Below are 57,671 nucleotides of genomic sequence, written 5' to 3' on the forward strand. Positions count from 1 at the left end.
TCCATTCGAAGATGTCTGCCGCTCTCGGAGGCGTGCCGCCGGCGAGAACTGGGAAGACCTCGCTCATCAGATGCGGCTCCAGCGTCGGAACAAGACGGGAGCCGCCGACGATCTTGCCGTTGGTATCGAGCGCCAGAACATAAAGCGCATGCTCGTTGTCGAAGGCGTCGATCTCGATGTTGATGGGTCGGGCGACGGCGCGCCATCGTCTGTGCTTGACGTAAATGTCGTACCGGATGCGAAAATAGCGCTCCAGCACTTTTCTATACTGCTTCCTGTTTTCCCAGGTGACCAAGTGCACACGAACCATGACGCCTCCAGGCGGAGGTCGTAGGAAAACGGACTTTCCGTACGTATGACGGTATTCAGGTATTGCTAAATCTGGATTTCCTGCCGTCGCAGCGCCTTGACGATGGCATGGGACACGTTGATCGCGTCAAGCTTTCCTCGAATGTTGCGTTGATGGCTCTCGACCGTGTTTCTGGTGACGCCGAGGATGCAGGCGATGTCTTCCGTGGATTTGCCTTGTGCGCTCCACTCCAGAAGTTCGCGCTCGCGCGCCGTCAATGGCGTGGGCTGGTCTCCCCCGCCAGCTGTTTCTAACGCTGAAAGGCTCCGGAACGTATGTACGCACAGCGTCTCGATGAAGGGCATGGCGCTCGGCGGGAATTCAATCCGGTCACTCGCGGCGGTGACCACGCCGGGACCTGACAGCGGGACGTGTACCGGGACGCAGATACCTTGCTTCATCCCGAACTCCGCCGCCTCGTTCATCACCAATCTTGCGCGTTTAAACAGTCTTGCGGCTGGAAGGTCGCCCCATAGGAAGGGCTGTGGCGAGTGCCGGCACTGCGCAACGCAAGGATCATGCAGAAAATGCTCCTCCGAGACATATCGAAAATACCATTCGGGAGGCCATCCGTCGCCCAGGATCTCGCGTTGCCAGTCCGCGTCGTGCGGCACCGGCAGGCCGGTGATCAGAAAATTGCGCAATCCATACCGCCCCATGATGGAGCGAAACTCTTGCAGGATTGCATCAGTTGACCGCGCAGTGTCGATCCTCGAGATTGCTACGAAAAGATCAGCAACACCTTCGCGCTGCATTGGCAGACCTCGACAAAAGCCAAGCCGCACGCCGCGCCACAACTTATGCGCGTCTCCACGATCTTCAATGGGGCCCAGAGCGAATGTGCACTGCAGGAGTCAATTAGACGGCTAAAGTCGGCAGGCGGACATGTGTTCAACATCTCGAACGAACACGTGAGCCTTCATTCTGTCGACTTCGCAACCACTTGTTTCGTCCCACGCACAGCCTTCGATGGAACGGCCGCGATCAACTCTTGCGGCTCGACATCCAAGGCCTTCGCCAGGATCTCGACTGTATCCAGCGTGGCGTTGCGCCGACCGGCCTCGACGCTGCTGATATAGGCTCGCGTGCGGCCCGAAGCGAAAGACAACTGCTCCTGAGACAGTCTTCTTTCTCTCCGTAGCCGCTGCACGTTCAAACCAAAAACGCCGCGCAGTTTCATCGAACAACGGATGCTACGACGCGCACTATGGTGCGACACACTATAGTGCACATTCCGCATTGACAGCGGTGCGGTTGGCTGTTTGAAACAACCAGCGAATTCATCGTTTCCTGACACAGGAATAGCCATGTCGAGCCGGCCGTTTCGCGACCTCGCGCACAACGTACAAGTGCATTCTTCTGGCGAGACTAGCCGACCCAGAACGGAAGAAAGCCGGGTCCTGGAATTCGTCTGCATCCGATGCGATGCTTCCTACCCCGCCAATGTCATCATCGACTCCAAGGGGTGCGCGCGGTGTCAGCAAACCGCACCCGCAAATCTTCGGCCGGTTTATGCCGATCCTCCTTCTCATCTCTTCGACGGTGCCACCTCCTCGCGCTCGCTATGGCGTTTTGCGCATATGCTGCCTTGCACAGAAGCGGATGCAGTGAGTCTTGGGGAGGGTTTGACACCGTTGCTTGCGGCGCCGCGGATCGGCGCGTTTCTCGGTGTTCCCAACCTCGCAATCAAGGATGAAGGCCGAAACCCGACCTGGTCGCATAAGGACCGCTTCTCGACCATCGCGGTCAGCGTGGCGCGGGCGCGTGGCGCAAAGATCATCGCGACCGCCTCCTCTGGCAACGCCGGCGCTTCGCTGGCGGCTTACGCAGCTAGAGCCGGGCTGAAGTGCGTTGTCACTACCTTCGCCGGGTCGGCCGGCGCGATGCTGGCGCAGATCCGAAGATATGGCGCGACTGTGCTGCCCTTGGTTAACAAAATGGACCGATGGTCCCTGCTGGAACAGGCGGCTGCCCGCTATGACTGGTTCATCGCCTCGCCCTATCACTGTCCGGTCGTCGGCAGCCATCCACTCGGCATCGAGGGCTACAAGACGATCGCCTACGAGATCGTCGAGCAATCGAATGGCACGGCTCCGGACTGGTGCGTCCTGCCGGTCTGCTATGGCGATGCATTGTCCGGCGTGTGGGCGGGCTTTTGCGAGTTGTACGCGCAAGGGACGATCACGCAGCTGCCCCGTCTCGTCGCCGCGGAGGTGCACGGGTCATTAGCGGACGCTCTCGCCAGCGGCGCCGATGCCTTGAGTGAACGCAAGATTCTCTTCGAGAGCCTTGCCGTCTCGATCGGCACGCCGCGCAGCACCTTCCAGGCTTTGAAGGCTCTGCGCGAATCCGGCGGGCACGCAGTGCCCGTCGACAATCGCGGCCTGATCGCAATGCAGGAACGCCTTGCGCGGTACGAAGGGATCTTTGCCGAACTGGCGTCGGTGACGCCGCTGATCGCAATATCCACGTTGAAGGATCAAGGGATCATCGCAGCCGCAGACCGCGTCGTGGCCGTTGTGACTGCCAGCGGTCTCAAGGACCTCGATCGGTCCACTGGAACGAACGAACATGATCAGATTTTCCAGACGACGGAAGACGCCTGGCGCTGGCTCGACCAAAGCGGGCTGGATCTCGCCTTATAGGTTGTCCACCGCACCAATAGCCGATGGCACCTCATTTGTTGCCTGCGTCTCCATCACATCGTCAAGACGGCGGCGCAGCCAAAGAAAGCGAGTCCATTGCGTCTCTGCGGCCGGTGCGATTGTCGTCAGCGTCCTCGGCTCAGACGGCTCTTTGCAGGGCCAGCCAGGCAAGGTCGCAAGCCAGTCGTCATTGTAGACAGTTTCGGCATGGCGATGGCCTTCGTCAGGCATGATGACCGCGACCTGTGCGTCCGGAAGGGTCGTTGCAACCCATTGTGCGACCAACGCGGCGGCGCCGCTGGTCGGCCCCATGAAGATGCCGTGCTCGCGCAGCAGACGGTGCGCGCTCAGATACGCCGGATAGGCACCGACCCAATGGATCTCGTCGACAAGCTCATGCCTGACATTTCTCGGCAGAACGCTGTTGCCCAAGCCCCGCAGCATGCGTTTGCCGACGGGCTGCCCAAACAGAATGCTGCGATGGGTATCGACGGCAAACACCGTCAGATGGGGAAAGACCGTTCGCAGAAAAGACGCGGTGCCGCATAGCGAACCGCCTGTGCCGACGCAGCCGACCAGGCAGTCAACCCTTCCCACGGCCCGGATGAAAAGTTCAGCCAGCCGCGTATAGGCGAGCCAGTTTCCCGGACTGTCGTATTGGCGGGTCCAGAAGCCCTCCGGCTCCTTGGCCAGGATTTCCTGCAGGCGCTCAAGCCGGCCAGGCTGATTGCCGTCACCGCGCGGATCGTCAAGTGCGATGACCGTGGCGCCGGTGCGCTCCAGCCGGGCTTTGTATTTGGCATCGATAAGCGTTGAAGCGGTGACGAGGGTAAGGCGATAGTCGCGCGCCGCCGCGAGCAGCGCCACCGCCATGCCGAACGTGCCGGACGTCGTCTCGACAATTTGGGAGCCTGGCTTCAGTTCGCCATTCGACGCTGCCCGATCCAGAATGTAGCGGGCCGGCATCAGCTTCATCAACGGAAAAGCCGCCGCCACCAGATTTGGCGCCAGGCGAGCAAGGCGAGGGGTCTCAAGGTCCCTGAAATAGTCAACTCCGAGGGTCACCATGTCCAGCCCTCCGCATTGACCAGATGGACCTCGACTTCCTGGAAGCCGGCGCGTCTTATCTGTTGTGCGACCAAAGCTGCCCGTCGCTTCAGATTCGATGCGAAGAGATCGAAAATAAGACCCAACAAAGAGCCGCTATGGGCGACTTGCACCCCGCACGCTCCGGCTCGCCTGGCGATTTCGGCGATCTCGTCGAAACCCTGTTTCGGCAAGTGCCGTTGACTGATCACCGCACTGGCAGAGGCGGCGCGTCCGAGAAGATTTGGATCCTGAAGGTAAACTGCCCGCGCCACCAGCGCCCGAAGGACGCCGAATTCCTGGATTTCGGCACTGTCGTAGCGCGCCGGCGGCAGCTGCAATGTGTCGACCGGGACGCCGCCATTCGCCTTGAAACCGACCAGGAGCAACGGCGGCAGCGAGCCGCCGAAATTCTCGATCACCGTGCCCTCGCGTTGCGCGAACAGGACCGCATGCTCATCGAATGCAATCGCATCGCTGGCGCGCTCGGCGGCAACGGCGAGACGCCCGATGCTCGAGGGCCGCAACTGGACCTTGAGGGCCGCGGCTACGGCGCGAATGGAAGCGACGACGTCCGCGGTCGATGAGCCGTAGCCGTGCCCCACGGGAATCGAGCTTTGAAGCGTCAGCACGCCGCCGCCGGTTACGTTCAAGAAATCGAGCGTGAGCCGCGCGGCGGCCGACGCCTTGACCTTATGATCAGGGTGGACAACGACCGCATCGCCGTCGCTCCTGGCAAAGGTCGCCTCGGACCTCAAACCGGCGATCGGCAGCGTGACGAGCCCGCGATGAAGGCGCCCGTCATCATCCTTGAAGACGCCCTGGATGAGTTCGCCGTGATGCGCAATCGCCGCTCCCGTCCCGATCGAAGACCGTAGCGTTTCACGGCTCACAAGATCGCCGGCGCCAGCCATTTTCATCTCCCCCACCCTTTCTCGCAGCGCAGAAGGATGGCGCCGAGGGCTGACATCCGCCCTCAGGGAATTCCGGTATTGACGGCTTCCTATCGAACGAGCCGGCCGGGAAGCGAAGCGTGATCGATCGTCAGGCGGCGGACCCGAGGTGCCTCAGCGGCCGGCCAACCGAAACCGCTTGCGCAGCAGCCATGATACCTTGCGCATCGATCCCGTAATGTCGATAGAGATCGGCGATCGTACCAGTCTGGCCGAAATGCTCGACGCCCAAAGCGCGTGTACGGTGGCCATGGACCGACCCCAGCCAGGCGAGCGTAGCGGGGTGCCCGTCCAACACCGTCACGATGGCGCAGGAAGCCGGAAGACCGGCCAAAAGGCGCTCGACATGGCTTGAGGCGCGCGGATGGCCGTACTGGCGCGCCCGGGCCGCGGCTGACCAGCCGGCGTTCAGCCGATCGGCCGAGGTCACCGCCAGAAGCCCGATATCGCGCCGATCGCCGGCCATCAACCCCAGCGCCTGTACCGCTTCCGACGCGACTGCCCCGCAATAAGCTATCACCAGCTCGGCGTTTGGCCCGGGCTTTCGCAGCCAGTAGGCGCCATCGACGATGTCGCGCGCCAGCTTACCTTCCATCGGGCGTGTCGGCTGCTCGATCGAACGCGTCGAGAGCCTGAAGTAGACCGAGCCTCCGGTCTGATCGCGCAGCCAGGTATGGTCGTCAGGCTCGGCTTCGCCGCTACGCTGCATATAGTCGAATGCCCAACGCAGAATGATTGCCAGTTCGTCGACATAGGCCGGCTCGAACATCGCAAGACCGTCCTGCGCCATGCCGATCAGCGGGGTGGCGATCGACTGATGCGCTCCGCCTTCGGGAGCCAGTGTCACGCCGGAGGGCGTCGCCGCCAGTATGAAGCGGGCGTCCTGGTAACAGGCATAGTTGAGCGCATCGAGGCCGCGCTCGATGAAGGGATCGTAGAGCGTGCCGACCGGAAGCAGGCGCTCGCCGTGGAGCGCGTGCGACAGGCCGAGCGCCGAAAGCATCGTGAAAAGGTTCATCTCCGAAATGCCCAGTTCGAAATGCTGTCCCGACGGCGCAAACGTCCAGTTGAAGGTGGAGGGAATGCGTTCTTCACGGAAAATGTCCGCCTGGTCGCCGCGCGCGAACAGACCCCGCTTGTTTACCCAGGCGCCGAGATTGGTCGAGACGGTGACGTCGGGCGATGTCGTGACGACACGGCCTGCAAACTCGCTGTCCGATTTCGCGATCTCGTGCATCAGAAGCCCGAAACCTTGTTGTGTCGACATGGACCGTTGAGCGCCGAAGCTGATGCGCGCCGGAACCGGAATAGCTGGGGCTGTGTGGCGACGCGGGGCTGCCTCCGCAAAAGGCGACGAGGCGAGGAAGGACCGTATCGCAGCCTCGTCATAGGAGAGGCCCTCGAACATGTCCCATTCGCGGCCCTCGCGGACTCCCATGCCTTGCCGCAGCGCGTCGACTTGCGCCGGTGTCATCAATCCGGCGTGGTTGTCTTTGTGGCCGGCCAGGGGCAGGCCGAAGCCCTTGATCGTATAGGCGATGAAGCAGGTCGGACGATCATGCCGGCGTGCTTGCTCGAAGGCATCGATGATGCTCTCCAGATCGTGGCCGCCGAGGTTTGCCATCAGGGCCGCAAGGTCTTCGTCGCTGCGCTTCTCGATCAGACGGCTGACCGGTCCCTGATCGCCGAGATCATCGAGCAGGCGTCTGCGCCATGCAGCGCCGCCCTGGAAGGTCAGCGCGGAATAGAGCTGATTGGGGCATGCATCGATCCAGGTTCGCAACTTTTCGCCGCCCTCTTCCTCGAAAGCGGCCTGTTGCAATGCCCCATGTTTCAGGATCACCACGTCCCAGCCGAAATTGCGAAAGATGGATTCGAAACGCTGCCACAGGCCTTCGCGCACCACCGCGTCGAGGCTCTGCCTGTTGTAGTCAACGACCCACCAAGTGTTTCGCAGGCCGTGCTTCCAGCCTTCGAGAAGCGCCTCGAAGATATTGCCTTCATCCATTTCGGCGTCGCCGAGCAGGGCGATCATCCGGCCTTCCGGCCGATCGGTCTTCCAGCCTTTTGCCCCGACGTAGTCCTGGACCAGGGAGGAGAACAGGGTCTGCGCCACGCCCAGTCCAACCGACCCGGTCGAGAAATCGACATCGTCGATATCCTTGGTTCGGGACGGATAGGACTGCGCGCCGCGATAGCCACGAAAATTCTGCAGCTGCTCGAGTGTCTGGTTGCCGAACAAATACTGTATGGCATGGAAAACCGGGCTGGCATGCGGCTTGACGGCGACGCGGTCCTGCGGCCTCAGGATCTGGAAATAGAGCGCCGCCATCAAGGTCGAGGCGGATGCCGACGACGCCTGATGGCCGCCGACCTTGAGGCCGTCCGTCGACTCCCGCAGATGATTGGCGTGATGGATCATCCAGACGGCCAGCCAGAGAACCTTGCGCTCAAGCTCGGAAAGGATCGTCATCGTCGGCTCCTGCGAAATCGCAGCTCTATTGTAGCGGGACGGCCTCGCGAAAGTGACTATTCTTACGCACGTAGAGCGGTAATATTGGCTGATCCAGCCAACAACGAGCCCCAAACGAGGGTCACATGCCAAATCCGGTGCTTGACGCGATCGACCTGAAAATCATCGCCGCGCTGCAGAAGAACGCCAAGGCAACTTCGAACGACCTCGCCGAAGCCGTCGGTCTTTCGCCCTCGCCTTGCGCGCGGCGCGTCAGACTCCTGGAGAGCGCCGGCGTCATCAAGGGCTACACCGTGGTCGTCGACCAGAAGAAGCTCGGCCTGCCGATCAGCGCTTTCGCGTCGATCAAGCTTGAACGGCAACGCGAGGACGATCTCGACCGCTTTTCGCAAGCCGTCCTGCGCTGGCCGGAGGTGGTCGACTGCTATCTGATGACCGGCCAGCGCGACTACCTGATGCGCATCGTGGTGCGCGACCTCGAGGCGTATGAGCGGTTCATCAAGGACAAGCTGACGCGGCTGGACAATATCGCTTCTATCGAAAGCAGCTTCGCCCTAGGCCAAGTCAAGCGCTCGGAAGTCCTGCCCATCTGATCGAGCGAGTATTCCGCGATGGCCATCGCGGCGGCTACTGAAGGGCCGCATCCTCCATCTCGTGCAGTTTGGAAGACAGCGGACGGATCGACAATCCGTCTCTCTGGAGTGAATCTTGGGACTTTGCCGCATTATTATATTAGTGTACAACAGCAATCTATGCCTATGAAAATTATCTCGCCAAGGATTGTCCTCATCGCACTATGCGTTGTGGTCAATGCGTGTGTCAGCTCCGCGCTTGCCGCAGTCATCCCCATCTTTCTCGTATCGAATCTTCATGTGAGCTATTTCAGGGCAAGTTTGCTGATGGTGGTCGGCACGTTGCTATCCGCGGCGGCAACGTACAGTCTCGGCAGGATCGGCGATGCGGCGCGGGCGCGTTACCCCATCGCCATCGCATCGGCGATTTGTGGGCTGGCCGGCGCGATGATCTTGGCATTCGCGACGAGCTAGGTTGCCTTCCTGCTCGTCTTCGCTTCATTGTTCGCCGTCGCAGGTAGCCTGTTTTCCCAGCTCACGGCGCTGGCCATTCTCCACGCCAGATCATCCAGCGCCATTATCCGCGCGGTCGCCAGCGGCGGCTGGGTGATCGGGCCGCCGCTCGGCGGAATGGTCGCCACCTGGCGATCGCCAGCGGTGCTGTTTCTGACCATTGCCGCGGCCTATGCCCTGCTGGCTATGATCATTGGCGTCATGGCATTGCGCCTTCCGTCGCCCGCCGCCAACACGAGCGAGAGCAAGTCCGCGCTGAGCGCATCCAACAGAAGGCCCGCCTCGATCGTTCTTACGACTTGCGCGCTCGCCTCCCTCCACTTCCTGCTGTCGGTCTGCGCGCTCGGCATACCCTGGCGCATCGTTCAGATCGGCGGCAGCGAATATCATGTCGGACTGGCCTTCGCGATCGCGGCGGCCGTCGAGATCCCACTGATCGCCTGCTCCAACATCATCGTTTCCCGCGCCGGTCAGGCAACGATGCTGGTGGTGTCGAGCACCCTGCTGCTTGTCTATTTCGCGGCGGCTTCGCTGATCGACAGCGTGCCGGCGATGGTGTCGCTCAGCGTCATCAACGGTGTCGTGACGGGCATCATGATGGGACTGAGCCTGATCGTGCTGCAAGAACGTTTGCCCGACAGGCCGGCGCACGCCAGCGCCATCTACTCGAACACGATCCGACTGTCCTATGTCGCCGCCCTGCTCACCGCGGGCGGCATCGCGCAGCAGATTTCGGTCGTCGCCATTTTCCAGGCGGCGGGCGCGCTGGCTCTGTGTCTCAGCCTTTACCTGATCCTTTGGCAGCCGCTAGGCCGGCCGGTTTTGCGCTGGCGCGGCTCACGGCTGAACGCCTCCTGAAATCCCCGGCCTCGTCGTCGCGCGGCACAACGTGGCGGAGCTTTCAGGCTGAAGCTCTGCGGCCTTCGCTGACGAGATCGACGCCGGCAATTGCCGGCAGTGGGAAGCGGCGGCGGCGAAGCGGCGCGGGTGCAAGCTCGATCCTTTGGCCTTGCAGCAGTAAGTCTTCCCAAGCGATATCCACGCCGTCGAGCCAGCGCGACATTGCCCGACGAAGATCGTCGTCCGCCACCGTTGTTGCGACCTCGGCCTGCGCTTGCTCCAGGCCGTGGGCGAGGCTGCCCAGCCGACCGGCGAGCGCCTCCTTCGATAAGCAAAAAAAGGCCGCTCGCCGCCGCTGTTGGGGTCGTCCGGCGGCGAGCGTGAAGGAGATATCCGGCAGCGAAGCGGAGGGCGTTCGCCGCAGCCATTGCAGCAGGCTGTCAGCGGTTGCGGCCAACTCAGCGTCGTCATCGCCGGAGAGCAGGAAGGGCAGCGGATGCTCGTGTCCGTCTTCGCTTCGCGGCGGCGCTTCGCCGAGCACGACATGCGCGTTGCAACCGCCCAGCCCATAGGCATGGACGCCGGCCAGGAAAGGCTTGCCGGATGACAGATCGTCAATGTCCGTGTTGTCGCGCAGCACATCGACTGCGCAGGGGCGCAGCGCCGTATCCTCGACCAGATGACGATGCGCGCGCGTGGCCGGCATGATGCGGTGCCGCATCGCCATGACCACTTTGATGATCTGCGACAGGCCGCCGGCCGCTTCGAGGAAGCCGATGTTGCCCTTTACCGAACCGATGCGCAGCCCTTCGGCAAAGACGTCTTGAAACGCCAGCAGCTCGCTGAGGTCGCCACCACCGCCATTGCCATGCGCCTCGACATAGCCCGCGTCGCGCGGATCAAGGCCGTGGCGCACCCACGTCCTGGCGATCAGCTCGGCCTGCGCGGACGCGCTCGGACGCGTCAACCCTCCCGACGCCGCACCCTGATGATTGACGCCGCTGCCATGGATGACGGCATGGATCGTATCGTGGTCGCTGAGCGCGTTTTCCAGCGGCTTGAGCACTAGCGCCGCCGCCCCCTCGCCCAGCACTTGTCCGCGCGACTCCCGGTCGAAGGGCGCGCTTTCGCCGGTGACGCTGAGAAGTCCCAGCTCCTGCAGCCTGACCAGACGGCTCGGCTCCAGCAAAAGGCTCACGCCACCGACGATCGCCTGCTCGCACTCGCCGCTCCTGATCGCCTCGACGGCGCGGTGAATGGCAACCAGCGCGCTTGAGCAAGCCGTGTCCACCACCTCGCTCGGTCCCTTGAGATCGAAGACATAGGAGATGCGGTTCGGCACCATGGTGTGGGCGGCACCGGTGGCGAGATACATGCGCGAAATCTCGTCCCAGTCGCCTTCGCGCGCGTAGAACTGGAAATCCGGATTGTAGACGGCGACGAAGACCCCGGTGGTTTTGTGCCGGAAATCTTCCAGCCGGTAGCCGGCGTTCCCGATCGCCAGCCATGCCTCTTCGAGCATCACGCGCTGGTGCGGATCGATCGTCTCGGCCTCGCGCGGCGAGACGCGGAAGAGCGCGTTGTCGAAGTCCAGCACATCGGCCAGCGCGCCGACCTTGGGCACGGCGATGCGGTCGTCGGCGCACCAGGGCCAACGATGGCGCGGCGGCGGCGAGAACAGGTCGCGTCCCTCGATCAGCGTGCGATGATAGGCGTCCGGCCCGACGCTGCCTGGGAAGCGGCAGGACAGGCCGACGATCGCGATCGGCGCGGGTCGCCGCGCCATCGCTTCCTGTCCTGGACCCGCGCTGTTCTTCGGGCTCATGAGACTCACGCTTGGACGGTCTCGAAGCTGTGCTTCAGCTCGGCGAGGAAAGGCAGGTTGACGCGGATGTCGGCGACCGACGGCCCGTAATCGAGCAGGCAAGCGATCTCGCCGACGCCGGCTTCCCTTGCGGCGAGCGCGAACTTGCGCGTCTCGGCCACCGTGCCGAACAAAGCCGCCGTGCTGAAGTAACGTTCGAAGGAATACTCCGCCATCTGATCGATCTCCTGCGCCGAAAGCTGGCGGCCGACATCGACCGCGCCGCCTTGCAGATGGCTCATCAGGCTGGTCTTGATGTAGTCGAGGAATGGCCCGCGCACAGCCCGGTGCACCGTCTCGATGTCCTCATGCACGAAGGTGTGCAGCATGAGCGTCACCGTGCCGGTGTCGGGATCGAGGCCGGCGCTCTTGCGGCCTTCCCGGTAGAGCGCCGTCTTCTGCGCCAATTGCTCCAGCGAGATACCGGCAAGCATGGTCAAGACATTCATGCCGAGCTCGCCGGCACGGCGAAAAGTCTCAGGCTGCTTGGTCGCGGTCAGCCACAAATTCGGCTCCCGCTGCAGCGGACGCGGGTACGTCACGATCGGCATCGGCTTGCCGGCGCCATTGGCATAGCTCACCGGCTGGCCGCGCCACAGCGCGCGGATTTCCACGATGCGCTCGAACCACAGCTCGCGCAAATTGGGGTAGGCAGACGGCGCCAGCACGAAGTCGTTGACGTTCCAGCCGCTCGCCAGCGCCAGATCGACGCGGCCGTTGGAGAGATTGTCGACCACCGACCAGGATTCGACGATGCTTGCCGGATGATGCAGCGGCACCACGGTGCTGCCGGCCCGCAAGCGGATGTTGGTGGTGATCGAAGCCAGATAAGCGGCGACCACCGCCGGGTTCGGATAGATGCCGCCCATGGTGTGGAAATGGCGCTCGGGGATCCACACGGCCTCGAAGCCGTGCCGGTCGCCATAGCGCGCCATCTCCGAGATCACGGCATAGGCGCCCCCCGCCTCTTCCGGATAGGAATTGGAAAAGAAGATTAAGCTGAACTTCATGGTCGGTCCTCGTCGGCCGCGTCGCCGGAACCGCCATGCCCGGCACCGACGCAGCCAGTCATCCAGTCGCCGCGAAGTGAGGCCGGCCCGGGCGAACCGGGCCGGCCTCGTGATCAGAACGCCGGTTCGACCGAGCCGACATTGTCCTTGGTGACGACGGTCAGCGGGATCGGCAGCCGGTCCTTGACCTCCTTGCCGTCCATGATTTCGGCCATGGTGTTGATCGCGAGGCGGCCATCCTCGACAGGCGACTGCACGATGGTCGAATACATCTCGCCGCTCTTGATGGATTCGAAAGCGTCCTTCTGGCCGTTGATGCCGACGATCGGCGGCGTCGGCTTGGACGGATTGGCTTCCTTCCAGGCATCGATGAAGCCGCGCGCCATGGTGTCGTCATTGGCGTAGACGCCGGTGATCTGGTCGCCAAAGCGGGTGATCAGGTCACGGCTGACGACCAGCGCCTTCTGCTGATCGAAGTCGGCATTGACGGTGTCGAGCACCTTTATTTCGGCATTGGCTTCCTTTAGGCGGTCGGTAAAGCCGTTGACGCGGCCGATGGTGGTGCCGTTGCCGGCCTGGCCGGCAATGATTACCACCGCACCCTTGCCGCCCAGCGCCTTGCTCAGCGAATCCGCCGCCATCTTGCCTTCCTCATAGACGTCCGGTCCGGAGAAGGACTTGATGAAGGGCTTGGCATCGTCGCTCATCGGCGAGTTGATGAGGATCGCCGGGATGTTGGCCTGCTGCGCGCGGGCGAGGCCCGGAATATAGGCCTGCGGATCGAGCGGCCACAGGACGATGCCGTCGACCTTGCGGGCCACGCAGGTGTTGAGCTGCTCGGTGCCCTTCTGCACGTCGAAGTCCTGGCTGAGGCTCAAGACCTCGATGCCGAGCTCCTTGGCGCGGGCCTCGAGCGCCTTGTTGGCCGGCGTCGCATAGGCATGCGAATCCGCCGCCGTCACGTAGCAGACGGTCTTGGCGCTCGCCCATCCGGTCGAGGCCAGAAGCGCCACGGCGGCGATTTTGAACATGCTTTTCTTCGCAATCATGCTTTTCCTCCTTGAGTGATTGGTTCGTCGCGAACGAGCGCTGGGCGTGTGCCCGGAGCCCTCCCCTTGGTGGTAACGGCCCGATCGAGCACGACGAGCAGGATCAGGATCAGCCCGGACACGACCTGCTGGACGTATGCGGGTATCGATTGGAACTCCATCGCGATGGTCAGCGAGCCGATGGTCAACACACCGCCAAGCGTGCCGAGCGCGGATCCCCTGCCGCCCTCGAGACGGGTTCCGCCGACGACGACGGCGGCGATGACTGCGACCGTCAGCTCCGACCCGAAGACAGGCGAGCCGGTGTTGGTGACGAGGCTTTGCAGCACGCCCGCGAGGCCGGCCAGCGTGCCGGCAAAGACAAAGCCGAGAAAGACGATGCGGTCCGAAGCGATGCCGCTTTCCTTGGCGGCGGCCGGATTGGAGCCGACGGCAAAGACGTTGCGGCCGGGAATGCTGCGCGTCAGCCAGAGATGCAAGAGCACGATCAGGACGATGAACAGCGCGCTGCGGATGGTGAAGATCTCAAGATAGATCTTGGCCAGCGCCAGCGACAGCATGATGTCGGTGCCGGTCACCGGCTGGCTGTTGGTGATCCAGTGCGCGAGCGAGCGGAAGATCAGCATGGTGGCGAGCGTCAGGACGAGCGAGTTCACCTTCAGCCCGACGACCAGCGCGCCATTGATGCCGCCTGCCAACATGCCGACCAGGATACCGACAATCGCGGCCGGCAGGATGCCGATCTCACGCTGCAGCATGACCGAGATGATGCCGGCGAGCGCGAACACCGCGCCGCCGGAAAGGTCGATCTGGCCGGCGATCAGAAGCACCGTCAGGCCGATGGCGATCAGGCCGATGGTAGCGGCGCGGTCGAGGCCGAGGCTGAGCGTGGAAGCCGACAGATAGCCAGGCACGACCAGCGCCGAGACGGCGAGCGTCAGGCCGAGGATGATCAGCACGCGGTACTGCGAGGCAAGGACAAGCAAGCGCATCATGCCACTCCCCGCTTGCGCAACGCCGCATCCATGCCGACGGCGCCGACGATCAGGATGCCGAGCACGAAACCCTGGATCGGCGTGCGCACGCCTTCCAGCACCATGACGTTGGTCAGCAACTGCACGAAGATCAGCCCGGCGATCGCCCTCGGCACCGAGCCGAAGCCACCGATAATCGAAACGCCGCCGACGACCACGGCGGTGATGGCGCTGAATTCGTAGCCGGAACCGATCAGCGGCCGTGCGCTCTGCAAGGTGAGACCGAGCAGGCCGCCGCTGATGCCGGAGGCGAGCGCCGTGATGACGAAGGCGCCGGCCTTGACCGCCTTGACCGGCACGGCACTCGCTTCGGCGGCGTTGTAATTGCCGCCGGTCGCCAGCGTCCAGCGCCCCCAGAAGGATCTCGACAGAACGAAATGGCCGATCAGCGCGATCACCAGGAAGATCAGCACCACGACCGGAATGCCGAGCAGCCGGCCCTTGGCGAATTCGGCCGACGCCGTGTTCGAGCCGTAGACGATGACGCCACCGACCGCCGCCTGGACGATGCCAAGGCCGATGGTGCCGACGCCGAGCGTGGCGATGATCGGATTGATGCCGACATAGCCGACAAGGACACCGTTGATGAGGCCGATCAACCCGGCCAGCGCCACCGCCAGGACAAAGGCCGGCACCGGGCCGATCAATGGCTGCAGCCCCAGCGACAGGATGGCGCCGCAGGCGATGGCGGCAGGCACAGAGAGGTCGGCGAGGCCGCCGACGACGAGCACGAAGGTCATGCCGACCACGACGATGCCGACGATCGACATCGAGGTCAGCACGTTGAGGAGGTTGCCGGTGGTGAAGAAGGCCGGACTGGCGAACGAGCCGTAGGCCAAGACCGCCAGGATCGCCAGCAAAAGGCCGGCCTTCGACAGCATATCGACGAGCCTGCTGCCGCGCGTGAAACGGTCGTTGCGGGTCGCGCCGCTGATCTCCATGGCCGCGTCCGTCAAGCCGCTTCCTCCCCGGTCGCAAGCGCCATGATGCGCTCCTCTGTGACTTCGGCGCGGGTCAGCGGCTGCGATGCGCGGCCGTCACGCATGACCACGACGCGGTCGCAGACGCCGAGGACTTCGGGCAGCTCGGACGAGATCATCACCACCGCCATGCCGTCGGCGACGAGCTGGCCGATGATGTGATGGATCTCGGCCTTGGCGCCGACATCGACGCCGCGTGTCGGCTCGTCGAGGATGAGCACGGCCGGTTTTGCCGCAAGCCATTTGGCGATGACGGCCTTCTGCTGGTTGCCACCTGACAGGAGATTGATGCGCCGCTCGCCATCCGGCGGCGAGATGGAAAACTGCTTGACGTAAGTGGCCGACAACGAACGATCAGCGCTGCCGCGGATGCGGCCGAAACTGGTCAGCCGGCGCAGGATGGGCAGGCTGATGTTTTCGCGCACCGACATGCCGGGCACGATGCCGTCGCCCTTGCGATCCTCAGGCACATAAGCGATGCCGGCGCGCACCGCCGCCGATGGCGAAGAGATGACGACCTTGCGGCCGTTGATGCTGACACTGCCCTCGACGATCCGCGACATGCCGAAAATGGCGCGCGCTACTTCGGAGCGTCCGGCGCCGACAAGGCCGGTCAGGCCAAGGATCTCTCCGGCCCGCACGTCGAAGCTCACATCGCGGAAACTCGCGCCGTCGCCGATACGCTCGACGCGCAGCACCGAGGCGCCGATCTCGGCCACGCTTTTGGGAAAAACGTTGCTCACCTCGCGACCGACCATCAGCCGGATCATCTCGCCGGCGGTGATCCCCTCGATGGGCCGCGTCTCGATCATCGCGCCGTCGCGCAGCACGGTGACCTCGTCGGCGATTTCCAGCACCTCCTTCAGCCGGTGGCTGATGTAGATGATGGCGATGCCGTCATTGCGCATCTTGCGCAGGATCCGGAACAGCGCCGCCGTCTCATGTTCACTGAGCGACGATGTCGGCTCGTCCAGCACGATGATGCGCGGCTGGGCAGCATAAGCCTTGGCGATCTCGACCAGCTGCTGCTGGCTGATCGACAAATTGCCAAGACGCTCGCGCGGATTGATCGCGGCGCCCAGCTCGTCGAGCACGGCGGCAGCCTTGCGGACCATCTCGCCCTTGCGCAGATAGCTCCATTTGCCGGGCATGCGGCCGAGATAGACGTTCTCGGCGACGGTCAGGTCGGGGACGAGATTGATCTCCTGATGCACCATGCGGATGCCGAGCGCCTGGGCGTCGGCCGGTTTGCGCATACGCACCTCGGCGCCGCCCACCTTGATCGTGCCGCTGGTCGGCGCATAGGAGCCGTTGAGCACTTTCATCAGGGTGGACTTGCCGGCGCCATTCTCGCCGACGACGGCGTGCACCGTGCCGAACTTGACGGCGAAATTCACGTTCGAGAGCGCCTTCACGCCCGGGAACGTTTTGCTAATGCCTCGCATGTCGAGGGCACAATCCGCCACCGCAGTCATTTCCGGCTTGGTCCTCCCTGGCAAGACGGCCCCGGTGCGCCTCGGCACGGGATCGACGGTCATTTGAAACGTAAGCCGGCCCCTCAAGCCGACCGCGAAGGCGTCCACGCAAACCGCGCTTCGGCACCCCCAGCAACGCCTTCGCCGCGACGTTAATATCGCGACGGCGGGCACTATTGCACTAATATAACAGTTCTGACAAGCTGGTTTTCGGCCCCTTTTTGGCGGGGGCCGGGTCGCCTACATCCACTGATGCATTCTGGTTGACATTCTAATATAACTTTTGCAGTTGGCGTGGACGAAGGATGGGATTTTTCATGGATCTAGACCCCTCGACCTTGAACCGGGCGCTGCCGCTGCGCGACCAGATCTACAACAAGATCCGCAATATGATCGTCGTCGGACGGCTGAAGCCGGGCGAGATCATCAACGAGGTCGCGATCGCCGAGGCTCTCGGCGTTTCGCGCACGCCGGTGCGCGAGGCGGTCAAGCGCATCAGCGACGAAGGGCTGGTCAAGATCCTGGCGCAGACCGGAACCTATGTCGCACCGATCAGCCGCGCCGATCTTGAAGAAGCCTACGTCATCCGCCGGGCGCTGGAGATGGAAAGCGCCAGGCGCGCCGCCGTCAAGCTGACGCCGCAGGCAGCCGAACTCCTGGAAGACAACATGGCCGCGCACAAGCTCGCCATTGCGCGCGGCCGCTATGCCGTGGCGATCCAGCTCGACGACGTCTTCCACCGCACCATCGCCGAGATCTGTGGCCTGCCGATGATCTGGCGGGCGGTCGACATCTCCAAGGCGCAGATGGATCGCGGCCGCTACCTCGCCATCCCCGAGCCGGGCTATGGCGAACAGACGATCGAGCAGCACGAGGCCATCCTCGACGCGCTTACGCGCCATGACGCCGAGGGCGCGGCGCAAGCGATGGAGAGCCATCTGGAGACCTCGTTCCGCAACACGCTCGAAGTCGCCGCCGACCTGCTCGATTGAACGACCGCGCGACAGAACCAGGCGAGACCAACTGATGATGAGAATGGGGCTTTGCATCGGCCTGAAGGCCGAGACGATGGTTGAGTACAAACGTGTCCACGCAGCCGTGTGGCCCGGGGTGCTCGAAATCATCAGTCGCGCCAACATCAGGAATTATTCCATCTTCCTGCGCGAGCCGGAAAACCTGCTCTTCGCCTATTGGGAGTATCACGGCGACGATTTCGCAACGGACGCCGCGCGCATGGGCGAAGAGCCGGCGATGCGCAAATGGTGGGAGCTGTGCGACCCGATGCAGCAACCGTTGCCGACCCGCGCGCAAGGCGAATGGTGGGCGGCGATGCAGGAAGTCTTCCACCTGGACTGAGTGCTTGCCGCGCCGGCCGAGATCGATCCAACCGTACGCGCGAAGGCGGACGCCCTGCCACTCGTGACCGCATCTCCCGCCGCCACGCGCGAGGCGTAGTCCACAGCCTGATCCCCACTCCGCGCCCCGCGTCGGGCTTCGCAGCTTGACCACTGACATTCTATTATATTAGTATTCTGAATCACCGATATCTCGCCGCGGGACTGGCGAGCGCTTTCTTCAGAGACTTTGGGAATGACACGCTTCATCAGGCTTTCGCCCGCCGACAACATCGTCCTGGCGGTCGACCCACTGGCAACCGGCGAAAAGGCCGACGATGTCACTGCCCGGGCGCGCATCCCGCGCGGCCACAAGATGGCCATGCGCGACATCGCGGCGGACGAGCCGATCGTGAAATACGGCCAGACCATCGGCTTCGCGCGCGGCTCGATCACGGCCGGGGATTGGGTGCACGAGCACAATGTCTATCTGCGCGATTTCGAGCGTGACTACGGCTATGGCTCGAACGCCAGACAGACGGCTATGCTTCCCGATGATGAGCGGTCCACCTTCATGGGCTACCGCAGGCCGAACGGCAAAGTCGGCACGCGCAACTACGTCGCCGTCCTGACCTCGGTGAACTGCTCGGCCAGCGTCGCGCGCTTCATCGTCGAGGAGGTCAATCGTTCCGGCATCCTGCGCGACCATCCCAATATCGACGGCATCATCTCGCTGGTGCACGGCACCGGCTGCGGCATCGACACCAAGGGCCCGGCCTACGATCTGTTGAAGCGCACGCAATGGGGCTTTGCCACCAATCCCAATGTCGGCGGCGTGCTGATGGTCGGGCTTGGCTGCGAAGCCTTCCAGATCCCGCGCTGGATGCAATCCTACAACATCGAGGAGAGCACCACTTTCCGCACCATGACGATCCAGGAGACCGGCGGCACGCGCAAAACCGTCGAGGCCGGGGTACGCGCCATCGTCGAGATGCTGCCGACCGTCAACGCCGCCGAGCGCACGCCACAACCGGCGTCCGAATTGGTGCTGGCGCTGCAATGCGGCGGTTCGGACGGCTATTCCGGCATCAGCGCCAATCCAGCGCTGGGCGCCGCGGTCGATCTGCTCGTCGAGCAGGGTGGGACGGCCGTGCTTTCGGAGACGCCCGAGATCTATGGCGCCGAACATCTTTTGACCCGTCGCGCCGAAAGCCACGCTGTCGGCGAGAAGCTGATCGAACGCATCCGCTGGTGGGAGGATTACACCGCCAGGCACGACATGGAGATGAACAACAACCCTTCGCCCGGCAACAAGCTCGGCGGGCTGACGACTATCCTGGAGAAGTCGCTCGGTGCGTCGGCCAAGGGCGGCACCACCAATTTGCGCGCGGTGCTGGAATATGCCGAGCCGATCAACGAGCGCGGCCTCGTCTTCATGGACACGCCCGGCTACGACCCAGTCTCGGCAACCGGCCAGGTGGCCGGTGGCGCCAACATATTGTGCTTCACCACCGGGCGCGGCTCGGCCTTCGGCTGCAAGCCGACGCCGTCGATCAAGCTCGCCTCGAACTCGTACATCTTCGAGCAGATGCGTGAGGACATGGACATCAACTGCGGCGACATACTGGACGGCGTGACGCTGGCGCAGAAGGGTCAGGAAATCTTCGAGGAGATCCTGCGCGTCGCTTCCGGCGGCCGAACCAAATCGGAAGCGCTGGGCTATGGCGACAACGAGTTCGTGCCGTGGAGCCTCGGCGCGACGATGTAGCCCTGCCCCTCGGCTCCGCGCCTAGGAAATCAGGCCCCTGCCCTCAAGCGCCTGCCACAGCTCGTTCGGCAGCGCCTGCTCGAACCAGCCGACATTCTGGCGCACGCGATCGGGATGCTTGGCACCGATCAGCACGGAGGTCACGGCCGGATGCCTGAAGGGGAACTGGATGGCGGCCGCGGCGAGCGGCACGTCGAACGCGGCGCAGGCGGCCGCCAGTTCATCCACTTTGCGGGCAACCTCCTGCGGCACGTCCTGGTAGTTGAACTTGCGGTTGCCGCTGTTGCCGGCGGCGAGGATGCCGGAATTGAAGACGCCGCCGATGACGATCGCCATGCCCTCGTCCAGCGCCTTCGCCAGCAGTGCATCCGCGTTCTGCTCCAGCAGCGTGTGACGACCGGCAAGCAAGGTGCAATCGAGACGCGCCTCGTTCATGGCGTCGAGCACCACTTCGGCTTCGTTCACGCCGAGCCCGAAGCCGCCGATGATGCCGGCGTCACGCAAATCGGCAAGTGCCCGGAAGCCGCCGCCCTTGGTCAGGGCCGACCAGTGGAAGCCGGCGGCATCGGCATGGGTGACCCGGCCGATGTCGTGGACGAACAGCATGTCGATCCGCGCCCGCCCCATGCGCTGCTGGCTGTCGTCGAAGCTGCGCATGATGGCGTCGTAGGAATAGTCGAAGACCTCGCGCAACGGCAGGCCGTTGTGCCACCCGGAATCGAGCGGGTTCTTCTCGGCCTCCGGGGGCAGCGGCCGTCCAGGCCGCTCGCGCGCCATCAACCGGCCGACCTTGGTGCTGACGACGACAGGCGCCTGCGGCACGCGCTCGCGCAGAAAGTAGCCGAGCATATGCTCGGCCCGGCCAAGGCCGTACATCGGGGCAGCGTCGAAATAGCCGATGCCGGCATCGAGCGCCGCCTGCAGCGTCGTGATCGCGGTCTCGGCATCGACAGGCGCATAGAGCCCGCCGAGCGATGCACAACCCATGCCCAGTGCCGTCAGTTGCAGCCCCGTGGCGCCCACGGCGCGCCGCTCAGTAACCTTCACGCGAATCCTCCTCGAGCCCGTCCGGATAATTCCGGAGATGATGCTTGCGAGGCTTGTTACACTAATATAACAAAGTCGGGCAAGTCGGATCGAAGCCCGGACGGACCAACCGTTCCGCGCATCGCAAAACGGTGTTCGCCACCTTGGAATCCGCAACCAAATTGGACGGGAGGAAACGCTCGATATGAACAGGATCGATCTGGACGGTCAACACGCGGTGGTGACCGGGGGGGCCCAGGGACTGGGCTTCGCCATGGCCAAACGCTTTGTCGCCTCGGGCGCGACCGTGACGCTTTGGGATATGGACGAAGCGCGCCTCGAAAGCGCCAGGAAAGAACTCGGCAAGGCCGCCACCACCGTGGTTGTCGACATCGCGGACTGGGACGCGGTGGATGCGGCTCGCGCCAGGACCGAGGCGGTCGCCGACAAGATTTCCATCGTCGTGAATTCCGCCGGCATCGCCGGACCGGCCGTGCCGCTCGACGTTTACGACATCGAGACGTGGAAGAAGATCATCGACATCAACGTCAACGGCACCTTTTACGTCAACCGCGCCGTGGTACCCGGCATGAAGGAGCGCAATTACGGCCGCATCGTCAACATCGCTTCGGTCGCCGGCAAGGAAGGCAACCCGAATGCCGCCGCCTATTCGGCGTCGAAGGCGGCCGTCATCGGCCTGACCAAGTCGCTCGGCAAGGAGCTGGCGCAATACGATATCGCGGTGAACTGCATTTCGCCCGCCACCGCGCAGACGCGCATCCTCGAGCAGCTCACGCCCGAGCATATCGAATATATGCGCTCGCGCATTCCGCGTGGCCGACTGCTCGAGGTCGACGAGGCCGCCGCGATGGTCGCGTGGCTTGTCTCGAAGGAGAACAGCTTCACCACCGCCTCGACATTCGACCTGTCGGGCGGACGCACCACCTACTAACTGCGTTGCAAGCACCCGCACGCCGGGCGAGGCCGGCACGCGGCCATTGAGAGAGCGAGGAGTGTCATGAGTCGATCGCCCAAATTCGCCGCAAGCGTCATCATCCCGACCTACAATCGCGAAGAGATGCTTTACCAGAACCTGAGGTCGCTGCAGGCCAGCAACATCCCGAAGGATGATTTCGAGATCATCGTCGTCGACGACGGCTCGTCCGACAACACGCTGGATGTGGTGCGCAACTTCACCGGCGGCCCGCAGATCCGCTATGTCTATCAGCAGGACAATGGCTACCGGGCGGGCCGCGCGCGCAATCTCGGCATCGAGCTTGCCGAAGGCGAGGTCTGCATCCTGCTCGACTGCGGCATCGTCGTCTCGCAAGGGTTCGTGAAGGCTCACATAGGCGCGCACGCCAAGCCAAATCAGGTCGTGCTTGGCTACCTCTATGGCTTCTCCAACACCGACGATCACGCCGAAGAACTGCAGGCCGCCATCGATGCGCTCGATCTCAACGATGTCGACGGCACGATCGGCAGGCTGCGCGAGACCGGCCGCTTCCCGGACCTGCGCGAAAAGAACTACGCCGCCTGCAACGACGTGATGATGGACCTGCCGGTGCCATGGGCGATCGCCTGGTCGGGCAACATCTCGGTGCGCCGCGAAAAGCTCGGCGACCGTTTCCGGTTCGACGAGAACTACCGCACCTGGGGCGCCGAGGACATCGACTTCTCACTGTCGCTGTTCGAGAGCGGCGCCGAGTTCTCGATCTGCCGCGCGGCATGCGGCATCCACCTGCCGCATCCGAAATCGCATGAGGTCAATTCGCGCTCGTCGCGACCGAACAAGATCTATCTGCACAGCAAGTTCGGCCGGCCGGAGACACAGCATCTCATCGATGTCCAGTCCTGGGAGCTCAACGCCTTCCTGATGAACAAAAGAGCGGCAAGCGCCGCATAGCGAAACCGGAGACACTCTATGAAATTCCTTCGCTATGGAGCGTCCGGCTCCGAACGTCCCGGCGTGCTCGACCGGAACGGGCATATCCGCGACCTCAGCGGCATCGTCGACGACATAAGCGGACGGTGGCTCGCCGATCTCACCTGGGCCGAGAAGCTCTACATCGAAAGCCTTCCCCTCGTCGCGGGCGAACCGCGCCTCGGACCGTGCGTGGCGGGCACCGGCAAGTTCATCTGCATCGGGTTGAACTATGCCGATCACGCGGCGGAGTCAGGACTGGAAGTGCCGCCGGAGCCGGTGATCTTCATGAAGGCGACCTCCGCGATCTGCGGTCCCAATGACGATGTCCTGATCCCGCGCGGCTCGACTGCTACGGACTGGGAGGTCGAGCTCGGCGTGGTCATCGGCAAGCCGGCGAAATATGTCACGCAGGAACAGGCGCTCGATCACGTCGCCGGCTATTGCGTCATCAACGACGTCTCCGAGCGGGACTTCCAGACCAAGCGCTCAGGGCAGTGGACCAAGGGCAAGTCCTGCGACACGTTCGGTCCGATCGGCCCCTGGCTGGTGACGCGCGACGAGGTCGCCGACCCGCAGAAGCTCAAAATGTGGCTCAAGGTCAGCGGCGAGATGAAGCAGAGCGGCTCGACCGCAACGATGGTCTACGGCGTCGCGCATGTCATCAGCTACCTGTCGCAGTTCATGACGCTGCATCCGGGCGATATCGTCTCGACCGGCACGCCGCCCGGCGTCGGCCAGGGTTTCAAGCCGCCGCGTTATCTCCGGGACGGCGACATCGTCGAGCTGGGGATCGAAGGGCTCGGCACGCAACGGCAGGTTTTTCGCGCCGACAACTGACAAGAGATAAAAGGGCCGCCGGAGCGGCCCTTTTCTACGAGCGGGATATTTCGGCGACGACGAGCTCCGCCAGCTCGCCGAACGGCCTGGTGAAGATGTCCTCGAGTTCGGGCCGGAAGCCGAACGCGGCCTCGATGCGGCCGGCGAGCACCGGCGCCATCAGCGAGTCGCCGCCAAGATCGAGGAAATGATCCAGCGGCCCCACGGCATCGCATTTCAGGATCTTCTCCGCTTGTTCGAGGATCAAGCTTTCAACCGCGAACCGATCCACACTCAGCATACCGTCCATTCCTCGTACCTCCTTGGAAGTGTCCTCAACCGTCCACGGCATCCGCGCCGGCCAATTGCGGTTGCACGCGTTCCTGCCAGATCCGGTCCTTGTATTCGGCATCGTCGAGGATCGGTTGTGGCGGCGCCAGGATGCGCGCGACATGGGCGCCGGAATCGTCCACAAAAAGATCGCGGCCGATGGCCGAGACGAGCTGCGGTATGCCGTGACGCATGCCGCTGACCTCGCCGGGATTGCGGCCGTTGCTGAGCGTGGCGCCGGCGCTGAAGAAATGGATGTTGCGGAGGAACGGCGCGGTGCCCGGCTCTTTCTCGGCGAAAGCGAAGCCCGGCGACAGATAAGGATAGCGCGACAGCTCGGCATTCTCCTCGCCGGGTTCCGGCCGGTAGCGATCGCGCCACAGCGCGATCCGTTCGACAAGGCCTGCCAGTTCCGGCCGTGCAGTGAGATCGACGCTGTAGCCTGTGCCGGCAATGACGAAGTCGAACCGAAGCCCACTGTCGCGGCCGGCCAGCTTGAGGCGGACGGCGCCGCTGTCGAGGCTGAGCGCGGGATCGCGCGCGCCGAGATGGAGGTAAAAATTCTCGAACTTCCGCACCCGGCGCACGGTATCCGGCACCGGGCCCTGCGCGCGGCGGCAAAGCACGCTCATAATGCGCCAGCGATCGCGGTCGGGCAGCTCGCGGAAATGCTCGACGGAGCCGGGATAGTAGAGCTTGCGCATCAGCGAGTAGCGCTCGATGTCGTCATGCCGGCAGAAAAGATGCACGTCGGCGGCTCCGCTTTCGAGCGCGACGGCGGCGGCGTCGAAAGCCGCCGACGCGGCGCCGAAGATCGCGATCCGGCGGCCTTTCAGCGGCTCGAAATCGATCTGCGCTTCGGCATGGGCGTAGAGAGGAGCAGGCAGCGTCGACCTGATGAAGGCCGGCATGTTGGTGCTGCCGCTGCCGGCGAAGCCGGTGGCCAGAACCAGCTTGCGGCAGGTCTCCTCCACAGGGCGGCCGGCAACAGAGAGGCGAAGCCGCAAACCACCTTCGACAGGATCGACGCCTTCAAGGCGGGTCTGGAATCGGATACTGACGCCGGTCGCCGCGCGATACCATTTGAGATAGGCGGCCCAGTCGAGGCGCGGAATGAAGGCCAGGCTCGCGAAGGCCGCCTCGCCGTGACGCGCCTCGTACCAGGCCTGGAAGCCGAGCTCGGGTATACCAAGCTCCGGTCCGGGCAGCAGCTTGGGCGAGCGCAGCGAATTCATGCGCGCCGTCGTCAGCCAGACACCCTCCCTGCCCTCGTCGGCGGCGTCGATCACGCTCGTCCCGGCAATGCCCGCACGCCGCAGCGCGAAGGCGATCGCAGCACCTGATTGGCCGCCGCCAACCACGACCACATCATGGTCGATGCCTGAGCGCTCCGGCACCCAATTGTCGGGCCGCGCGCCGTGCAGCCGCAAGGCGCGCGCGACTGCTTCGTCATGCCTGGCAATCGAAGCGGCGCGCGCTGTCGCCGACAGGTTGTTTTGCGCACGAATATCGGGCTCGCTCCGCATCGATCCTCCTCGCCGACCCGTTCTCGCATTTGCCGACCGTCCTGGTCTCCGCCCGCAGAGCGAGCCGAGACGAAAGACAGTCCAACACCGGGCTTGCCGCGATTATTACACTAATATATTAGAACCATGCAAGGCGCCGATGGCGGAAGACGCCGGCTCGCAAGGGAGGAGAGGCGAGATGTTCAACGACGTTGTGCGAAACGACAACCAGGCCTTCCTGCTCGAAGGCATCCAGCAGGCCTACTGGGTCGGCCAGAGTGGCGCGATCGAGCTCAGCACGCCGGCGCGCTACTATGTCGAAGCGGACATTCCGGCGGTTCTCGGCGACGGCCTGACGCGGGCCTTGGCGAGGCTGGTCGAGCGGCACGACATGCTGCGCGCCGTCATCCATCCCTCCGGCACTCAGGAGATCCTGCGCGACGTCGGTCCCTATGAGATCGTCATCGAGGATCTGCGCACCCTTCCCGATGCCGAGCGCGCATGGCGGCTGGATACGCTTCGCGGCGAGATGAGCGAAGCGGAGATACCGTCCGACACATGGCCGCAATTCGACATTCGCGCGACGCGCAGCGACGACGGGCTGCGCCTGCATATGCGCTTCGCGCTGTGGATGATGGATGGCTGGAGCTTCCGCATACTGCTGCAGGAATTGCTGGCGCTGAGCGCCGACCCGGCCGCCCGCCTGCCGCCGATCGAGATGTCGTTCGCCGACTATGTCGAAGCACAGAACGCGGCGCGGCAAGGACCGCGCCGGCAAAAGGCCTGGGATTATTGGCAGCCCCGGCTTGCCGACTTTCCCGGACCGCCGGCCTTGCCGCTGACCCGGTGGCCCGGCGACGGGCAACGGCCCCGCTTCCGTCATGTCAGCCGCACCTTCACAGCCACCGAATGGAAGAAAATCGTCGACATCTGCGCCAAATCGCGCGTCACGCCCAGCCTGCTCGGCTGCGCCGTCTATGCCGACGTGCTGGCGCGCTATGCCGGCAGCCAGCATTTTGCCATCACCGTGCTTCACTCGGGACGGTTCCAGCATCTGCCACGCTCGGCCAATGTCTTCGGCAATTTCGGCACCACAATCCTGCTCGAAGTCGACGCCTCGCGCGAACGTTCCTTCCTCGAGCGGACGAAAGCCATGCAGCGCCAATTCTGGCGCGATTGCGAGCGCATCGAAGTGAGCGGCCTCGACGTCACCCGCGCCATGCAACAGCGCGCCGGCAGCGGCCCCGGCGTCAGCATCCCGGTGACCTTCACGACAGTCACACCGACTGCCGAACCCGATGATCGGCCTCGCGCACGCATCGATCACACATCGGCCCGTCTCGACGTGCCGCAGGTCTATCTCGATCACCAGATGCATGTCTTCGAAGACGGCTCAGTGATCTTCAACTGGGACTATGTCGAGCAGATTTTTCCGGCCGGCTTCGTCGAGGAACTTTGCGACGCGCATCACCGCCTGATGTCTCGCCTGGCGAATGACGATTCGCTCTGGCACGAGAGGGAACCGGCGGCAGGAGACTGCCCCGCGCCGGTACGCGCCGAGATCCCCCATGCCGAATTCCAGCGCCTGGAGCAAAGCTTCGAGCAACAGGCGGTTCGCCATCCGGACCGGCTGGCGGTGATCGCCGGCGAACGGCGCATGAGCTACGGCGAATTGCGGCGGCGCGCGCTGGGCATCGCGCGCATGTTGCGTGCACGGAACGTACAGCCTGGACAGTTGGTGGCGGTGTCGATGGGCAAGGGCTGGGAACAGGTCGCCGCCGTGCTCGGCATCCTCTATGCCGGCGCCGCCTATGTGCCGATCGACCCGGAGCTTCCGCAAGAGCGCCGCAACCTGCTTTTTTCCGGCAGCGGCGCGACCATCGCGCTGACGCAGCAAAGCCTCGACAGCTCGCTCGCCTGGCCAGCCGGGCTTGAGCGGATGGCCGTCGACGCGCTCGCCGATCAAGAGACCGATGCGATCGTGTCAGCCGACGGCACGACGGCCGACCTCGCCTATGTGATCTTCACCTCCGGCTCCACGGGCATGCCCAAGGGCGTGATGATCGACCATCGCGGCGCGGCCAACACGATAGCCGATCTCAATGCCCGCTATGGGGTGAACCACGACGACAAGGTGCTGGCGCTTTCGTCGCTGAGCTTCGACCTTTCGGTCTACGACATTTTTGGCACGCTGGCCGCCGGCGGCGCGATCGTCATGCCGGACGCGACGCGGGCCAAGGAGGCCTCGCACTGGCGCGACCTGGTGCAAGAGCATGGCGTGACGATCTGGAACTCGGTTCCGGCGCTGATGCAGCTTGCCGTCGAGGGCACGCATGGCGCGATCATGCCGTCGCTGCGGCTGGTCATGCTCAGCGGCGACTGGATCCCGCTCAACCTGCCGGAACGCATCCGTCCGGCCGCGCCCAATGCGGCGATCTTCAGCCTCGGCGGCGCCACCGAGGCATCGATCTGGTCGATCCTCTATCCCATCGGCAGGATCGATCCGGAATGGCGCTCCATCCCATACGGGCATGCCATGGAGCATCAGTCGATCCATGTGCTGGACGGCGATCTCGCTGTCTGCCCGCCCTGGGTTCCGGGCGACCTCTATATCGGCGGCATCGGCGTCGCGCTCGGCTACTGGCGCGATGAGGCCAAGACCGCGACGAGCTTTATAACCCATCCGGTGACCGGCGAGCGCCTGTACCGTACCGGCGACCTGGGCCGCTATCTCGGCGACGGCGAGATCGAGTTCCTCGGACGCAAGGATTTCCAGGTCAAGATCCAGGGTTTCAGGGTCGAGTGCGCGGAGGTCGAGGCTGCGCTGCTGGCCGGGACGGAGGTCGGGGCAACCGTCGTCTCGGCCGCCACCGACAGCGCCGGAACACGCCATCTGGTTGCCTATGTCGTGGCCAAGGACCAGCAGCGCGGGCTGGACACGGCAGCCTTGCGGGAGCGGCTGCGCGCGACGCTGCCCGCCTATATGGTGCCGACCTTCTTCCTTCCGCTCGACAGGCTGCCGCTCAGCGACAATGGCAAGGTCGTGCGCTCGGCTTTGCCCAAGCCTGACTTCGGTTCGCGCGAAAGCGTCGAGCGCGCCTACGCGCCGCCACGCGCAGGTCTCGAAGAGGGCGTCGCGGAACTGTGGCGCGATGTGCTCGCTATTTCCGACATCGGCCGCGAGGACAATTTCTTCGCGCTCGGCGGCTCCTCCTTCGCCGGCATGCGATTAATGGCAAGGCTTGAGGAGCGGTTTGCGCAGCGCGTCTCGTTCCCGACTTTGATCGCACACCCGACGGTGGCCGGCCTGGCCGCGGTGCTGCGTGACGGCGGCAGCGCACATGAGGCGCGGCTGGCGATCCCGATCCGTGCCGGCAACGACGACCCCGCCCTGTTTTGCGTCCACCCGATCGGCGGCAATGTCATGTGCTACGCCGCGCTCGCCCAGGCGCTGCCGCCCGGACGTGCCGTCTATGGCATCCGCGCATCGGGACTTACCTCGGAGGCGGAGGCGACGCTCGCTTCGATCGACGCTATGGCGGAGCGCTATATCGACGAAATAAGATCAATCCAGCCCGACGGCCCCTATCATCTGCTGGGCTGGTCGCTCGGCGGCCTGGTCGTGCAGGAGATGGCGCGGCGCCTTGCGGCGGACGGAGAGACGCTGGGTGTCGTCGCGATGATCGACAGCGCGGTGCCAGAGCGTCGCGCGGCCGATGAGCAGCAACCCGGACCCTTCCGGCGTTTCGTCGCTGATCTCGCGGCATCAGCAAACCTTGCCCTCGACAGTCGTCCTGAAGAGCTGGACAGATTGTCAGAGGAGGAGCGTATCGCCTGGCTGGCACGGCAATTGGAACGGAGCGGGATGCCGACCGGCAATGCCGCGCTCAAGGCGGTACACGATGTCTTCCAGGCAGGCTCCAAAGCCCTCGATGCGCACCGTCCCCGGTCGACGGATGTCGCCTTGCTGTTGTTTGCCGCGGCACAGCGCGACGACCTCATGCGAGTGCGGGAAGAATGGCGCGATCTGCTCGCCGGCATCGAGATCATCGAGATGGACGCCGACCACTACACGATCATGCGCGCGCCGGTGATCGATGCGATCGCCATGCGGATCGCCGGCATCATGACGAAGGCAGAGAATGGAACGCATGCAGCTTCGCCGAAGACCGCCACCAAGGCGGCAGCCGATTCCGGTCACTCAATCCAGCCTTGAGGCAATGGCCAGGGACCGGCTCCTTCCGGTCTGGAGCAGACCGGCGCCTTTGACAGCGCGGCAGCGATCAATCCCGATTGATGACGCGCGTCTGCCTTGCGTTCAAACTCAGCTGTCCACCCGCTGGGGCAGCCGCGACACCGACAATGTGCTCCTCGGTCGGTCGCAGGGTCCTCAACCGCCAGCGCGCAGGGTCGTCATCGATGGCGCCGGCGAAGGACATGGTCGGCGGAGACGACGCGATATCCAGGCAGATCTCTTGCACCGGCAGCGACAATCCCATGCCGCGAGCCTTCACATAGGCCTCCTTCAGCGTCCAATGCGCGAAGAAGAATTCCGGCTGCAGGTCGCGCGGCAGCTTGGCGAAACGCTCCTTCTCCACTGGGGCAAGCACGACCGGCGCCAGTTCGTCGAGACCGGCATCGCGGTCGCGGCGCTCGACGTCGACCCCGATCTCCTCGATGGCTCCGACCACGCAGGCGACCAGACCGCGCGTGTGCGAGAGATTGAAATGCAGGTTGGCGACGCCGAGCTCGGGATCGAGGAATGGACGCTCGTTCCGGTTGGCGAGAAATCGCCAATCCTGCGGCGCGATGTTCCGGTAGCGCGAGAGCGTCGTGCGCACGAGGCCGCGCCCGGCCAGGTATTGAAGTCCGGCATCCCGAGACTTGAACGCCTCATAGCGTTGCCGTTCGAGCGGGCTCGACAACCGCAGGCAGGCAGCTTGTTCCTCTTCCGTGAAGTCCTCGAGCCTCGCATACCAGAGATCGATGCGGTTCGGGTCCGCGGTTTCCTTCGTCATCGCCGATCCCGCAGGCGCCAAACGTCGACCAGTTCCTGCGCGCCGGGCTCGCGTTGTTCCGCAATCCATCGACGATAGAAAGGCTGAAGAAATTCCATGCGCGTGTTCATGTTTCCCGGACAGGGATCACAGTTCAAGGGGATGGGCAAGGACCTGTTCGACACGAGTGCGATGTTTGGACCGCTCGAAAGCCGGATCGATCGCATCGCCGGATTTTCAGTTCGCCAGATGTGTCTCGAGGGCGACGAGGAGACGCTGAGGCGCACCGAGGTGACCCAGCCTTGCCTCTACGTCGTCAACGCCCTCCACCACGAAAAGCTTGTCGCCGCTGGTGTGGCGCCGCACTGGCTGGTTGGCCATAGCCTCGGTGAGTACAACGCCCTGCAGGCGGCCGGCGCCTTCGATCTGCTCAATGGCCTGCGCATGGTGGTGCGACGCGGGCAGATCATGGCGGGGATGCGAGCGGGCGGGATGGCGGCGGTGATCGGTCTTGCCGTCGACGCGATCCGCGAAACGCTCGCGAGACACGGCTTCGACCAACTCGACATCGCCAACCTCAACACGCCGGAGCAGATCGTGATTGCCGGTCCCACAAGCGATATCGAAAAGGCCGAAGGAGCGATGATCGGCGCTGGTGCTGCGGCCTTTATCAAACTGCCCGTGGGCGCCGCATTCCATTCGCGCGCCATGGCGCCGGCGGCCGAGATGTTCGACGATTTCCTGCGCGACTTTTCCTTCCGGCCGCTGCGCAAGACCGTGATCTCCAATGTCACCGCCCGTCCCTATCCGGATGAGAGCGATCCCGAGACGGCGATCCGCTTGCTGCTGGTCCGGCAGCTGAAGTCGATGGTGCTGTGGGAGCCATCGATCGGCTATCTCAAGGCCCGCGGCGCGACGGAATTCGTCGAGGTGGGACCGGGATCGGTGTTGACGAGAATGGCGGCCAAAATACCTGCTCTCCAACAGAGCGGACGCGCCGCCTGAGAGCCGCGATAATGCAAGCTCGAGAGGAAAGCGGGCCATGATCATCGATGCCCATCATCACCTGTGGCAGACCGCGCGCGGTGACTATCACCGGATGCAAGGCGCGCCCGATATCCTGCTGCGCGATTATGGACCTGAAGACATGGCGCCGCTGCTGAAGCGCTTTGGCGTCGGCCGCACCATCGTCGTCCAGGCGGCTGAGACGCGCGCCGAGAGCGATTTCCTGCTCGAGCTTGCGGCGCGCACCGACTTCATCGCCGGTGTCGTCGGCTGGCTCGACATGGAGGCCGACGATTTCGCCGACCAGCTTCGCCTCTACCGCGACAGACCGAAATTCGTCGGCATCCGGCCGATGCTGCAGGACCTCAAGGACGATGCCTGGATCCTGCGGCCGACCGTGCTGCGCAACCTCGGCAGGATCGCCGACAGCGGCGTCGCCTTCGATTTCCTGACCTTCCCCCGGCACCTCGCCCATATCGCCACGGCGCTTGAAAAGGTCCCGACATTGCGGGCGGTGATCGACCACATCTCGAAGCCGCCGATCGCAAACGGCGCGCTCGATCCGTGGCGGGACGCGATCGCGCACGTCGCCGCATTCGACAATGTCCACTGCAAGCTATCGGGCATGATCACCGAGGCCGATGCATCGGCGTGGACGGTCGCCGATCTCGAGCCTTACGTGCATCATGTGGTGGCTTGTTTCGGGGCGGATCGGCTAATGTTCGGGAGCGATTGGCCGGTCTGCCGGATCTCCGGCGAGTATGGCGACGTGCTGGCCGCCACCATGCTCAGCCTGCCCGCCGAACTGCGCGGCGACACCCGGATATTCTCGACCAACGCATCGCGATTCTACCGGGTCTGATCCTCACCTCTGCCTGGCGATGACCATCATGTAAAATTCCGATCATTCATCGTTGCGGATACTATTATATTAGTGTAACTCAGCCGAAAGCATAAAGTTCCACCACGACGGGCATCCGAAGCAAGGGATGCTCAGGCGCGGCGTGATTTTCGAATGACGGGAGGAGCCGTCTTCGATCAAGGCGGCTTGAAGAGGATACAATGCAACAGGCGATCTCTGAAACCCTCGTCCAGATCGCGCGGGACAGGGCCTCGCGGCTGGGCGACAAGGTGGCCTACGCGAACCTAAGGGATGGCAAGGAAGAGCAGAGGCGGATCAGCTACCGGCAACTCGATGAATCCTGCCGGCTCATCGGGGCCGCACTGCAGCGCCGGAATGCCGCTGGAGAGCGTGTTTTGCTCCTGTTTCCGCAAGGCGCCGAATTCGTGCTCGGCTTCTTCGGCACGCTCTATGGCGGCGCCATCGCGGTGCCGGCGCACACGCCCAAACCCAACAAGCGAAGCTGGGCGACATTCGAAGCGATCGTGGCCGACTGCAAGCCGCGCTTCATCCTCACCTGCCACGCCATCCGCGACAACATCGTGGCATGGTCGAAACCCTATCCGACGGTCAGCACTCTTGAGCTTCTGTGTGTCGAGGACCTCGAAAAGGAAAGCAGCGTGGACGATTGGGACGCGGCGGCCGAAGCCAGGACCGACATCGCTTTCCTGCAATACACGTCCGGCTCGACCAGCACGCCGAAGGGCGTGATGGTGAGCCACGCCAACCTCATCCACAATGCGCGTCTCACCGCTCGCCATATGGGCCATGACGAAGACACCGTGATCGTCAGCTGGCTGCCGCTGTTCCACGATCTTGGACTGATCGGCATCGTCATCCAGACGCTCTATGTCGGCGCCACCTGCTACATGATGAGCCCGGCCGCCTTCAGCGGCAATCCGGCGCTCTGGCTGCAGGCGATCAGCCGCTACCGCGCGACGTCGAGCATGTCGTCCGACTTCGGCTATCGGCTGTGCGTCAAGTCGATACGGCCGGAACAACTCGAAGGCGTCGACCTCTCCTCATGGCGCAACGCGCTCAACGCCGCCGAGTCCATCCACGCCTCGACGCTTGCCAGCTTCCAGGAAAAATTCGCACCCTTCGGTTTTGCCGAAGACGCTTTCTTTCCGGCCTATGGCCTCGCCGAGGCTACGCTGCTCAGCACCACGTCGCGGGTCGGCGAAAAGCCGGTCGTCGCCAAGGTGGACAAGGCGGCGCTGGCGCGCGGCATCTTCATTCCCACCGAGGACGCGGATGCGGTGGAACTGGTCAGCTCGGGACGCCCGGCCGACGACATGGAGGTGGCCATCATCGATCCCGAGACGCAGTCGCGCTGCGCGGACGGCGCGATCGGTGAGGTGTGGGTGCGCGGCGCAAGCATCGCGCGCGGCTATTGGCAGGCGCCCGACGCCAGCCGGCAGACTTTTGCGCAGAGCCCGGCCGAGGCGACCGAGCCGCACTTCCTGCGCACCGGCGATCTTGGCTTCCTGTGGAACAAGGAACTGTTCATCGCCGGACGGCTCAAGGACCTGATCATCTCGCGCGGCCGCAACATCTACCCGCAGGATATCGAGCTCACCGTCAAGGACAGCCATCCGGCGTTTCGCACCGTCAATGGTGCCGCCTTTTCGATCGAACGCGACGACGGCGAAACGATCGTCGTCGTGCATGAGATCGAGCGCACGGCGCGCAACGCGATCGATCTCGCCGAGCTTGAAAAGACTGTCCGCGCCGCCGTCTGGCAGGAGCACGACGCCAGGCTCGCCGATGTCGTCTTCATCCCGCCGGCATCGCTGCCTAAGACGACCAGCGGCAAGGTGCAGCGGCGGCTGACCAAGGCGCTGTATCTGTCCGGCGAATTGCCACTGCTCAAGCCGCGCGTGCCTGACAAGGAGCCGGCGATGGCAGCGCCCGCCGAAATGTCCTTCCCGCAAAACCACACCTTCAAGGCCGGCGAGTTGCAGCAGCGCATCCTCGCCGAAGCTCGGGCGCTGGTCGGCTCAGGCGCGGCCACCGAACCGACCGACAGTTTCGGCGCCATCGGCATCGATTCCGTCATGGCGGCGCAACTGGCGGTCAGACTGAACGACCTGCTTAGCTTGACCTTGGAGCCGACGATCTTCTGGCAATACCAGACACCGCAGCTCCTCGCCCGACACCTTGCGCCAGAGCCGGCGACCGATGCCGGCGCACAGCGCCCGACAACCCGCTCGAAGGACGAACTGCTGCGCGCCTTGAAGGTGGCGCTCGGCGAGCCGGTGCTGGAAAAGCAGGAGTAGCCGATGGCCGAGGCAGCACGTTTTGCAGGCGCCCATCCAGGCGCGACACGGCAGGACCAGCCACCCAGCGAAGCCGAAAAGCACTGGCGCGAACCCATCGCCATCATCGGCATGGACGCTCGTCTCCCCGGATCGCCGACCCTGGCGGACTATTGGGACAATCTGGCGGCATGCAGCGACTGCGTCGGGCCTGTTCCGGAGGGACTGCATTCCGACCGAGCCGCACGGCGGCAGCCCGGCATCGCCGAGGGCGGTTTCATCGAGGACGTAGATGCCTTCGACGCCGCCTTCTTCGGCATATCGCCCGACGAGGCGCGGCTCATGGACCCGCTGCAGCGCATAGCGCTGGAATCGGCCTGGCATTGCATCGAGGACGCCGGCTATCGCGCGACGGATCTGGCGCGCGGGCGCACGGGCGTGTTCCTCGCCACCGGCAAGTCCGACTACGAAGAACTGCTCTACCGCAGCGACATCGCGCCCGACAAGGAATTGGCGACGGGCGTGGCGAGCGCGGTGATGGCCAATCGCATATCGTTCGCGCTTGGGCTGACCGGCCCGAGCTTGGCCATCGATTCCGCCTGCTCCGGTTCACTGGCGGCGCTGCATATAGCGGCTCAGGCAATCCGCGCCGGCGACTGCACGAGCGCGATCGTGGGCGCCGCCAACCTCATCCTCGCTCCGACCTTGTCGCGCTCGCTGAAAGCGGAAGGAGCGCTGAGCCCGGATTGCCGGACACGGAGTTTCGATGCTGCCGGCAACGGCTATGCGCGCGGCGAAGGCGTGGTCACGCTCCTGCTCAAGACGTATGCGCAGGCCCTGGCCGACGGCGACAACATCTATGGCCTGCTGATCGGCTCGGCGATCAGCCATGGCGGCCGCGCCAACTGGCTGACGGCGCCGAACCCGACGGCGCAAAAGCAGCTCATCGCCACGACGTGGCAACGGGCCGGCATCGACCCGCGCACCGTGACCTATATCGAAGCCCACGGCACCGGCACACCGCTTGGCGACCCGATCGAATTCAATGCCATCCGCATGGCGTATGAGGAGCTCGCCGGTCGCGGCGAAAGTATTGCGCACCGCTGCGGCGTCGGTTCGGCAAAGGCCAGCATCGGCCATCTGGAAGCGGCATCGGGGCTCGCCGGCGTGGTCAAAGTGCTCTTGGCGATGAAGCATGCCTGCCTGCCCGGCAGTCCACAGCTGCGGACGGTCAACCCGATGTGCAAGACGCAAGGCACGCCCTTCCATTTCGTGCAAAGCACTGAGCCCTGGGAACGCTTGCACGACCACGACCGAACCCCGCTGCCTTTCCGCGCCGGCGTGAGCGCCTTCGGCTTCGGCGGCGCCTGTGGCCATGTCGTGATCGAGGAAAGTCCGCCTCGTCAGCAAGGCGCTTCAGCCGTGGACGTAGCGCCGGTGTTGCCGATCCTGCCGATCTCGGCAAGGGACGCCGAGACGCTGAAGCGCATGGCCAGCCGCCTGCGGCTGCACATAGAGCGCGCACAGGACCGCGGCGCGGCGAACGCGCGGCCGGATCTGGAAGACTTCCTCTACACGTTCCAGATCGGACGCACGCCCTTGCCGACGCGCGTCGCTATCCTCGCACGGGATTGGCATGGCCTTGCCGCGTCGCTCGCCAATTTCGTCGCCGGCCGCGACGACCCGGATGTGATCGCCCGGCCCGAGACGGCAGCCCCGGCCGTCCGCGACGAGATGGAGGAGCTGTCTTTCCGTTTCGCCCGCGAATGGGTGAGCGCGGCGAAAGTGGACTTCGCCGGCCTCTACGGCGTTGGGCAGCGGCGCCGGGTTTCGGCTCCAGGCTATTGTTTCGCGCGTACCCGCTTCTGGTTCACCGACCCGAAGACGTCCGAAATGCGTCTGCAGGCTGCGGGATCGTAACGGCGCGAGAATGCCCAGCGGCGGACAGCGATGTTGAAGGTAACAGCATGAATTCCCAGACCACCAGTCCCGCGGCCGACAAGACGCTAGACGTGCTGCAAGCCCTGCTGGCGCTTGCCGGCGATATCCTGGAGACCGATCCGTCGAGGATCGACCCGGACGAGCCGCTCGGTCATCTCGGTTTCGACTCCGCTTCGCTAAAGCTGTTCGCGGCCCGGTTGTCGCAACGCTTCGGCACGCAGGTTGACACCGTCCTGCTGTTCACCTACCCGGCGCTCAGGCTGCTCAGCGACTACATCACCGAGCAGGGCCTCGAGACCATCGACCTGCAAGAGCCTGCGCCCGCCCGTGCCGAACAATCCAGCCGCAATGTCGCCTCTAACCGCGACATCGCCATCATCGGCATCGCCTGCCGGCTGCCGGGGGCCGCGACCAAGGAGGAATTCTGGCGCAACCAGACGGCGCGGCGCAACGCGATCCGCGAAATCCCAAAGCGGCGATGGGATTGGGGGACAGTGTTCGGTGACCCCTTGCGCGAGGCCGGACGCACCGATGTCAAATGGGGCGGCTTCATCGAGGGCGAAGACCAGTTCGCGCCGGAATTTTTCGGCATCTCCGTCTACGAAGCCGAATTCATGGATCCGCAGCACCGACTGTTCCTGAAGGCCGCGTGGGAAGCGATCTGGGACGCCGGTCATGATCCCGGCGCACTCGCCGGACGCCAGGTGGGCGTGTTTGCCGGCGTGCAATTCCAGGACTACCAGAAGCTGCTCGACGCCGACGGACTGCTGAGCGCGCAGGCCTGCACCGGCAACGCGCATGCCATGCTCGCCAACCGGGTATCGTTTATGCTCGATGTGCACGGGCCGAGCGAGGCGATCGACACGGCCTGTTCCAGCAGCCTGGTCGCCATCCATAATGCGGTCAGGGCAATACGGCTCGGCGAATGTGAGCTTGCCATAGCCGGCGGTGTCAACCTCTTGCTGACGCCCGACCTCTTCATCATGGGCCGCCAGCTCGGCGTGCTGTCCCCCACCGGGCAGTGCCGCACCTTCGACGCCGGCGCGGACGGCTATGTGCGGGGCGAAGGCGTCGGGGCGCTGCTTCTGAAGCCGCTCAACGATGCGATCCGTGACCGGGACCATATTCATGCGGTGATCAAGGGAACCGCGGTCAACCATGGCGGCAAGGCGGCGTCGCTGACCGCGCCCAACAGCCGGGCGCAGGCCGACCTGATGACGCGGGCGTTGAACGATGCAGGCCTGACGCCCGATGACATCGCCTATGTCGAGATGCATGGCACCGGTACCGAGCTTGGCGACCCGATCGAGGTTGAAGGCGTCAAAAGCGCTTTCCGCAAGCTGCGGGCCGAGCACGGTCTTTCGCCTTCGCCCTGCACCATCGGTTCGGTGAAGACGAATATCGGCCATCTCGAGCCGGCGGCCGGCGTCGCCGGCGTCATCAACGCTGCAATGGCGATCGCAAATCGGACCTTGCCCGGCCTTTCCAATTTCCGCGACCGAAACCCGCATATCCAGCTGGACGAGGGATTTGCGATCCAGGCGGAAACCGGCGCGTGGCCCGAAAAGCAAGCCCAGGGGCCGCTCGGCGCCCTGGTGAACTCGTTCGGCTTCGGTGGCGCGAACGCGTCGGCGGTGCTGCAGGAGCATCGGCCTGCAACACGTGCGTTTCAGGCCGCAGAGCTTGTCTATGTTCCCTTGAGCGCCGGGACGCCCGAGCAATTGCGAAGGTATGCCAGGGCGCTCGCCGATGCGATCGCCGTGCTGCCGCCGCAAGATGGCGCACTCACCATGCGCGACATTGCCTTCACGCTGCAAAGCCGCAACGAAGGGCGCGCCGAACGCGCGGTCGTGCGCGCCGCCTCGCTGGCGGGGCTGATCGAGGGACTTCAGGCAATCGCCGCCGGCGACGCGCTTCCCACAAGCGTCATCGTGGCCGGTTCGGGCCGTCCGGCAACCGGCTGTCCGGAGCATGTCATGCGGTGGCTTGACCACGGCCGGGCGCAATGGCCGGACATCTTAGGCGCGAGACGCTGCTCGCTGCCCATTCCTGCCTGGCCGGACAGGACTTGCTGGTTCAAGCCCAGAATGATCGATGCGCATTCGAACGAACTCCCGGCGCAGATGACCTATCTTGAGCCGTTCTGGCGAAAGGCCGAAACCGGCGCCGCGCGCAAGCTCGACGGCAAATGCATCTGGATTGTCGGACGCAGTGAGGAACAGACGGCAGATTTCGAAGCGCTGCTGCGTTCGACCTTGCCTGGCAAAGCGACTTTGATTACGTCGCTGATCGGACCCGGCAACGCGCCTCAGCCATCTCTCGCGACCTGGAACATCGCCGGCGACGAGCCCGACATTGTGGTGGTTCTACCGGCTTCCGTCGGAGAACGCGCCGGCGAACAAGATGAAACGGCTGTCCTCTTCAGCCTGGCGAAGACGCTGATGGAGCACGCCTTCAACAGCGAGGTCGACCTGTTCTTCCTGGCACGTGAGGATTTCGGCGTTTCGCCGGCGTTCGACGCCTTGCCAGCGCTGGCCAAATCCGCCTTTCTGGAAAACGAGCGCCTGCGGCTGCACACGCTGTTTGTCGGCAGCCGCGGCGACGGAGACTGGCGCACGCTTGCGGCGCGCGAGATCGCGCGCGATCCATCTGCGACACCGGCCACGATCCGTTTCGAAGGCGCGCGCGCGGTACGCGGCCTGCGCGAGATCAAGCTTGAGCAATCCGGCCGCGACCGCTGCTGGTTCGGAAAGGACGGCGTCTATTTGTTTGCAGGCGGCGCCGGCGAGCTGGGATATAGGCTGGCGGAAAGGCTGGTCGCGGAAATCGACGCGACATTCATCCTATGCGGGCGCTCGCCGCTCGGCGGGCAAGTCGCGCAGCGCCTCGAGGCGTTACGGCACAAGGCGGGCAGCCGCGTCGATTACATTCAGTGCGACATCGCCGATGCCCGGCAGACACGCGCCATGGTAGACGCGATCATGCAAGGCCACGGTCGTCTCGACGGCGTGGTGAACATGGTCACCGCCCATAACGACGCCTACCTTTTCCGCAAGAGCTGGGATGAGTTTGTGGCCGTCAGCGCTGCAAAGGTCGAGGGCACGGTCAACCTCGATCGGGCGACGGCGCATATCAGCGTCGACTTTTTCGTCGTGTTCTCGTCGCTGGCGTCGCTGGGTCTCGCCGGTGGCAGCGATTATGCTTATGGCTGTGCCTTCCAGAACGCCTTCACAGACTGGCGCGGCAGAGCCGTGGCGGCCGGGCAAAGACACGGCGCCAGCCACGCCATCAGCTGGTCGCGCTGGCAGTGGGACAAATACGTCACCGCTGGTTTCGACGACTGGTTCGCGTCGATAGGCTATGCGTTCCTCGACATCGATACCGGGCTCAACGCCTGGCGCGCGATGATGCAGAGCGCGGGTACTGAAATATTCGCCCTCAGTGGTTGGCCGGATCGCATCTTCGGCCACCTCGATATCGAGGCCGGACTGCTTCGTTCGACCCAGGCGGCGGACAAGACCAGGATAGTGAAGGATGTGCCGCGCGAACCTGACCCGAGGGACGCTGCCGTCACCCTGGCATCGGATCACACGAAGCGTGCCATGTCACCTCGGCAGAGCAGCGCCGCCGTGGCGCCGCTCGCCGGCGCGGCCGGCGGACTTCAAGATGTCCTGGCGGAAATCGTCCGCGACCTCCTCAAGTTGGACGCGCTCGATCCGCAGACCCCCTTCCCCAGCCTCGGCCTCGATTCCGTCATGGCAATCCGGCTGATCGTTCTAATCGAACAAAGGCTGTCGAAGCGTCTGACACCGAAGGAATTGCTGCAACATCCGTCGGTGGCCGCTTTGGCCGACTACATGCTTTCGGCCGAACCAGGGAGCGTAAATCCGGACCTCTCGCCTCCCGAGGAACTGGACGCCATCGCGACGTATCTGGCGTCGAGCCTGAAACGGATGCTGCGGACCGACGAGATCGCGGCCGACGCCAGGTTTGGGCAGCTCGGCGTGGATTCAATCATCGCCGTCAAGCTGGCCTCGGAGTTCGACAAGCGCTTTGCGATCGGCATCTCCCCGCGCTGGTTCATCGACTTTCCGTCCGTAGACCGCATGGCGCATGAGATCGAAAAACGTCGGTCCGTCAGGCAATGAGGCGCAAGGTAGTGCCACCCAAAGCCGATTGATGCCTCGACGGGTTCATTCGCCGGTCCGACTGGGTCTATAAAGGGCAACGCGCCGGTCCGGCGGCCAATCGCCGGTCAGGCACAACAGGAAGCGATCGGATGCCAGAACTGCCTTTTACATCGTCGAGCCCCGGGGTCTGGCGGGATGCGCCGTGGCATCGCTCCTGGTTGAAGAAACAGGCCGATATCCTGTTCGATCTTTTCGATTCGGTTGCCATAAATCCGCAGGGCGGGTTCTTCGATCTCGACCCGACGGGCAAGCCGCTGCCGGGCAGCGCCGTCAGGCAGATCCACACCACCGCACGAGCCGTCCATTGCTACGTCATCGCCAGCCTACTCGGCCGGCCCGGAAGCGACCGGATGATCGATCACGGCATGCGCTATCTCTGGCAGTCGCATCGCGATGCAGAGCATGGCGGCTATATGTGGTCGCTCGACGACGGGGGACCGAGGGACGCGAGCAAACAGGGCTACGGCCACGCCTTCGTGCTGCTAGCGGCATCGAGCGCCAAGTTGGTGGGCCATCCTTTGGCAGACCGCCTGCTGGCCGACGTGACGACAATTCTCAACGACCGTTTCTGGGAAGAACAGCATGGCGCCATAACGGAAGAGTTCGAGCGCGACTGGAGGCCCGTGCGCGGCTACCGCGGCCAGAATTCCAACATGCATCTGACCGAGGCGTTGATGGCGGCCTATGAGGCGACCGCCGATCAGGACTATCTGCACAAGGCGGAGCGCATCGCGGATCTGATCATCAACCGCCGTGCCCGAGAATGCGATTTTCGCGTCGCGGAGCATTTCGACGAGCAATGGACGATCGACCGCTTCTACAAGGCCGTCAACGAGATGTTTCGCCCGTCAGGGACAACACCCGGTCACTGGCTGGAATGGACCAGGCTGATCCTGCAATTATGGGTGCTGGGCGGCAAGAAACAGGATTGGATGCCGGAGGCTGCGGAGACGCTGTTCCGGCGCTCAGTGGAATTGGGATGGGACGAAGCCAAGGGCGGCTTCTTCTACACGCTGGACTGGGCCGACAAGCCGGCATTCCGGTTCAAGCCCTGGTGGCCGATCGCCGAGGCGGCGGGCGCGGCCTCCTTCCTGGTCGAGCACCGCCCGAGCGCCTTCCATGAAGAATGGTACCGGCGCATCTGGAACACCATCGCCGAGGCCTATATAGACCGCGAAAATGGCGGATGGTTTGAGGAGCTGGATGAGGGATTGCAGCCGGCGCATTCGCTGTTTGTCGGCAAGGCCGACTTGTACCACGCACTGCAGGCTTGCCTGATACCGCTCTATCCGGCGCAAGGGAGCCTAACGAACGTGATAAGCAAACGACATGACGCTCTCTCAACCAGGATTTCTTAGCGGGTACCGCAACTTGCTATGCCGATCAGGCCGAGCGCGATGAACTGCGTATCGAGTTGATCAGCAAAGAAGCCCTAAACCTTCGGCGATAGGCGAGTTTCTGACCGGAACAGCGTCCAGTTCTCGAGACATTGTCACGAAGGATGCCACGCTCTACAGGAAGCGCGGCCACCGCATGTCACGGACGCAAGGGCCACAGCGACGGTGCCCGCCAGAAAGATGCGGCCGGGACCCTGGTCGTCTTCGGTCGCAGCGCTAAGCGCAGCGGCAAAGACCTCGAGCGTGGGCAGAAGAATCCGAGCCTCGAATACCTTGCCCCGCGTGGCGAGACCAATCGTCGATATACGCTCGCCAGTCTGAGCCTGCAGCGGTCGATACCATTAGAATAATCACGCCGGAAAGCATCTGAAGCGCCAGATACCGATCCGGTTGCACGTCGACTGTCTGCTTGCAGGGCTAGTATGGGCTGCCGCAGGGGGGCCACCTGGCGCGCAAAGTTGGGGTTCACACAGCAAGCGGTCTTTTGGACCTATGACTCCTCTCAAAGCTGCGCGTCGGCAATATTTCGTACATGTTTCGTACATATATGTTGACGAGTCGGTGACCCTCAACGTAGCGTTGAACTGCTGGGCGGAACGCCTGTGCGCAACTCAATCTCACGGGAGGACTGCACGATGAATTTTCGAGCCCGATCTGTCGCCATTGGCCTGGCCTGCATCGCCTATGCCACGATTGTTGGATCCGTGCTGCCGGCCGCGGCGGAAACGACGAAGGAACGCGTATTGAGAGAGGGCAGGATCGTGATCGGCATCCACAACCGCTCGCCATGGGGCTACAAGCAGGAAGGAACCGGCGAGTTGCTCGGCTGGCATCCGGACCTGCTCAGAGCTGCGTTCGCCGACCTCGGCGTCAAGCGGGTCGATTTCCAGGTCACCGAGTTCGGCGCGTTGATCCCTGGCTTGATGGCCGGGCGTTTCGATGCCGTGGCGTCCGGCTTGTCGATAACGCCGCCGCGATGCCAGCAGGTCGCCTTCGGCGCTCCCGACCTGAGGCAGGACGACGCGGCGATCGTACTCGCCGGCAACCCCAAGGCGATCCATAGCTATGCGGATCTTGCCAAGAAATCCGACTCCATCATGGGCGGCGGCCGCGGCAGCAACGTCATCCAGAACGCCATCGCCGAGGGCGTCCCTCAGGATCGTATCCTGCAGTTTCCCGACATCGAGACCAACCTCGCGGCCCTGCGCGCCGGCCGCATCGACGCCGCGGTATTTTCTTCCCCGACGGTGATCGGGATGCTGGCCGGCAAAAAGAGCCCCGATCTGGAACGCGCCAACCCATTCACGACCGACGAGAAGTCGATCAGCTACGTCGCGATCGCGTTCAGGAAGGATGATGGTGACCTGCGCGACGTTTACAATCAAGGGCTGGCCAAGGTCATGTCCAACGGCACGATTGCCACCATCATGGCGAAGTACGGATTTGGCCCCACGGAAAACGTGCCGCCGGGATTGACGACCTCGCAGTTGTGCGGAGCCGCCAACTGACCCGATCAGCAGCAAAAGCCGTCCAGCATCAACACGACTGGGTGGCTCGCCGCGCGAGCTCGCGCGGCGGCCTCTGTGCCCCGACAGGCTCTCACATCACTGTCGTTCAGGATCGCTGGACGGCGAGATGTCTTCGGGGATTTCTTGCCGCAAGCTCGGCCCCTTGGCCAGGCGCCTGCCAAGCGCGGAAATGAACGCTTCATAGCGCTCGCTTGCCTTTGCGCGCGCTGCCTGGGCCATCGGCTCCGGCAACGCCGGCGTGGTGGCCAGCCAGAAGCGAATGAATACCGCGTGCGTTTCAACCGAGATGCCGACATCGCGCTCCAACCGCGCGATCCGGCGGTCGATCCGGTCGAGACGCCTGGAGATCGCCGCCTCGAGTTGCGTGTCGGCATCCGGAGAGAGGAAGGAGGCGATCGCCGCTTCAGCGATGAGCGACTGCGAGCGATCGCGCCGGGCGGCATATTCGACCAGCAATGCCATCACGGCAGGGTCGAGATACACGGAAATTTGGACCTTTTTCTTGCTTCTCGTCACGACCGTCAAAGCTCCATGCCGTCGTCCGGGTCGAGCGCGATCTGACGCGCCATGCCCCGCACAAGGCGAGTTATCCGGCTGCTGCTCGCGGCGAGATCATCCGCCTCGTCAGGCGCTTCGATCTCGAACTCGTTGACGGGCGGCAGCTCCGCCGCGGCCGGGAGAAGAGGATTGAGCTCGGGCTGACGTCGCAATTCGGACTCGGTCGATTCCTCCTGGACTTTCGTTACGGCAGTTGCGGCAGCCATACCCGGTGGCGGGAGCGGCAACGCAAGTGCTGTCCAATCGTCTGGCTCCGGCTCGGCTCGAGCCGTGACAGCCGGTGGCGGCAGAATGCGCTCCCGCAACCGCGGGTCTTCGAAATAGCGCGCCTTCTTCGCCCGGATCGGCGGCGTGCCCGCCAGCATGACGATCTCGTCGCCTGCCGGCAACTGCATGATCTCGCCGGGCGTCAGCAACGGCCGCGCCGTCTCCGAGCGCGAAACCATGAGATGACCGAGCCAGGGCGAGAGCCGGTGACCGGCATAGTTCTTCATCGCCTTCAGCTCGGTTGCCGTGCCCAGGGCATCGGAAACACGCTTGGCGGTACGCTCGTCATTGGTCGCGAAGCTGACGCGTACATGGCAGTTGTCCAGAATAGAATTGTTCGGCCCGTAGGCCTTCTCGATCTGGTTGAGGGACTGCGCGATCAGGAAACTTTTCAAGCCATAGCCGGCCATGAAAGCGAGCGCGGATTCGAAGAAGTCGAGCCGTCCGAGCGCTGGAAACTCGTCAAGCATCAGAAGCAATCGATGGCGATCCGCCCTCGCCTGCAGATCCTCGGTCAGACGGCGGCCGATCTGGTTGAGGATGAGACGGATCAGCGGCTTGGTGCGACTGATGTCGGAGGGTGGAACAACGAGATAGAGCGTTGCCGGACGACGATCGGCGACCAGGTCGGCGATGCGCCAGCCGCATGCGCGCGTCACCTCCGCCACCACCGGATCGCGATAGAGCCCAAGAAAGGACATCGCGGTCGAGAGCACGCCGGAGCGTTCGTTGTCGGACTTGTTCAACAACTCACGGGCGGCGCTGGCGATGACGGGATGCGGACCGCCCTCCCCCAGATGCGGCGTCGTCATCATCGCGGCCAAGGTCGATTCGATCGGCCGCTTCGGATCGGACAGGAATGCCGCTACGCCGGCAAGCGTCTTGTCCGGTCCGGCATAGAGCACATGCAGGATCGCGCCGACCAGGAGCGCGTGACTCGTCTTTTCCCAGTGGTTGCGCCGTTCAAGCGAGCCTTCGGGGTCGACCAGGATGTCGGCGATGTTTTGCACGTCGCGGACTTCCCATTCACCGCGGCGGACCTCGAGCAAAGGGTTGTAAGCGTCCGACCTGGCATTGGTCGGATCAAACAGCAGCACCCGGCCGTGGCGGGCGCGGAAGCTGGCGGTCAGACCCCAGTTCTCGCCCTTGATGTCATGGACGATCGCCGAGCCAGGCCAGGTCAGCAGCGACGGCACAACAAGGCCGACACCCTTTCCCGAACGCGTCGGCGCAAAGCAAAGCACATGCTCGGGCCCGTCGTGGCGCAGATAGTGATTTCCATAGCGCCCCAGCACCACGCCGTCGGGGGCAAGCAGGCCTGCCGCCTGCACCTCGCTCCTGTCGGCCCAGCGCGCGGAGCCATAGGTCGCGACCTTCGTCGCCTCGCGGGCACGCCACAGCGACATGCCGATCGCCACGGCGATCGCGATGAAGCCGCCCGAGGCAGCAATGAAGCCGCCGCGCACGAAGATGCCGGGCGCGTAGGCATCGTAGAAATACCACCACCAGAAGATGGCAGGCGGATAATAGACTGGCACGCCGCCGATGACGAACCAAGGCGTCCCCAGCCGCTCCTGATAGCCCAACTGCCAAGCCGACCATTGCGTCGATCCCCAGATCGCGAGGAGCACGATGAGGAAGACCACGACAATCTGTCCCCAAAGGACTTTCGTTCCCGACATTCGTTTCTCCTCGTGCCGAGAGGTCAGCAAGGTTGATGCGAGATTCAACAGCCGGCCCACGCCGATCGTGTCGCGTCGCGTTCCCGGCAAGGAAAACAGGCGATCGGCACTCAGGCTCGATCCCCCTTAAAAGCGCCTTCACAAGCCGAGGCCGGGCTTGCGGCCGAAACTCCAATCGGCGCCGCCGTCGCCGCGAACGACCCCGGAGACGTGATTGCCGAGATGTCGCTCCAGCGAAGGCGTCCAGGGCACGAGCTGAAATCCGAGACCATCATCGATCATGGCGAAACGGCCGGATGCAAGCGCAAAGCGCTGACTGTAGGTGCCCGAAACCAATTCGCCTTTTCCGGCACGGTTGAATGGCTGGCCGGTCTGGGCCGCGAGCCTGCTCGCGAGCACGTCGAGTTCCCTTCGGCGGAGCGTATCGATCAAGTTTCCGGCAAAGACGGTCCCGCCCGGCCGCCGCTCCGCCAACCCCAGTCCGACCAGGTGCTCGGTGCGCCGATCAAGCGCCTGGCGCACCTCGGCGCCGAAGCCGCCATCGGAAAGCGCCGCCGCAGGACGGGCAAGCGCCTGCCGGTCGAGCCAGGTCGCCCCCTCCGCAACCACCTGTCCGTCGATGTCGAAATCGGAGCGCACGGCAAGCGCCAGCCGCCGGTGTCCCTGGGCGTCCTCGAATTTGCGCAGTTCGACGACCGCGCCTGGCGCCCCGTCACCCGTCGCCTCGAGATCGGCAAGCCGGACGTGATGACAACGTCCGTCGACGCCATCGATGACCGCATAGGCCGTGCCCCTGAGTTCGTCATCCAGTCCGCGCTCGACCAGTCGGCCGATAATCGTCTCGCCAATGGTCTCCGCGGCCAGCACATAGCTGGCGCTCGCGCGTTCGATGTCGCGGACCGAGAATGCGCGATGCATGCGTTTGATGATATCGGCGCGCTCACCCATCTGGCGCAGCGTCGCCTCGGCTCTGTCGCTGAGGATCCACTGGCCGGGACCGAGTTGCTCGGCGAGGCCGAGCGTTTCCAGCCTGCGCAGCCGCCCGATCTTTGGCGCGATGAATTCGTCAGGCTGGCGATCGGCACGCGGCGCGAGATCGATGACGCCGCCATCGCGTGCGTCTCGAAGCAACTGGCGGTCGAGCCCGGTCCACCGCTCGGCCCCGACCTGGCGCTCGACATGCCGGCGGATCTCAAGATCCGACCGGGGGCCAAGCTCCTGCGTGACGAGCTCGCTGGCGCGATCGCGCATGCCGCGGCTGATATAGTCGCGCGAGATCGCCAGGTCCTGGCCGTCATCAGCCCGGCCGCGCAGGATGACGTGGACATGCGGATTGTCGGTGTTCCAATGATCGACGGCGATCCAGTCGAGCGTCGTGCCCAGATCCTTCCGCATTCGACCCATGAGATCACGGGTGAAGGATTTCAGGTCGGACATCTCGACGGCATCCTCCGGCGAGACGATGAAGCGGAAATGATGCCGGTCGTCCTTGCAGCGCCTGACGAAATCCGGGATCGACACATCGTCGACCTCCGGTCCGAACATGCGGGCTTTCGCGCCGTCCCGCGTAACCCCCTCGCGGCGCAGATAGTTGAGGTGGGTCGCCAGCGGCGCGCCACGTTTCGAATGGCGAACCACGCGGGTCTTGATCGTGGCGAGGCGGGAGCGGCTGGTGAGGAAGCGATTGGCCTGAAGGCTCGCTGCCCTGCCCCGCCCGAACCGCGAACTGTTGCCTCTCCCGATCCGGCCTGAGCGCGACACGCTGCCGCCGGCTTTTTGCGCCGCCGCAAGCGCCTGGGCGATGAAGGGCCGCGACGATTGGGCTCGCGTCGAGCGAATGCGGCCCGGACGGACGCGGAACTCGTGCTCATCGGACACGGCACCCGTCCTCACCCTGCCATTTGCACGGACAATACAATAATTTGCATGCTCTCAGCACATTGCGCGAAGACGAAGCAATGTGCGGTAAGCGGCAAAAAACCCAGCAAATGCAACCAACCGACCGCAGCACAATGTGCGCCCTTTTATCTTGCCATCCCTCGGTTGCTGCCTCTTGCCCCGTGCGCCTCAAACGCTGCGACGTCCAAGGGGACGACGGGGCGTGGTTTGACGGAGACTTCGTCATCGCTGCGATGTCCGGAGGTCGGACCCAGGGAACAGTTCGCGACGCTGCGAACTGACCGCGAAAAGGTTGCGCACCGACGGTGACGAGGAGACCTCGACGGAAGCGTCTTCGCTGGACGAAAGACCGGAAGCGGCCATGGACCCGGACCGCACTATGAACAGGGGCGCGACCTTCCAGATGACGGCCTTCGCATGACCGGCGGTGAGCGCGCCGGGTGCATCACCGCCGCCCCAGAAAGGGCGGAGCATCGCAACATAGGCCCGGGTCTCAGCCGGCAGTGGGCGGCCCCTCAAGGAGGCTTCGTAGCGCCCCGGCCCCGCATTGTACGCGGCCAGGAAGCCTGGTGAACCGTATCGATCATACAGCTCGCGAAGATAGGCGGTGCCGGCAAGGATGTTGTCGTGTGGATCATAGGGATCGTGGCCGAGTTGATGACGAAGGCGCAGCTCGGCCCAGGTTCCGGGCATGATCTGCATCAGACCCACTGCACCCTTTCGCGACACGGCGCGTGGGTCGCGGGCGCTCTCCAGGTGCATGACCGCCCGTATCCAGAGCTGAGGAAAGCGGAAGCGATGCGCCGCCTCGGCGATATGCGCGGCATAAGGATCATCCGCCGATTTGCGCGAGACCGGCGCGGATTGTGCGACGGCCCCCGTCATCGCGTGACAGAAAATCAGCATGCCAGCGACAAGCCAACGTGCTTCCCTGCGACCAGGCAACCAACCGACGCGGCGGCTTTCGTCCGCACATTTCGGCGTCGATGACCCACTCATCGAGCACGCTCCGGACGCGATTTCGGCCGGATCCAGCGCAGCGACCAGGACCCATTGTCGGATCGCACGAGGCTGGCGCGAAAGCGCCGGTTAAACAGCGGATCCTCCAATCGGCACGACAGATAGTCGCCAGCCGTCTGTCCGGTTTCCTTCCAGGCCGCGCCGACCTCGGGGCCGCTGCCATCGCCGATATGGATACGAAAATCCGGCGCTTTGCCGTCGGATGTTTTGGTGGGGAGGAGCACCAGTTCGGCATCCACGAGCAGCGTTCGCATGCGCCCGCGGTACCCAGATTCAGTTTTGTGAAAGACGCCGATCTCGGCCATGGACTATCTCCTTCGTCTTGTTGGCTGGGCTGAATTTCAGTTCGCAGGAGCGAGCCAGGTGTAGTGGCCATCGCCGCTCTCGTCGGTCCAAAGCGGCATCGCACGTCCGACGATCGAACCCACCGGGAACGGGCCGAAGTAGCGGCCGTCGAGACTGTCCTGGACCTGCCGGTTCATGACGAAGATTTCGGCGGCGGCGATGATGCGGCAGCCCTGCCAGTCAGGCAGCGCGCGTCCCTTGCGGTCGCGCTTCAGTGCGGTGCCGATCATGATCCCGTCGATCATGACGATGCCAGCAACGCGACAAACCTCGTGTCCAGGAAGCCCTTCGATGTGCTTCAGCATCGGCACGCCGAGCGGAAGGTAATCGCGCTCGGCGGCAAACCGAGCGACGCTCTCTGGCGGTTCGATGACGGCGAGCGCGCCTGCCGTTGGAACGGCCATTCTCCGGATCGCATAGAGGCCGAGGGGCGCGCTGGCCGATGCGTTCCATACGAGCAGCGGCGGCATGTCCACGGCAGCGGGAGCGACCGTCGCGACGACGGCCGCGAGCGTTGCGGCCATGCAAGCGGCGCGGCTCATGAGGTCGCTCGCTTGCGCAACAGAAAGGCCCGATGCTGCTCGAGCGAATAGGCACAGGGCGTTTTGCCGGCAACCAGTCGGTTGTGGGTCTGACGCCAATAGTCAGGGGCGGAGTCGGCCGGATCGAGGCCGATCGCCTCGATCGCATCGATCAGCTGGAGAACCCGCTCGACCTTGTCCCAACCTGCGATCTTGAGCAGGATCTCGCCGCCTGGCCGGACATAGGGCAGCGTCTGATAAGGTTCGGCAGGCAAGACGGCGCGCACGATGTCGATGCGCGAAACGATGGTGCCAAAGTCGTTCGCCGCCCAGCGGACGAACGCAAAGACACTGCCCGGCGCAAATCCGATGACGCGGCGCCGCTTGTCGAGGATCGTTTCATGCGCAGGTCGTCCGAAGCGGATGCGATGCTCGATCCGCTTCTCGATCCAGATCAGCTCGACCACAGTGAGATCGCCGCGCGCAGTCGATTGAGGAGACCGCGTCATTCGCCGTCTCCACCGCGTCGGCCGACAAGTCGCGGCTTCTCCTCCCCGCCGCCAGTCCGCGGCTTCTCCGCATAAATGTTAGATTGGGAGTTAGACTCAAAGTTAGGAGCGCGATTTGCCGTTTCGGACCCGTCCCTTAAGGCCGCTCGCGGTTCCCGAAAGCACGATGGTGCGGTTCCCGATGGCACGATGGTGCGGGTTCCCGATGGCACGATCCTGTCAACAGGCCTTGGCGCCGGTTCGAAAGCCAACAACACACGCCCGCTGGCTTCCACCTCCGTGAAGAGAAGATACCCCGGCAAAGGCTGGCGGCGCACGATGTCACGCAGCTCGAAGGCGAAGCGCTTGAGCGGCGAGAGACTGCCGGACTTCCGATGCAGGTGCCGGATGTCGAAACGCCAGCCGGCGCGCTGGCGTCCGCCATGCTTGCGCACCAGCCGATAGAGCCAACGCTCCAGACCGCCCGTCAGCCCGAAATAGGCGCGGTCTATGGTCAGGATTAGTGCGTCATCCATGACGGCTCGGTAGAACCAATCGGGCAGGATCATTTCGACGCCAAGCGGGCGACCGTTTCGACCGCAGCGCTCCTGCCATTCATTGATCCACGAGAAGCGATGTCGGCGGCCCTCGGCCGGCTGGCGAATGGAGGTGACGACGCTTGTCGACTGCAGGCGATCGAGCGCCGCCTTGAGGCGCTGGTAGTCTCGCTTCGAGACGCCGCGGCCGATGAAGGTAAGCATCTCATATGGCGTCGCGGCCATCAGGCGGGATGTGCGCAATCCGGCGTCCCGAGCGTTGACGATCTGGCTCGCCGCCCAGATCAGGATATCGGCGTCCCAGATCGTCGCCATGCCGTGATCGGGCATCGCTTCGACACGGATCGCCACATCGCCAGCGTGAAAGTCGATCGGCGCGATGCGCCTGGATTTGGCGAGGGAGAAGAAGGGATAGGCCATGAGGTCCTGCGCATCGCGTGGCGCCACGACGCCCGGCAGCGCCTGGAACAGGTCGAGCTGTTCGCGCTCCAATGGTGGGCGTGGTCGTGCCGACATGGGGAAGATCGGCGGGCTCAGCGCCTTTCGCGTCCGGCATAGGGGATCAGGCGGGCGGCCTGAGGCTTGGCGGGCAGCAGCGAGCCATGCGGATCGGACGTCGATGTCATCGCGCCGCGCTGGACCCAGACCTGGAGGTCGTCGACGGCGTAGACGACACGGCCGCCGAGTTTGCGATAGGCGGGCCCTGTGCCGTAGGTGCGATGTTTCTCAAGTGTGCGCGCCGAGAGACTGAGGAAATGCGCGGCTTCAGAGGTGCGCAGGTAGCGCGGCGGCAATGGCGCGGCGTCGGTGTTCATGAGGTGTCTCCTTCCGGCCGTTGCGGTTGAACGGCGATCGATGGCCAGGATGGAGGAGCAAGGGCACCATGATCAGGTGCGCAATTGAGAGGCGCTATTTCGCACCGCTAAGAGGCCTTCGGGAGTGGCGCCGACGCGTGCTGCAATATCGCCGCGCGCGACCATCTTCACGCAGGCGCGCATCATCAACGTAGCTGATGACAGAAAGCCCGGGCATGGCAGCCCGCGGAGAGCTTTCGCGTCATTAGGAGACGCCCCGCCCGGTACCGGGCGGGGCGTCTGCCAATTCACTCGCCGTTGCGGCGGCTGGGGCGGGACCAGATCAGGCTGTGGCCCTCGCCTTCCTCGTCGGCGAAGAGGTTGGCGTAGATCGGAGCGGTGAAGCTCGGATCGTCTAGCTTGAGGCCGAGATAATCGCGACCCTCGTTGGAGCGCTTGGACCAGGCGGCGCCGATCTCGGCCTTGCCGACCACGACACGGTGGCTTGGGGCGTTCTCGCCGCTGGCCCGGGTATCGGGGACGATGCGCACGCCCTTGGCCTGGACGCTGAGAGTGACGATCTCGCCGGTGAACTCGTTCGCATTGGTCATCTTGAAGATGCCGATGGTAGCCATTTTCAGTCTCCGTTCTTCGTTTGCGAGCCCGCACCATGCGGCCTCGATGGCGATCGTGAGGCCGGAGGCGACCGCCGCCGCATCGCTTGCGACCGCAGCACAGCGGAGGATGGCGCAGGCGCGCGTTTCTTGGTTCCGCGAGGAATGGGCTTGCCCAGGGGAAGAAACGCGCGCCGCGCCATTGCGGCATAGGCGATCGAGGCTTCAGCCGCCCTTCGGCCAGATCAGCCCGTTCGAGAGGTCGTTGGTGCGCTCGGCGAAATGGCCGACGGAGGCAATGGCGGCATGCGGGATCAACAAAGATTAAGCGGATTGCTTCGCCAGCGGATTTCCTGACACGGACTCGGCAAGCACTGCATCGAAGCCTCTTTCCCTCCAGTGCCAAGCGCACGCAAACTTTGAGCGGCTTACTGCTCGGATCGAGATGCCTTCGCCCGCGCGGCAGCGTCGACGGGTCGTGCTACGGGCGCAAGGCCATTTGGATCGCCCTTCCCGCAGATCTATCATGACGTTTGCCGGACACTTTGGGAATCGGCGGCGAAAGACGCGTTTTGATGCTACCTTTTTTCGTCGCGCGGCATTGTCTGAATGTCTCATTAGGGGCCGATTTCGGTCAGGCAGGTTTCGGCGCCAGCGTGGCGGAAGCGGACGTTCGAGTCGACATGCGTTTCGTCTCTATCTGGTTCATGACTGACGTTTAGTGCTGTCAGCTTTTGACCGACGCCTCGAAATGATGCGGAAGGAGGTTTAGAATACACCCCAAAGTAGGGCAGCCCGATTGATCACCTGCCCAATAAGTTCTTCTCGACTGTCTTGAGGTGCCCGAGCATCGCCATCTTCGCGCCTTCCGGATCGCGGTGTAACAACGCTTCCAAAATCGCCTGATGTTCTCGGCAATACACCTGACGCCGTTCCTCCGAGAATGAGCGCCTCTTCATTTCGAACCAGGGTGACTGGTTACGAATGGCGCGCATGAGATTGTGAATCTCTTTGAGGAAATCATTACGGCAGCACGCAAACACCCGATGATGGAATTCGGCGTCCCAATGCTCGAAATCTGGCATGTCCTGGGCCTCGCGTGCTGTCTGATGGGCTTCGCGAACCGCGTTCAGTTCCGCAGCACTTGCGTTGGTCGCGGCAAAGGCTGCCGCTGCTGGTTCGAGCAACTGCCTGATCTCCATCATGTCAGCCGGGCTGGTGCCTTCCATTCGTGCGACCATTGATGCGATTGACGTGGGGTTCGTCGCGGTCAGAAAGGTGCCCCGCCCGACATGCCGCACGACTGTTCCGTCGTCCTCCAAGAAGCCGACAGCTCGGCGCACCGTGTTGCGCGCGACGCCGAATTCGGCGGCAAGGTCACGCTCGGGCGGCATGCGACCGTCCTCAATCCACTCGCCGGAGGAAATCCGCTTCTTGAGCATTGTGGCGATATCGTTGGCGACGAGCTTCGGCATTCGATGATGGCTTTTACCTGATCCAATGTTGGACCAATGTTATCGATTGATTGCCATTCGGTCCAGTGCCCAGACACGGGATTGTTTTGTTGAGTGGTGAGCAGAAACCCTCTTGCAGCGTGAACCAATCGGCGGTAGCGTGTAACGAAAGAGCCGGTATTGGTTCAGAAAAGGTTCAGGGAGGAATCGAATGCGGGTCGCGACATTTTCGATCGCCGGCGAACGTCGCGTAGGCCTTGTCGATCTTGATGCCCAGACCGTCGCACCATTCGATTTCGCCGTCGATCAGGCGAGGAACGGCATCCTGGCGCTAATCGAGCGAAACGACGCCGGTGTGCCGCGCACGCTTTCGGCCATTCCGCTGCCGCAGGTCGATATTGAAGCCCCCATCCCCTTGCCTTCGCGAAACATCTTCTGCGTTGGCAAGAACTATCACGAACATGCGCACGAGTTTGCCCGCAGTGGTTTCGATTCCAGCGCCGGCGCTGGAGCGATACCCAAACACCCGATCATCTTTTCCAAAGTGCCTGAATCGGTCGTGGCCAACCATGCCGATGTGTTGATCGACTCCTCGGTCTCGACGGCCATCGATTACGAGGCGGAGCTGGCCGTCATCATCGGCAAGGGCGGGCGCGGCATCTCCAGGGAAGATGCGCTCGACCATGTCTGGGGCTACACCATCGTCAACGACGTCACGGCGCGCGACCTGCAGGGCAAATACAGCCAGTGGCTGATCGGCAAATCGCAGGACACGTTCTGTCCGATGGGGCCTTGGGCTGTGACCCGGGACGAACTCGATCTGGCGACCACCGGCATCCGCTGTTTCGTCAACGAGGACCTGCGCCAGAATTCGCAGATATCGCTGCTCATCTTCGACATCCCGACCATCATCGCCACGCTGTCGCAAGGCATCACGCTGAAGCCAGGCGACATCATCGCCACAGGCACGCCGGTCGGCGTCGGCATCGGTTTTGATCCGCCGAAATACCTCAAGGCCGGTGACGTCGTGCGCATCGAGATCGATGGCATCGGTACGCTGGAAAACCGCTTTGTGGAGCATACTCGATGACCACGGTGACAGTTGGTCATATCGTCGCCGAGGTGGTCGGCGAAGGCCCTGCCGTGGTGATGATCCACGGCCTTGGCGGCACGTCGAACATGTTCCAGCCGCAGATGGCGGCGCTGTCGGGCTATCGCGTCATCCGGCTCGACCTGCCGGGTTCGGGCCGTTCGCCGCGGCCGATCGAACCGCTCACCGTTGAAGGGATGAGCGAGGCGGTCATCCGCGCCATGGCCGGCATGGGTGCCACCTCTGCGCATTTCGTCGGCCATTCCATGGGCACCATCGTTTGCCAGCATATCGCGGCGACGCAAACTTCGCTTGTCGCCTCTCTGGCGCTGTTTGGTGCATTGGCCGAGCCCGCAGAAGCGACACGGCAAGGCCTCGCCAAACGCGCGCAACTGGCACGCTCGGGCGGCATTGCCGATATCGCCGACCAGATCGTCGCCAACGCGATTTCGGCGCATACGAGGGAAACCTCGCCGGCCGCCGTCGCCTTTGTGCGGGAATCGATCACGCGCCAGGACCCGGAATCCTATGCCCGTACCTGCGAGGCGCTGGCCAAGGCGACCGCTGTCGACGCACGCCGCATAGCAGCGCCGACGCTGCTCGTCACCGGCGACGCAGACACCGTCAATCCACCCGGTGTCGGACAGGCGCTTGCCGACAAGATCAAGGGCGCCGTATTCTCGTCACTGGATCGGTGCGGACACTGGGCGACGGTGGAAAACCCGCGCGAAAGCAGCCAGAAACTGGCCGATTTTTTGAGACGGGTTGATAGGTGAGAATTTCCGATCGAGCGTAGACTTATGCGCTCGGCAAGTTGGGAGGCTTGTGATGGCAGACGACAGCTGGAACGGCAACGGTTCGGGCGGCACGCTGTTCACCAACGTGCGCGTGCTCGACGCCACGGGTGAATATCCCTACACCGGCGAGGTGCTGGTGCAGGGCAACCGTATCAAGCAGATCACCAAGGGCTCGTCGCGCTACGGTTCGTCCTCGTCGTCCTCGTCCTACAATGGCGGTGCAACCGTGATCGACGGCATGGGCGCGACGCTGATGCCGGGCATGATCGACGCGCATCTGCATCTGTCGTGGAACAATGCGCCAGGCATCGACCCCATCCAGATGATGGAGGTCGAGGAGCATATGCTGGTCACGATGGAGATGGCCAAGCTGGTGCTCGATGCCGGCTTCACCGCTGGCCGGGGTGCCGCCGCCGCCAAGCCGCGCCTTGACGTGGTCGCCAAGAAATTCATCAACCAGGGCCGCTTCCCCGGACCGCGCTATCTCGCCGCCGGACCCGAGATCACCACGGTCGGCGGTCTCGGCGATTCCTCGCCCTCGCACATTCCGCATGAGGGTCTGAACCTCGGCCTGGTCGTCTCCGGCCCGGAGGAAATCCGCCGTACCGTGCGCCAGCTGATCAAATACGGCGTCGATTCCATCAAGCTGAACCTGTCGGGGGAAAGCATCACCGGCATGGGCGCCGAGGAGACGCCGATGTCGGAGGAAGAGGTCGCCATGGCCGCTTCCGAGGCGCGCTGCCGTAACAAGGTGCTGTCGGCGCATGCGCGCTCGTCCGGCTCGGTCAAGCAGTGTGTCCGCCATGGCATCCAGAACATCTACCATGCCTCCTTCGCCGATGAGGAAGCGCTCGACATGCTCGAGGCTGTCAAGGACAAGCACTTTGTCGCGCCCGGCATCGCCTGGCTGATCAACACCGCGCGCTATGCCGAGCAATGGGGCATCAAACCGGGCTCACCGCTGTCGCTCGAATATGAGCGCGAACTCGAAATGTGCGTCGACACGATGAAGAAGATGCACCGGCGCGGCATTCGTGTCTGCATTGGTGGCGACTACGGCTTTGCCTGGACGCCGCAAGGCACCAACGCCAAGGACATCCAGACCTTCGTCGAGATGCTCGGCTTCTCGCCGATGGAAGCGATCCAGGCCGGCACCAAATATGGCGGCCAGATAATGAACATGGGCGACGAGCTCGGCATGATCAAGGAAGGCTACCTCGCCGACGTGCTGCTGGTTGACGGCGATCCGATCTCCGACGTGCGCATCCTGCAGGACAGGAACCGCATCCTTGCCATCATGAAAGACGGCAAGTTTCACAAGGCGCCGCGTTTGAACGAGCAGCGCCGGCGGCTGACCGCATGAGTCTGCTCGACCGGCCATCCTCGCCGTCCCAGCTGTCCTCGCCGTCGATAGCGAATGGCGGGATGACGCATGGGCAGATCTGGGGTGTGGCCGGCCTGCTTGCCGCCGCCGTGCTGGCATGGCTGGTCTTCGCCGTCTGGCCGGATTGGCTGAACGCCATCCTGATCTCGAAGAAGGCCTTCGTCAGCGCCATCCTCAATGGCATCACGCTGGCCGGCCTGTATTTCCTGGTCGCCAGCGGCTTCACGCTGATTTTTGGGCTGATGCGCAACGTCAATCTCGCGCATGGCTCGCTCTATCTGCTCGGCGCCTATATCGGCTACGAGGTCACCAGCCGAACCGGGTACTGGCTGCTTGGCGTCGCCGCTGGTTTCGCCGCCCTTGCGGTGGTTGGCCTCGTGATGCAGGTTTTTGTGTTTCGCCGCCTCGAGGGCGACGATCTCCGGCAGACTCTG

Annotated in this window: 49 protein-coding genes (2 of these 49 only partly in view); 22 read left to right on the top strand and 27 right to left on the bottom strand. The window is 63.9% G+C overall.

What is annotated here, in order from left to right; genetic code table 11:
• The 3 genes from LB524_RS23500 to LB524_RS23510 form a co-directional block, all read right to left on the bottom strand.
• Window positions 1–310, bottom strand: the 5' portion of a protein-coding gene (locus tag LB524_RS23500) for an acyl-homoserine-lactone synthase (RefSeq protein WP_224530590.1). It extends 305 nt beyond the left edge of the window; only the first 310 of its 615 coding nucleotides appear in the window; it begins with the start codon at window positions 308–310; its stop codon lies off the left edge, out of view.
• 65 nt (window positions 311–375) lie between these two features.
• Window positions 376–1,104: a LuxR family transcriptional regulator gene (locus LB524_RS23505; protein WP_224530591.1), complete on the bottom strand. Its 729-nt coding sequence runs from the start codon at window positions 1,102–1,104 to the stop codon at window positions 376–378.
• 164 nt (window positions 1,105–1,268) lie between these two features.
• A complete protein-coding gene (locus tag LB524_RS23510; RefSeq protein ID WP_224530594.1) occupies window positions 1,269–1,529 on the bottom strand; it encodes a helix-turn-helix domain-containing protein in 261 nt (86 codons plus the stop codon).
• 127 nt (window positions 1,530–1,656) lie between these two features.
• On the opposite strand from LB524_RS23510, the gene LB524_RS23515 reads away from it, so the two are divergent.
• Window positions 1,657–2,994, top strand: coding sequence for a threonine synthase (locus LB524_RS23515; protein ID WP_224530597.1), 1,338 nt, complete (start codon window positions 1,657–1,659; stop codon window positions 2,992–2,994).
• Here the strand turns inward: LB524_RS23515 and LB524_RS23520 are convergent.
• The 3 genes from LB524_RS23520 to LB524_RS23530 form a co-directional block, all read right to left on the bottom strand.
• Entirely contained in the window at window positions 2,989–4,062 is a 1,074-nt protein-coding gene (locus LB524_RS23520) for a PLP-dependent cysteine synthase family protein (RefSeq protein WP_224530600.1), read from the bottom strand. The genes LB524_RS23515 and LB524_RS23520 overlap by 6 nt on opposite strands.
• Window positions 4,056–4,994, bottom strand: a complete 939-nt coding sequence (locus tag LB524_RS23525; protein ID WP_411909934.1) for a kinase — start codon at window positions 4,992–4,994, stop codon at window positions 4,056–4,058. Before LB524_RS23525 ends, LB524_RS23520 begins: the two co-directional genes overlap by 7 nt.
• Window positions 4,995–5,124: 130 nt before the next feature.
• The gene (locus LB524_RS23530) at window positions 5,125–7,506 is read right to left on the bottom strand and encodes a transketolase (RefSeq protein WP_140789437.1); all 2,382 of its coding nucleotides are present in this window, start codon (window positions 7,504–7,506) and stop codon (window positions 5,125–5,127) included.
• A 125-nt stretch (window positions 7,507–7,631) separates the two neighbouring features.
• Between LB524_RS23530 and LB524_RS23535 the strand changes: the two genes are divergently transcribed.
• The 3 genes from LB524_RS23535 (at window position 7,632) to LB524_RS23545 (ending at window position 9,449) form a co-directional block, all read left to right on the top strand.
• Window positions 7,632–8,099 (top strand): Lrp/AsnC family transcriptional regulator, encoded by a 468-nt coding sequence (locus tag LB524_RS23535; protein ID WP_140789439.1) that lies wholly within the window; start codon window positions 7,632–7,634, stop codon window positions 8,097–8,099.
• 165 nt (window positions 8,100–8,264) lie between these two features.
• On the top strand, window positions 8,265–8,552 hold the full coding sequence (locus tag LB524_RS23540) for a hypothetical protein (RefSeq protein ID WP_224530606.1): 288 nt from the start codon (window positions 8,265–8,267) through the stop codon (window positions 8,550–8,552).
• A 27-nt stretch (window positions 8,553–8,579) separates the two neighbouring features.
• Window positions 8,580–9,449, top strand: a complete 870-nt coding sequence (locus LB524_RS23545; protein WP_224530608.1) for an MFS transporter — start codon at window positions 8,580–8,582, stop codon at window positions 9,447–9,449.
• A gap of 43 nt (window positions 9,450–9,492) precedes the next feature.
• Here LB524_RS23545 and LB524_RS23550 read toward each other — a convergent pair whose 3' ends face one another.
• The 6 genes from LB524_RS23550 to LB524_RS23575 all read right to left on the bottom strand — a co-directional run bounded on the left by LB524_RS23550 (window position 9,493) and on the right by LB524_RS23575 (window position 16,813).
• Window positions 9,493–11,217: a beta-ketoacyl synthase N-terminal-like domain-containing protein gene (locus tag LB524_RS23550; RefSeq protein WP_224530613.1), complete on the bottom strand. Its 1,725-nt coding sequence runs from the start codon at window positions 11,215–11,217 to the stop codon at window positions 9,493–9,495.
• Window positions 11,218–11,261: 44 nt separating this feature from the next.
• Window positions 11,262–12,305 (bottom strand): MupA/Atu3671 family FMN-dependent luciferase-like monooxygenase, encoded by a 1,044-nt coding sequence (locus tag LB524_RS23555; RefSeq protein WP_140789445.1) that lies wholly within the window; start codon window positions 12,303–12,305, stop codon window positions 11,262–11,264.
• Between the two features lie 113 nt (window positions 12,306–12,418).
• On the bottom strand, window positions 12,419–13,354 hold the full coding sequence (locus LB524_RS23560; protein WP_224530618.1) for a sugar ABC transporter substrate-binding protein: 936 nt from the start codon (window positions 13,352–13,354) through the stop codon (window positions 12,419–12,421).
• Window positions 13,351–14,346, bottom strand: coding sequence for an ABC transporter permease (locus LB524_RS23565; protein WP_224530621.1), 996 nt, complete (start codon window positions 14,344–14,346; stop codon window positions 13,351–13,353). The genes LB524_RS23560 and LB524_RS23565 overlap by 4 nt, the downstream gene beginning before the upstream one ends.
• Window positions 14,346–15,344: an ABC transporter permease gene (locus LB524_RS23570; protein ID WP_224530625.1), complete on the bottom strand. Its 999-nt coding sequence runs from the start codon at window positions 15,342–15,344 to the stop codon at window positions 14,346–14,348. Before LB524_RS23570 ends, LB524_RS23565 begins: the two co-directional genes overlap by 1 nt.
• Window positions 15,341–16,813: a sugar ABC transporter ATP-binding protein gene (locus LB524_RS23575; protein ID WP_224530626.1), complete on the bottom strand. Its 1,473-nt coding sequence runs from the start codon at window positions 16,811–16,813 to the stop codon at window positions 15,341–15,343. The genes LB524_RS23570 and LB524_RS23575 overlap by 4 nt, the downstream gene beginning before the upstream one ends.
• A gap of 347 nt (window positions 16,814–17,160) precedes the next feature.
• Here LB524_RS23575 and LB524_RS23580 point away from each other — a divergent pair, with 347 nt between their 5' ends.
• From LB524_RS23580 to LB524_RS23590, 3 genes are all read left to right on the top strand, one after another.
• Window positions 17,161–17,835 (top strand): GntR family transcriptional regulator, encoded by a 675-nt coding sequence (locus LB524_RS23580; protein ID WP_141907249.1) that lies wholly within the window; start codon window positions 17,161–17,163, stop codon window positions 17,833–17,835.
• Between the two features lie 34 nt (window positions 17,836–17,869).
• Window positions 17,870–18,199 carry an L-rhamnose mutarotase gene (locus LB524_RS23585; RefSeq protein WP_224530629.1) on the top strand — a complete coding sequence of 110 codons (330 nt, stop codon included), beginning with the start codon at window positions 17,870–17,872 and terminating at the stop codon, window positions 18,197–18,199.
• Between the two features lie 234 nt (window positions 18,200–18,433).
• Complete coding sequence (locus LB524_RS23590) at window positions 18,434–19,945, top strand: UxaA family hydrolase (RefSeq protein ID WP_224530633.1); 1,512 nt, start codon at window positions 18,434–18,436, stop codon at window positions 19,943–19,945.
• Window positions 19,946–19,966: 21 nt separating this feature from the next.
• On the opposite strand, the gene LB524_RS23595 is transcribed toward LB524_RS23590, so the two are convergent.
• Window positions 19,967–20,998: an aldo/keto reductase gene (locus LB524_RS23595; RefSeq protein WP_224530722.1), complete on the bottom strand. Its 1,032-nt coding sequence runs from the start codon at window positions 20,996–20,998 to the stop codon at window positions 19,967–19,969.
• Between the two features lie 178 nt (window positions 20,999–21,176).
• Between LB524_RS23595 and LB524_RS23600 the strand changes: the two genes are divergently transcribed.
• The 3 genes from LB524_RS23600 to LB524_RS23610 all read left to right on the top strand — a co-directional run bounded on the left by LB524_RS23600 (window position 21,177) and on the right by LB524_RS23610 (window position 23,735).
• Entirely contained in the window at window positions 21,177–21,923 is a 747-nt protein-coding gene (locus LB524_RS23600) for an SDR family NAD(P)-dependent oxidoreductase (RefSeq protein ID WP_140789462.1), read from the top strand.
• A 66-nt stretch (window positions 21,924–21,989) separates the two neighbouring features.
• Window positions 21,990–22,877 (top strand): glycosyltransferase, encoded by an 888-nt coding sequence (locus LB524_RS23605; RefSeq protein WP_140789464.1) that lies wholly within the window; start codon window positions 21,990–21,992, stop codon window positions 22,875–22,877.
• An 18-nt stretch (window positions 22,878–22,895) separates the two neighbouring features.
• The gene (locus LB524_RS23610; RefSeq protein ID WP_224530636.1) at window positions 22,896–23,735 is read left to right on the top strand and encodes a fumarylacetoacetate hydrolase family protein; all 840 of its coding nucleotides are present in this window, start codon (window positions 22,896–22,898) and stop codon (window positions 23,733–23,735) included.
• Between the two features lie 34 nt (window positions 23,736–23,769).
• On the opposite strand, the gene LB524_RS23615 is transcribed toward LB524_RS23610, so the two are convergent.
• Together LB524_RS23615 and LB524_RS23620 are read right to left on the bottom strand one after the other, a co-directional pair.
• Window positions 23,770–24,024 carry an acyl carrier protein gene (locus tag LB524_RS23615; protein WP_181171196.1) on the bottom strand — a complete coding sequence of 85 codons (255 nt, stop codon included), beginning with the start codon at window positions 24,022–24,024 and terminating at the stop codon, window positions 23,770–23,772.
• A 25-nt stretch (window positions 24,025–24,049) separates the two neighbouring features.
• On the bottom strand, window positions 24,050–25,570 hold the full coding sequence (locus LB524_RS23620) for a flavin-containing monooxygenase (protein WP_224530638.1): 1,521 nt from the start codon (window positions 25,568–25,570) through the stop codon (window positions 24,050–24,052).
• A 178-nt stretch (window positions 25,571–25,748) separates the two neighbouring features.
• Here LB524_RS23620 and LB524_RS23625 point away from each other — a divergent pair, with 178 nt between their 5' ends.
• Entirely contained in the window at window positions 25,749–29,765 is a 4,017-nt protein-coding gene (locus LB524_RS23625) for a non-ribosomal peptide synthetase (RefSeq protein ID WP_224530642.1), read from the top strand.
• A gap of 67 nt (window positions 29,766–29,832) precedes the next feature.
• Here the strand turns inward: LB524_RS23625 and LB524_RS23630 are convergent, their stop codons facing one another.
• On the bottom strand, window positions 29,833–30,567 hold the full coding sequence (locus LB524_RS23630) for a 4'-phosphopantetheinyl transferase family protein (protein ID WP_181763210.1): 735 nt from the start codon (window positions 30,565–30,567) through the stop codon (window positions 29,833–29,835).
• 96 nt (window positions 30,568–30,663) lie between these two features.
• On the opposite strand from LB524_RS23630, the gene fabD reads away from it, so the two are divergent.
• From fabD to ehuB, 7 genes are all read left to right on the top strand, one after another.
• The gene (gene fabD / locus LB524_RS23635; protein WP_141907462.1) at window positions 30,664–31,551 is read left to right on the top strand and encodes an ACP S-malonyltransferase; all 888 of its coding nucleotides are present in this window, start codon (window positions 30,664–30,666) and stop codon (window positions 31,549–31,551) included.
• Window positions 31,552–31,588: 37 nt separating this feature from the next.
• The gene (locus LB524_RS23640; protein ID WP_224530645.1) at window positions 31,589–32,413 is read left to right on the top strand and encodes an amidohydrolase family protein; all 825 of its coding nucleotides are present in this window, start codon (window positions 31,589–31,591) and stop codon (window positions 32,411–32,413) included.
• 200 nt (window positions 32,414–32,613) lie between these two features.
• Window positions 32,614–34,731: an AMP-binding protein gene (locus tag LB524_RS23645; protein WP_140789481.1), complete on the top strand. Its 2,118-nt coding sequence runs from the start codon at window positions 32,614–32,616 to the stop codon at window positions 34,729–34,731.
• 3 nt (window positions 34,732–34,734) lie between these two features.
• On the top strand, window positions 34,735–36,630 hold the full coding sequence (locus LB524_RS23650) for a beta-ketoacyl synthase N-terminal-like domain-containing protein (protein WP_224530648.1): 1,896 nt from the start codon (window positions 34,735–34,737) through the stop codon (window positions 36,628–36,630).
• A gap of 47 nt (window positions 36,631–36,677) precedes the next feature.
• Window positions 36,678–40,799: an SDR family NAD(P)-dependent oxidoreductase gene (locus LB524_RS23655; protein WP_224530649.1), complete on the top strand. Its 4,122-nt coding sequence runs from the start codon at window positions 36,678–36,680 to the stop codon at window positions 40,797–40,799.
• A 131-nt stretch (window positions 40,800–40,930) separates the two neighbouring features.
• Complete coding sequence (locus LB524_RS23660) at window positions 40,931–42,199, top strand: AGE family epimerase/isomerase (RefSeq protein WP_224530654.1); 1,269 nt, start codon at window positions 40,931–40,933, stop codon at window positions 42,197–42,199.
• Window positions 42,200–42,873: 674 nt separating this feature from the next.
• Window positions 42,874–43,746, top strand: a complete 873-nt coding sequence (ehuB, locus tag LB524_RS23665) for an ectoine/hydroxyectoine ABC transporter substrate-binding protein EhuB (protein WP_140789489.1) — start codon at window positions 42,874–42,876, stop codon at window positions 43,744–43,746.
• 96 nt (window positions 43,747–43,842) lie between these two features.
• On the opposite strand, the gene LB524_RS23670 is transcribed toward ehuB, so the two are convergent.
• The 11 genes from LB524_RS23670 to LB524_RS23720 all read right to left on the bottom strand — a co-directional run bounded on the left by LB524_RS23670 (window position 43,843) and on the right by LB524_RS23720 (window position 53,987).
• Window positions 43,843–44,283 carry a CopG family transcriptional regulator gene (locus LB524_RS23670; RefSeq protein WP_140789491.1) on the bottom strand — a complete coding sequence of 147 codons (441 nt, stop codon included), beginning with the start codon at window positions 44,281–44,283 and terminating at the stop codon, window positions 43,843–43,845.
• A 5-nt stretch (window positions 44,284–44,288) separates the two neighbouring features.
• Entirely contained in the window at window positions 44,289–46,274 is a 1,986-nt protein-coding gene (locus tag LB524_RS23675; RefSeq protein ID WP_224530656.1) for a conjugal transfer protein TraG, read from the bottom strand.
• A 138-nt stretch (window positions 46,275–46,412) separates the two neighbouring features.
• Window positions 46,413–48,152 carry a relaxase/mobilization nuclease domain-containing protein gene (locus LB524_RS23680; protein ID WP_224530659.1) on the bottom strand — a complete coding sequence of 580 codons (1,740 nt, stop codon included), beginning with the start codon at window positions 48,150–48,152 and terminating at the stop codon, window positions 46,413–46,415.
• A 243-nt stretch (window positions 48,153–48,395) separates the two neighbouring features.
• A complete protein-coding gene (locus tag LB524_RS23685) occupies window positions 48,396–49,079 on the bottom strand; it encodes a lytic transglycosylase domain-containing protein (protein ID WP_140789499.1) in 684 nt (227 codons plus the stop codon).
• 89 nt (window positions 49,080–49,168) lie between these two features.
• Entirely contained in the window at window positions 49,169–49,498 is a 330-nt protein-coding gene (locus tag LB524_RS23690; protein WP_140789501.1) for a DUF736 domain-containing protein, read from the bottom strand.
• Between the two features lie 36 nt (window positions 49,499–49,534).
• On the bottom strand, window positions 49,535–50,080 hold the full coding sequence (locus LB524_RS23695) for a S26 family signal peptidase (RefSeq protein WP_140789503.1): 546 nt from the start codon (window positions 50,078–50,080) through the stop codon (window positions 49,535–49,537).
• Complete coding sequence (locus LB524_RS23700; RefSeq protein ID WP_140789505.1) at window positions 50,077–50,568, bottom strand: DUF2840 domain-containing protein; 492 nt, start codon at window positions 50,566–50,568, stop codon at window positions 50,077–50,079. The genes LB524_RS23695 and LB524_RS23700 overlap by 4 nt, the downstream gene beginning before the upstream one ends.
• Window positions 50,565–51,620, bottom strand: coding sequence for a replication initiator protein A (locus LB524_RS23705; protein ID WP_140789507.1), 1,056 nt, complete (start codon window positions 51,618–51,620; stop codon window positions 50,565–50,567). Before LB524_RS23705 ends, LB524_RS23700 begins: the two co-directional genes overlap by 4 nt.
• Before the next feature lie 17 nt (window positions 51,621–51,637).
• Window positions 51,638–51,919: a helix-turn-helix transcriptional regulator gene (locus LB524_RS23710; RefSeq protein WP_140789509.1), complete on the bottom strand. Its 282-nt coding sequence runs from the start codon at window positions 51,917–51,919 to the stop codon at window positions 51,638–51,640.
• A 287-nt stretch (window positions 51,920–52,206) separates the two neighbouring features.
• A complete protein-coding gene (locus tag LB524_RS23715) occupies window positions 52,207–52,533 on the bottom strand; it encodes a DUF736 domain-containing protein (RefSeq protein WP_224530662.1) in 327 nt (108 codons plus the stop codon).
• Window positions 52,534–53,315: 782 nt separating this feature from the next.
• Entirely contained in the window at window positions 53,316–53,987 is a 672-nt protein-coding gene (locus LB524_RS23720) for a FadR/GntR family transcriptional regulator (protein WP_140793419.1), read from the bottom strand.
• A gap of 190 nt (window positions 53,988–54,177) precedes the next feature.
• Here LB524_RS23720 and LB524_RS23725 point away from each other — a divergent pair, with 190 nt between their 5' ends.
• The 4 genes from LB524_RS23725 to LB524_RS23740 form a co-directional block, all read left to right on the top strand.
• Window positions 54,178–55,056: a fumarylacetoacetate hydrolase family protein gene (locus tag LB524_RS23725; protein ID WP_140620278.1), complete on the top strand. Its 879-nt coding sequence runs from the start codon at window positions 54,178–54,180 to the stop codon at window positions 55,054–55,056.
• Window positions 55,053–55,832 (top strand): alpha/beta fold hydrolase, encoded by a 780-nt coding sequence (locus LB524_RS23730; RefSeq protein ID WP_140793417.1) that lies wholly within the window; start codon window positions 55,053–55,055, stop codon window positions 55,830–55,832. The genes LB524_RS23725 and LB524_RS23730 overlap by 4 nt, the downstream gene beginning before the upstream one ends.
• A 52-nt stretch (window positions 55,833–55,884) precedes the next feature.
• Window positions 55,885–57,216 (top strand): metal-dependent hydrolase family protein, encoded by a 1,332-nt coding sequence (locus tag LB524_RS23735; protein WP_140793415.1) that lies wholly within the window; start codon window positions 55,885–55,887, stop codon window positions 57,214–57,216.
• 62 nt (window positions 57,217–57,278) lie between these two features.
• Window positions 57,279–57,671, top strand: the 5' end (the start) of a protein-coding gene (locus tag LB524_RS23740) for a branched-chain amino acid ABC transporter permease (RefSeq protein ID WP_181171508.1). 609 nt of this gene lie beyond the right edge of the window; only the first 393 of its 1,002 coding nucleotides appear in the window; its start codon is at window positions 57,279–57,281; its stop codon lies beyond the right edge, outside the window.

It is taken from the genome of Mesorhizobium sp. ESP6-5 (assembly GCF_020164695.1).
In the GTDB taxonomy this organism is placed as follows: domain Bacteria; phylum Pseudomonadota; class Alphaproteobacteria; order Rhizobiales; family Rhizobiaceae; genus Mesorhizobium; species Mesorhizobium australicum.

What these genes read in the sequence shown, in the direction of transcription:
- LB524_RS23505 (WP_224530591.1), bottom strand. Translation starts at nt 1,104, where the DNA reads ATGCAGCGCGAAGGTGTTGCTGATCTTTTCGTAGCAATCTCGAGGATC.
- LB524_RS23510 (WP_224530594.1), bottom strand. Translation starts at nt 1,529, where the DNA reads ATGAAACTGCGCGGCGTTTTTGGTTTGAACGTGCAGCGGCTACGGAGA.
- LB524_RS23515 (WP_224530597.1), top strand. Translation starts at nt 1,657, where the DNA reads ATGTCGAGCCGGCCGTTTCGCGACCTCGCGCACAACGTACAAGTGCAT.
- LB524_RS23520 (WP_224530600.1), bottom strand. Translation starts at nt 4,062, where the DNA reads ATGGTGACCCTCGGAGTTGACTATTTCAGGGACCTTGAGACCCCTCGC.
- LB524_RS23525 (WP_411909934.1), bottom strand. Translation starts at nt 4,994, where the DNA reads ATGGCTGGCGCCGGCGATCTTGTGAGCCGTGAAACGCTACGGTCTTCG.
- LB524_RS23530 (WP_140789437.1), bottom strand. Translation starts at nt 7,506, where the DNA reads ATGACGATCCTTTCCGAGCTTGAGCGCAAGGTTCTCTGGCTGGCCGTC.
- LB524_RS23535 (WP_140789439.1), top strand. Translation starts at nt 7,632, where the DNA reads ATGCCAAATCCGGTGCTTGACGCGATCGACCTGAAAATCATCGCCGCG.
- LB524_RS23540 (WP_224530606.1), top strand. Translation starts at nt 8,265, where the DNA reads ATGAAAATTATCTCGCCAAGGATTGTCCTCATCGCACTATGCGTTGTG.
- LB524_RS23550 (WP_224530613.1), bottom strand. Translation starts at nt 11,217, where the DNA reads ATGGCGCGGCGACCCGCGCCGATCGCGATCGTCGGCCTGTCCTGCCGC.
- LB524_RS23555 (WP_140789445.1), bottom strand. Translation starts at nt 12,305, where the DNA reads ATGAAGTTCAGCTTAATCTTCTTTTCCAATTCCTATCCGGAAGAGGCG.
- LB524_RS23560 (WP_224530618.1), bottom strand. Translation starts at nt 13,354, where the DNA reads ATGATTGCGAAGAAAAGCATGTTCAAAATCGCCGCCGTGGCGCTTCTG.
- LB524_RS23565 (WP_224530621.1), bottom strand. Translation starts at nt 14,346, where the DNA reads ATGCGCTTGCTTGTCCTTGCCTCGCAGTACCGCGTGCTGATCATCCTC.
- LB524_RS23575 (WP_224530626.1), bottom strand. Translation starts at nt 16,813, where the DNA reads ATGCGAGGCATTAGCAAAACGTTCCCGGGCGTGAAGGCGCTCTCGAAC.
- LB524_RS23580 (WP_141907249.1), top strand. Translation starts at nt 17,161, where the DNA reads ATGGATCTAGACCCCTCGACCTTGAACCGGGCGCTGCCGCTGCGCGAC.
- LB524_RS23585 (WP_224530629.1), top strand. Translation starts at nt 17,870, where the DNA reads ATGATGAGAATGGGGCTTTGCATCGGCCTGAAGGCCGAGACGATGGTT.
- LB524_RS23590 (WP_224530633.1), top strand. Translation starts at nt 18,434, where the DNA reads ATGACACGCTTCATCAGGCTTTCGCCCGCCGACAACATCGTCCTGGCG.
- LB524_RS23600 (WP_140789462.1), top strand. Translation starts at nt 21,177, where the DNA reads ATGAACAGGATCGATCTGGACGGTCAACACGCGGTGGTGACCGGGGGG.
- LB524_RS23605 (WP_140789464.1), top strand. Translation starts at nt 21,990, where the DNA reads ATGAGTCGATCGCCCAAATTCGCCGCAAGCGTCATCATCCCGACCTAC.
- LB524_RS23610 (WP_224530636.1), top strand. Translation starts at nt 22,896, where the DNA reads ATGAAATTCCTTCGCTATGGAGCGTCCGGCTCCGAACGTCCCGGCGTG.
- LB524_RS23615 (WP_181171196.1), bottom strand. Translation starts at nt 24,024, where the DNA reads ATGGACGGTATGCTGAGTGTGGATCGGTTCGCGGTTGAAAGCTTGATC.
- LB524_RS23620 (WP_224530638.1), bottom strand. Translation starts at nt 25,570, where the DNA reads ATGCGGAGCGAGCCCGATATTCGTGCGCAAAACAACCTGTCGGCGACA.
- LB524_RS23625 (WP_224530642.1), top strand. Translation starts at nt 25,749, where the DNA reads ATGTTCAACGACGTTGTGCGAAACGACAACCAGGCCTTCCTGCTCGAA.
- LB524_RS23630 (WP_181763210.1), bottom strand. Translation starts at nt 30,567, where the DNA reads ATGACGAAGGAAACCGCGGACCCGAACCGCATCGATCTCTGGTATGCG.
- fabD (WP_141907462.1), top strand. Translation starts at nt 30,664, where the DNA reads ATGCGCGTGTTCATGTTTCCCGGACAGGGATCACAGTTCAAGGGGATG.
- LB524_RS23640 (WP_224530645.1), top strand. Translation starts at nt 31,589, where the DNA reads ATGATCATCGATGCCCATCATCACCTGTGGCAGACCGCGCGCGGTGAC.
- LB524_RS23645 (WP_140789481.1), top strand. Translation starts at nt 32,614, where the DNA reads ATGCAACAGGCGATCTCTGAAACCCTCGTCCAGATCGCGCGGGACAGG.
- LB524_RS23650 (WP_224530648.1), top strand. Translation starts at nt 34,735, where the DNA reads ATGGCCGAGGCAGCACGTTTTGCAGGCGCCCATCCAGGCGCGACACGG.
- LB524_RS23655 (WP_224530649.1), top strand. Translation starts at nt 36,678, where the DNA reads ATGAATTCCCAGACCACCAGTCCCGCGGCCGACAAGACGCTAGACGTG.
- LB524_RS23660 (WP_224530654.1), top strand. Translation starts at nt 40,931, where the DNA reads ATGCCAGAACTGCCTTTTACATCGTCGAGCCCCGGGGTCTGGCGGGAT.
- ehuB (WP_140789489.1), top strand. Translation starts at nt 42,874, where the DNA reads ATGAATTTTCGAGCCCGATCTGTCGCCATTGGCCTGGCCTGCATCGCC.
- LB524_RS23675 (WP_224530656.1), bottom strand. Translation starts at nt 46,274, where the DNA reads ATGTCGGGAACGAAAGTCCTTTGGGGACAGATTGTCGTGGTCTTCCTC.
- LB524_RS23685 (WP_140789499.1), bottom strand. Translation starts at nt 49,079, where the DNA reads ATGCTGATTTTCTGTCACGCGATGACGGGGGCCGTCGCACAATCCGCG.
- LB524_RS23690 (WP_140789501.1), bottom strand. Translation starts at nt 49,498, where the DNA reads ATGGCCGAGATCGGCGTCTTTCACAAAACTGAATCTGGGTACCGCGGG.
- LB524_RS23695 (WP_140789503.1), bottom strand. Translation starts at nt 50,080, where the DNA reads ATGAGCCGCGCCGCTTGCATGGCCGCAACGCTCGCGGCCGTCGTCGCG.
- LB524_RS23700 (WP_140789505.1), bottom strand. Translation starts at nt 50,568, where the DNA reads ATGACGCGGTCTCCTCAATCGACTGCGCGCGGCGATCTCACTGTGGTC.
- LB524_RS23705 (WP_140789507.1), bottom strand. Translation starts at nt 51,620, where the DNA reads ATGTCGGCACGACCACGCCCACCATTGGAGCGCGAACAGCTCGACCTG.
- LB524_RS23710 (WP_140789509.1), bottom strand. Translation starts at nt 51,919, where the DNA reads ATGAACACCGACGCCGCGCCATTGCCGCCGCGCTACCTGCGCACCTCT.
- LB524_RS23715 (WP_224530662.1), bottom strand. Translation starts at nt 52,533, where the DNA reads ATGGCTACCATCGGCATCTTCAAGATGACCAATGCGAACGAGTTCACC.
- LB524_RS23720 (WP_140793419.1), bottom strand. Translation starts at nt 53,987, where the DNA reads ATGCCGAAGCTCGTCGCCAACGATATCGCCACAATGCTCAAGAAGCGG.
- LB524_RS23725 (WP_140620278.1), top strand. Translation starts at nt 54,178, where the DNA reads ATGCGGGTCGCGACATTTTCGATCGCCGGCGAACGTCGCGTAGGCCTT.
- LB524_RS23730 (WP_140793417.1), top strand. Translation starts at nt 55,053, where the DNA reads ATGACCACGGTGACAGTTGGTCATATCGTCGCCGAGGTGGTCGGCGAA.
- LB524_RS23735 (WP_140793415.1), top strand. Translation starts at nt 55,885, where the DNA reads ATGGCAGACGACAGCTGGAACGGCAACGGTTCGGGCGGCACGCTGTTC.